Origin of the sequence: Streptomyces sp. NPDC020362, assembly GCF_040642095.1 — a bacterium.
Lineage (GTDB): Bacteria > Actinomycetota > Actinomycetes > Streptomycetales > Streptomycetaceae > Streptomyces.
In genome coordinates this window covers 1-43,351 of sequence record NZ_JBFAET010000068.1, presented here as the reverse complement: position 1 = coordinate 43,351, position 43,351 = coordinate 1, and the positions used below count along the sequence as shown (strand labels likewise).

General features: G+C 71.8%; 33 protein-coding genes. 15 read left to right on the top strand and 18 right to left on the bottom strand.

Annotation, left to right across the window (positions count from 1 at the left end; genetic code table 11):
* The first annotated feature begins 211 nt into the window (after nt 1-211).
* Together AB0H32_RS23845 and AB0H32_RS23840 are read left to right on the top strand one after the other, a co-directional pair.
* Entirely contained in the window at nt 212-1,024 is an 813-nt protein-coding gene (locus tag AB0H32_RS23845) for an SAM-dependent methyltransferase (RefSeq protein ID WP_361124055.1), read from the top strand.
* Nucleotides 1,021-3,165, top strand: coding sequence for an EAL domain-containing protein (locus tag AB0H32_RS23840; RefSeq protein WP_361124053.1), 2,145 nt, complete (start codon nt 1,021-1,023; stop codon nt 3,163-3,165). Before AB0H32_RS23845 ends, AB0H32_RS23840 begins: the two co-directional genes overlap by 4 nt.
* 149 nt (nt 3,166-3,314) lie before the next feature.
* Here the strand turns inward: AB0H32_RS23840 and AB0H32_RS23835 are convergent, their stop codons facing one another.
* On the bottom strand, nt 3,315-4,199 hold the full coding sequence (locus tag AB0H32_RS23835) for a LysR substrate-binding domain-containing protein (RefSeq protein ID WP_361124051.1): 885 nt from the start codon (nt 4,197-4,199) through the stop codon (nt 3,315-3,317).
* 120 nt (nt 4,200-4,319) lie between these two features.
* Here AB0H32_RS23835 and AB0H32_RS23830 point away from each other — a divergent pair, with 120 nt between their 5' ends.
* The 5 genes from AB0H32_RS23830 (at nt 4,320) to AB0H32_RS23810 (ending at nt 9,638) form a co-directional block, all read left to right on the top strand.
* Entirely contained in the window at nt 4,320-4,991 is a 672-nt protein-coding gene (locus AB0H32_RS23830; protein WP_361124059.1) for a succinate dehydrogenase, read from the top strand.
* Between the two features lie 2 nt (nt 4,992-4,993).
* A complete protein-coding gene (locus AB0H32_RS23825; protein WP_361124049.1) occupies nt 4,994-6,940 on the top strand; it encodes a fumarate reductase/succinate dehydrogenase flavoprotein subunit in 1,947 nt (648 codons plus the stop codon).
* A complete protein-coding gene (locus AB0H32_RS23820; RefSeq protein ID WP_361124047.1) occupies nt 6,937-7,686 on the top strand; it encodes a succinate dehydrogenase/fumarate reductase iron-sulfur subunit in 750 nt (249 codons plus the stop codon). Before AB0H32_RS23825 ends, AB0H32_RS23820 begins: the two co-directional genes overlap by 4 nt.
* Nucleotides 7,687-8,007: 321 nt before the next feature.
* On the top strand, nt 8,008-8,802 hold the full coding sequence (locus AB0H32_RS23815) for a GNAT family N-acyltransferase (protein WP_361124045.1): 795 nt from the start codon (nt 8,008-8,010) through the stop codon (nt 8,800-8,802).
* Entirely contained in the window at nt 8,802-9,638 is an 837-nt protein-coding gene (locus tag AB0H32_RS23810) for a lysophospholipid acyltransferase family protein (protein WP_361124043.1), read from the top strand. Before AB0H32_RS23815 ends, AB0H32_RS23810 begins: the two co-directional genes overlap by 1 nt.
* Nucleotides 9,639-9,693: 55 nt before the next feature.
* On the opposite strand, the gene AB0H32_RS23805 is transcribed toward AB0H32_RS23810, so the two are convergent.
* The 3 genes from AB0H32_RS23805 to AB0H32_RS23795 form a co-directional block, all read right to left on the bottom strand.
* Complete coding sequence (locus AB0H32_RS23805) at nt 9,694-13,395, bottom strand: hypothetical protein (protein WP_361124041.1); 3,702 nt, start codon at nt 13,393-13,395, stop codon at nt 9,694-9,696.
* Between the two features lie 134 nt (nt 13,396-13,529).
* Nucleotides 13,530-15,860: an excinuclease ABC subunit UvrA gene (locus AB0H32_RS23800; protein ID WP_361124040.1), complete on the bottom strand. Its 2,331-nt coding sequence runs from the start codon at nt 15,858-15,860 to the stop codon at nt 13,530-13,532.
* 90 nt (nt 15,861-15,950) lie between these two features.
* Entirely contained in the window at nt 15,951-16,148 is a 198-nt protein-coding gene (locus AB0H32_RS23795) for an antitoxin (protein ID WP_361124038.1), read from the bottom strand.
* Between the two features lie 180 nt (nt 16,149-16,328).
* Here AB0H32_RS23795 and AB0H32_RS23790 point away from each other — a divergent pair, with 180 nt between their 5' ends.
* On the top strand, nt 16,329-18,803 hold the full coding sequence (locus AB0H32_RS23790) for an ATP-dependent Clp protease ATP-binding subunit (protein ID WP_361124036.1): 2,475 nt from the start codon (nt 16,329-16,331) through the stop codon (nt 18,801-18,803).
* A 40-nt stretch (nt 18,804-18,843) separates the two neighbouring features.
* On the opposite strand, the gene AB0H32_RS23785 is transcribed toward AB0H32_RS23790, so the two are convergent.
* The 5 genes from AB0H32_RS23785 to AB0H32_RS23765 all read right to left on the bottom strand — a co-directional run bounded on the left by AB0H32_RS23785 (nt 18,844) and on the right by AB0H32_RS23765 (nt 23,517).
* The gene (locus AB0H32_RS23785) at nt 18,844-19,776 is read right to left on the bottom strand and encodes a universal stress protein (protein WP_361124034.1); all 933 of its coding nucleotides are present in this window, start codon (nt 19,774-19,776) and stop codon (nt 18,844-18,846) included.
* Between the two features lie 145 nt (nt 19,777-19,921).
* On the bottom strand, nt 19,922-20,578 hold the full coding sequence (locus tag AB0H32_RS23780; RefSeq protein ID WP_361124032.1) for a CBS domain-containing protein: 657 nt from the start codon (nt 20,576-20,578) through the stop codon (nt 19,922-19,924).
* Nucleotides 20,579-20,722: 144 nt separating this feature from the next.
* Nucleotides 20,723-22,435: a sulfate permease gene (sulP, locus tag AB0H32_RS23775; RefSeq protein WP_361124030.1), complete on the bottom strand. Its 1,713-nt coding sequence runs from the start codon at nt 22,433-22,435 to the stop codon at nt 20,723-20,725.
* A gap of 164 nt (nt 22,436-22,599) precedes the next feature.
* Nucleotides 22,600-23,034: a hypothetical protein gene (locus AB0H32_RS23770; protein WP_361124028.1), complete on the bottom strand. Its 435-nt coding sequence runs from the start codon at nt 23,032-23,034 to the stop codon at nt 22,600-22,602.
* 30 nt (nt 23,035-23,064) lie between these two features.
* Nucleotides 23,065-23,517, bottom strand: coding sequence for an SHOCT domain-containing protein (locus AB0H32_RS23765; RefSeq protein ID WP_361124026.1), 453 nt, complete (start codon nt 23,515-23,517; stop codon nt 23,065-23,067).
* A gap of 325 nt (nt 23,518-23,842) precedes the next feature.
* On the opposite strand from AB0H32_RS23765, the gene AB0H32_RS23760 reads away from it, so the two are divergent.
* Nucleotides 23,843-24,913, top strand: coding sequence for a zinc-dependent alcohol dehydrogenase family protein (locus AB0H32_RS23760; RefSeq protein ID WP_361124024.1), 1,071 nt, complete (start codon nt 23,843-23,845; stop codon nt 24,911-24,913).
* A 19-nt stretch (nt 24,914-24,932) separates the two neighbouring features.
* A complete protein-coding gene (locus AB0H32_RS23755) occupies nt 24,933-25,631 on the top strand; it encodes a pyridoxamine 5'-phosphate oxidase family protein (protein ID WP_361124022.1) in 699 nt (232 codons plus the stop codon).
* A 234-nt stretch (nt 25,632-25,865) separates the two neighbouring features.
* Here the strand turns inward: AB0H32_RS23755 and AB0H32_RS23750 are convergent, their stop codons facing one another.
* Together AB0H32_RS23750 and ppdK are read right to left on the bottom strand one after the other, a co-directional pair.
* Nucleotides 25,866-26,321, bottom strand: coding sequence for a pyridoxamine 5'-phosphate oxidase family protein (locus tag AB0H32_RS23750; protein ID WP_361124020.1), 456 nt, complete (start codon nt 26,319-26,321; stop codon nt 25,866-25,868).
* Nucleotides 26,322-26,578: 257 nt separating this feature from the next.
* The gene (gene ppdK, locus AB0H32_RS23745; RefSeq protein WP_361124019.1) at nt 26,579-29,266 is read right to left on the bottom strand and encodes a pyruvate, phosphate dikinase; all 2,688 of its coding nucleotides are present in this window, start codon (nt 29,264-29,266) and stop codon (nt 26,579-26,581) included.
* A 290-nt stretch (nt 29,267-29,556) separates the two neighbouring features.
* Between ppdK and AB0H32_RS23740 the strand changes: the two genes are divergently transcribed.
* Nucleotides 29,557-31,275 (top strand): GAF domain-containing protein, encoded by a 1,719-nt coding sequence (locus AB0H32_RS23740; protein ID WP_361124057.1) that lies wholly within the window; start codon nt 29,557-29,559, stop codon nt 31,273-31,275.
* Nucleotides 31,276-31,425: 150 nt separating this feature from the next.
* On the top strand, nt 31,426-32,133 hold the full coding sequence (locus AB0H32_RS23735) for a CBS domain-containing protein (RefSeq protein WP_361124017.1): 708 nt from the start codon (nt 31,426-31,428) through the stop codon (nt 32,131-32,133).
* A 421-nt stretch (nt 32,134-32,554) separates the two neighbouring features.
* On the opposite strand, the gene AB0H32_RS23730 is transcribed toward AB0H32_RS23735, so the two are convergent.
* Together AB0H32_RS23730 and AB0H32_RS23725 are read right to left on the bottom strand one after the other, a co-directional pair.
* Nucleotides 32,555-33,067 (bottom strand): DUF2231 domain-containing protein, encoded by a 513-nt coding sequence (locus tag AB0H32_RS23730; protein ID WP_361124015.1) that lies wholly within the window; start codon nt 33,065-33,067, stop codon nt 32,555-32,557.
* Nucleotides 33,068-33,191: 124 nt separating this feature from the next.
* Nucleotides 33,192-35,879 (bottom strand): GNAT family N-acetyltransferase, encoded by a 2,688-nt coding sequence (locus tag AB0H32_RS23725; protein WP_361124014.1) that lies wholly within the window; start codon nt 35,877-35,879, stop codon nt 33,192-33,194.
* A 218-nt stretch (nt 35,880-36,097) separates the two neighbouring features.
* Here AB0H32_RS23725 and AB0H32_RS23720 point away from each other — a divergent pair, with 218 nt between their 5' ends.
* Together AB0H32_RS23720 and AB0H32_RS23715 are read left to right on the top strand one after the other, a co-directional pair.
* Nucleotides 36,098-36,391, top strand: coding sequence for a hypothetical protein (locus tag AB0H32_RS23720; protein ID WP_361124012.1), 294 nt, complete (start codon nt 36,098-36,100; stop codon nt 36,389-36,391).
* A gap of 82 nt (nt 36,392-36,473) precedes the next feature.
* The gene (locus AB0H32_RS23715; RefSeq protein ID WP_361124010.1) at nt 36,474-36,965 is read left to right on the top strand and encodes a hypothetical protein; all 492 of its coding nucleotides are present in this window, start codon (nt 36,474-36,476) and stop codon (nt 36,963-36,965) included.
* Nucleotides 36,966-36,984: 19 nt separating this feature from the next.
* Here the strand turns inward: AB0H32_RS23715 and AB0H32_RS23710 are convergent, their stop codons facing one another.
* On the bottom strand, nt 36,985-37,200 hold the full coding sequence (locus AB0H32_RS23710; RefSeq protein ID WP_361124008.1) for a dodecin: 216 nt from the start codon (nt 37,198-37,200) through the stop codon (nt 36,985-36,987).
* A gap of 256 nt (nt 37,201-37,456) precedes the next feature.
* Here AB0H32_RS23710 and AB0H32_RS23705 point away from each other — a divergent pair, with 256 nt between their 5' ends.
* Nucleotides 37,457-38,713, top strand: a complete 1,257-nt coding sequence (locus AB0H32_RS23705) for an extracellular solute-binding protein (RefSeq protein WP_361124006.1) — start codon at nt 37,457-37,459, stop codon at nt 38,711-38,713.
* A gap of 1 nt (nt 38,714) precedes the next feature.
* On the opposite strand, the gene egtD is transcribed toward AB0H32_RS23705, so the two are convergent.
* From egtD to egtA, 4 genes are read right to left on the bottom strand one after another with little or no spacing between them, the layout of a single operon-like run.
* Complete coding sequence (egtD, locus tag AB0H32_RS23700; protein WP_361124004.1) at nt 38,715-39,677, bottom strand: L-histidine N(alpha)-methyltransferase; 963 nt, start codon at nt 39,675-39,677, stop codon at nt 38,715-38,717.
* Nucleotides 39,674-40,456: an ergothioneine biosynthesis protein EgtC gene (egtC, locus tag AB0H32_RS23695; protein WP_361124003.1), complete on the bottom strand. Its 783-nt coding sequence runs from the start codon at nt 40,454-40,456 to the stop codon at nt 39,674-39,676. Before egtC ends, egtD begins: the two co-directional genes overlap by 4 nt.
* A complete protein-coding gene (gene egtB / locus AB0H32_RS23690; RefSeq protein ID WP_361124001.1) occupies nt 40,456-41,793 on the bottom strand; it encodes an ergothioneine biosynthesis protein EgtB in 1,338 nt (445 codons plus the stop codon). The genes egtC and egtB overlap by 1 nt, the downstream gene beginning before the upstream one ends.
* Nucleotides 41,790-43,103: an ergothioneine biosynthesis glutamate--cysteine ligase EgtA gene (egtA, locus tag AB0H32_RS23685; protein WP_361123999.1), complete on the bottom strand. Its 1,314-nt coding sequence runs from the start codon at nt 43,101-43,103 to the stop codon at nt 41,790-41,792. Before egtA ends, egtB begins: the two co-directional genes overlap by 4 nt.
* Nucleotides 43,104-43,351 lie beyond the last annotated feature (248 nt).

Sequence of the window (43,351 nt, the reverse complement as noted above, 5' to 3'; positions counted from 1 at the left end):
ACCGCACGGAGGGGGCGGACCGTTTGTGTCACGGGGCCGCGGCCCCGCGGGCCGGCCGTCACGCAGCGGGGTCGAACGGGCACTTGCCGCAGGCAGTGACCGGGAACGGATGGTCAATTTCCGGTTCGGGTCGCTCCTTTGGCGGGCGATCAGTAGCCTCAGCTCGAACACCGGATCGCCTGTCCGTGTCGCCTACGCCTTGGAGAGATACATGGAGCGTCCCGCCTGGGCCCCACGGAGCATCGACATCTCGGTGCCGAGCGTCTCGCGGATCTACGACTACTACCTGGGCGGATCGCACAACTTCGAGGTCGACCGGGAGGCGGCCCGCAAGGCGATGGAGTTCATGCCGGGTCTGCCGAAGATCATGCAGGCCAACCGGGCGTTCATGCGCCGGGCCGTGCGCTTCGCCGCCCAGGAGGGCATCACCCAGTTCCTCGACATCGGCTCCGGCATCCCGACGTTCGGCAACGTCCACGAGGTGGCGCAGGCCGCCGTACCGGGCGCCCGGGTCCTCTACGTCGACCACGACCCGGTGGCCGTTGCGCACAGCCAGGCGGTACTGCAGGGCCACGACGACGCCGACGTGATCGCCGCCGATCTGCGCAAGCCCCAGGAGATCCTCTCCGACCCCGTGCGGGAGCGTCTGATCGACCTGAATCGGCCAGTGGCCCTCCTGCTCGTTGCCATACTGCACTTCGTGGAAGACGCGGACGACCCCTACGGTGCCGTGGCGGAGCTGCGCGAGGCGCTCGCGCCCGGCAGCCTGCTGATCCTGACCCATGCCTCGTACGAGGGAATCCCGTTGGCACCGGAGCGGGCCGAGGGCGCGGTGGACGTATACAGGGACATTCGCAACCCGCTGATCATGCGCTCGCGTGACGAGATCGCGCGGTTCTTCGAGGGGTACGACATGGTGGAACCCGGACTGGTGCAGATGCCCCACTGGCGGCCGGAGTCGGCGCCGGAGGACGAGGATCCCTATGCCTTCTCCGGATTCGCCGGCGTGGGGCGTACGGCGTGAGCGCGGAGCCGGACGGGCCGGAGGGCAGACTGCGCCGTCTGACGACGATCTGGAGCCGGTCGCTCTTCCCGGTCACCTCCACGTCGCGCACCCGGGCGGAGTTCGAGGAGGAACTCCTGCCGCTCGCACGCCGGTTGAGCGTCCTGCTGCGGGCCCGCAGCTTCGACGCCGAGGAGGCGAAGGCGGTCGGTGCCGCCCTGGTCGGGGCGCACTGCACCGATCCCGAGGCGCTCACCCGCACCCTGGACTGCGTCGACGCCTATCTGGTGCTCTACTGCGGCGAGGACGGCCCCCAGGACGAACTGCGCATGCGTTCCTCGCGGTTGCAGCACGCGATGGCCGCCGGGTACGCGCAGGCGCTGCGCGAGCGCACCCTTGCCGAGCAGGAGGCCATCGCCCAGGCCGCGTTGCAGGCCCAGGGCGTCGTGGCACAGGCGCTGCACGCCAGCGAGGCGCGGTTCCGCGCCGTCTTCGAGGGCGCGGCCATAGGCATCGGTATCGCCGATCTGGACGGCAACGTCCTCCAGGTCAACGGTGCGCTGCTGCGCATGTTCGGGCTCTCCGAGCAGACCGTGCGCGGCCGCCGGGTGTTCGACTGGACCCACCCCGAGGACGCTCCCCATACCTGGAAGCTCTACGACGAGCTGGTGCGGGGCGAGCGCGAGCACTACCACGTGGAGAAGGCCTTCAACCGGCCCGACGGCACGGTCCTGTGGACCAACCTGACGGTCTCCCTGCTGCGTGACGCCGACGGCAGCCCGCAGTACCAGCTCGCGCTGATGGAGGACACCACCGAGCGGCGCCTGCTCCACCTCCGGCTGCGCTACGAGGCCACGCACGACGCACTCACCGGACTGCCCAACCGCACGCTGTTCTTCGAGCGCCTGGAGAAGGTGCTCAACGCGGGCGAGGGACAGCGCTTCGGCCTGTGCTACCTCGACCTGGACGGCTTCAAGACCGTCAACGACAGCCTCGGCCACGCGGCCGGTGACCGGCTGCTCGTGGAGGTCGCCGACCGGCTCCAGTCCTGCGCGACCGCGCCCGGCGAGATGGTCGCCCGGCTCGGCGGTGACGAGTTCGTGGCCCTGACCACGGGGCCCGGCACCGAGCGCAAGGTCGACGAACTGGCCGAACGCATCATGAGCGCGCTCATCACCCCGGTCAGCATCGACGGCCGGGACCTGCTGGTGCGCGGCAGCCTCGGCATCGTGGAGGGCCCGGCGGGCGAACGCACCGCCGCGGAGATCCTCCGCAGCGCCGACATCACCATGTACCGGGCGAAGTCGGCGGGCGGCAACCGCTCGGAACTGGCCGACCCCGAGGCCGACGCCCGCGCGATCACCCGGCACGGCCTCACCACCGCCCTGCCGACGGCCCTGGAGCGCGGCGAGTTCTTCATCGAGTACCAGCCCCTGGTGCATCTCGGTGACGGCAGCGTCCGCGGTGCCGAGGCGCTCGTGCGCTGGCTGCACCCGCAGCACGGCGTCCTGGGTCCCGACCGCTTCATCCCGCTCGCCGAGCACACGGGCCTGATCGTCCCGCTCGGCCGCTGGGTCCTGGAGGAGTCCATCCGCCAGGCCCGCGAATGGCGAGAACGCTATGGCGTGGAGACGACCGCAGGGCCCCTGCGCATCAACGTCAACCTGTCGCCCTGCCAGCTCAGCCATCCCGGCCTGGTCCAGGACACGGTGGACATCCTGGAACGCTCGGGCGTCACCCCGGACGCCCTCTGCCTGGAAGTCACCGAGTCGGCGCTGATCGGCGCCGACGACGATCTGCTCAAGCCCCTGCGCCGGCTCGCCGAGATGGGCGTCGACATCGCCCTGGACGACTTCGGCACCGGCTACTCCAACCTCGCCAACCTGCGCCGCCTCCCGGTGAGCATCCTCAAACTGGACCGCTCGTTCACCCAGGGCATGCAGCAGTTCCCGGCCGATCCCGTCGACCTGAAGATCGTCGAGGGCATCGTCTCCCTGGCCCACAGCCTCAACCTCGCGGTGACCGTCGAGGGCGTGGAGACGGGCGCCCAGGCCGAACAGCTCCGCATACTGGGCTGCGACACGGCCCAGGGCTGGTACTACGCGAGGCCGGGCCCACCGGAGAGGCTGCACGATCTGGCCCTGGTGGACGCGGTGGGGTGAGCAGCGGGGGTGTGGGGGCGCAGCCCCGCCACACAGGGGTGCGGGGCTGTGTCGATATGCGGCTCCGCCGCGCGGGCGCGAGCAACCACGAGCGACCCGCACCCCCCCATGGCGCGCTCCCGGCAGACGCAACCGGGAATGAAGCCTCCTCACCGCTCGAGCAGCATCCGCTGCAACTCCCGAGCGGCCCGAGGCGGAGCCACATCGCTGCGGTGAGCGAGCGCAATGGTCCGGTGCAGCCCCGGCCGTGCCAGCGGAGTGACCCGCAGCCCCCGCCCGGCCCGGGTCGCCACCATGCGCGGCACCACGGCGACACCGAGCCCCGCCCGCGCAAAACCCAGCACCGCGTCCATCTCGCCCCCCTCCACGGCGAACTCCGGCTCGAACCCCGCGGAGCGACACGCGGCGACGGTCAGCTCCCTGAGGTCGTAGCCGTGCCGGAACATCACCAGACGCTCGCCCTCCAGGTCCGCGATGCGCACGGCCCGGCTGCCCCGGCCGGGTGCCGGCACCTCGGGTGAGGACACCACCACGAGATCCTCCCGCAGCAGCTCCACCGTCGTCAGCGCGGGTGCGGGCGTCGGCAGCGGCAGCACGACCAGCGCGAGGTCCAGGGCGCCGCGCGCCAGCCCCCGCACGAGGTCGTGCGAGCCGCCCTCCTCGATCAGCAGCCGGATTCCGGGGTAGCGGTCGTGGAAGGCCCGCAGGACGTCGGGCAGCAGGCCCGTGCACAGGCTCGGCGTCGCCCCCAGCCGCACCCGCCCCCGCCGCAGCTGCACCAGTTCCTGCACCTCGTGCCGGGCCGTGTCCGCGTCGGCCAGGATCCGCCGGGCCAGTGGCAGCAGGGCCTCGCCCGCGTCGGTGAGCGTGATGTTGCCCCGGGCGCGCAGGAACAGATCGGCGCCCAGCTCCCGTTCCAGCGCCTTGATCTGCTGGGAGAGCGAGGGCTGGGCGACATGGACCACCTCGGCGGCCCGGGTGAAGTGCCGGGTCTCGGCGACGGCCACGAAGTACTGGAGCTGCTGGAACTGCATCCAGCCAGAATAGCCTCAGCCTATGGAAACGAGCTGGACCATCTCTTGGACCGATCAGGCCGTTCGGCCCTAGCGTTCTGTTCCATGGCTCTGGCAACGCGGACGGACCGACGGCCGTCCATGGCGCGCACGATGTGGGACAGCACCGTCGGCAAGAAGACGGTCATGGCCGTCAGCGGTCTGATCATGCTGCTGTACCTGGTCGTGCACATGATCGGGAACCTGAAGATCTACTTCGGGGCGGGCGAGTTCAACCACTACGCCCACTGGCTGCGCACCATCGGCGAACCGTTCATGCACTACGAGTGGACGCTCTGGCTCATCCGGATCGTCCTGGTCGTCGCCGTGGTCGCCCACGCCACGTCCGCCTACCAGCTCAGCCGCCGTGACATCAAAGCGCGCCCGAGCAAGTACGTGCACAGGAAGCCGCGGGCCAGCTATGCGACCCGGACCATGCGCTGGGGCGGGATCATCCTCGGCCTGTTCATCGTCTGGCACATCCTCGACCTGACCACCGGCACCGTGCACTCCGGCGGCTTCCAGGAGGGCCACCCGTACCAGAACGTGGTCGACACCTTCTCCACCTGGTACGGCGACGTCATCTACATCGTCGCGATGCTCGCGCTCGGCCTGCACGTCCGGCACGGCTTCTGGAGCGCCGCCCAGACCCTCGGCGTCGGCAGCCGCACCCGCGACCGCGCCCTGAAGACCATCGCCAACGTCCTCGCACTGCTGCTCACGGCCGGCTTCGTCGCCGTACCCGTGGGCGTCATGACCGGAGTGGTGAGCTGACCATGACCTACACCCACTACACGACCGGTGAGCCGGTCGTCGACACCAAGGCCCCCTCCGGCCCCGTCCACGAGCGCTGGGACAAGCGCCGCTTCGAGGCCAAGCTGGTCAACCCCGCCAACCGGCGCAAGCACACGATCATCGTGGTGGGCACGGGTCTGGCCGGCGGCGCCGCGGGCGCCACCCTCGCAGAACAGGGCTACCACGTCGTCCAGTTCTGCTACCAGGACTCCCCGCGCCGGGCCCACTCCATCGCCGCACAGGGCGGCATCAACGCGGCGAAGAACTACCGCAACGACGGCGACTCCGTCCACCGTCTCTTCTACGACACCGTCAAGGGCGGCGACTTCCGCGCCCGCGAGTCCAACGTGCACCGCCTCGCCCAGATCTCGGTCGAGATCATCGACCAGTGCGTGGCCCAGGGCGTGCCCTTCGCCCGTGAGTACGGCGGGCTGCTCGACACCCGTTCCTTCGGCGGCGTCCAGGTCTCCCGCACCTTCTACGCCCGCGGCCAGACGGGCCAGCAGCTGCTCCTCGGCGCCTATCAGGCACTCTCCCGGCAGATCGCCGCAGGGAACGTGGAGATGCATCCGCGTACCGAGATGCTCGACCTGATCGTCGTCGACGGGCGGGCCCGCGGCATCGTCGCGCGCGATCTCGTCACCGGGAAGATCTCCACGCACTTCGCGGACGCGGTGGTGCTGGCCTCCGGCGGCTACGGCAACGTCTTCTACCTGTCCACGAACGCCATGAACTCCAACGCGACCGCCGTCTGGCGGGCGCACCGGCGCGGTGCCCACTTCGCCAACCCCTGCTTCACCCAGATCCATCCGACCTGCATCCCGCGCACCGGCGACCACCAGTCCAAGCTGACGCTGATGAGCGAGTCGCTGCGCAACGACGGCCGGATCTGGGTGCCGAAGGCCAAGGGCGACACCCGGCCGCCGCACCGGATCCCCGAGGACGAGCGCGACTACTACCTGGAGCGCATCTACCCCTCCTTCGGCAATCTGGTCCCGCGGGACATCGCCTCCCGTGCCGCGAAGAACGTCTGCGACGAGGGGCGGGGGGTCGGCCCCGGCGGACAGGGCGTCTACCTGGACTTCGCCGACGCGATCCGGCGCATGGGCCGGGCAGCCGTCGAGGCGAAGTACGGCAACCTCTTCGACATGTACCAGCGGATCACCGACGAGGATCCGTACGAGGTGCCGATGCGGATCTACCCGGCCGTGCACTACACGATGGGCGGCCTGTGGGTCGACTACGACCTGCAGACCACCGTCCCCGGCCTGTTCGCGATCGGCGAGGCCAACTTCTCCGACCACGGTGCCAACCGGCTCGGCGCGTCCGCGCTGATGCAGGGCCTGGCCGACGGCTACTTCGTGCTGCCGGCCACCATCAACGACTACCTGGCGCGCAACCCGCACCAGGACGCGGTGACCGACGAACACCCCGTCGTCCAGGAGGCGCTGGCCGAGACCGAGGACCGTCTCAACCTGCTCCTCGCGGTCGACGGCGACCGCACCCCCGACTCCTTCCACCGTGAACTCGGTGAACTCATGTGGGAGTTCTGCGGCATGGCCCGCACCGACTCGGGCCTGCGCAAGGCGCTGGAGCGCATCCCGCAGATCCGCGAGGAGTTCTGGCGGCGCATCAAGGTGCCCGGCACCGGCGAGGAGTTCAACCAGTCGCTGGAGAAGGCCAACCGCATCGTCGACTATCTGGAGCTCGCCGAGCTGATGTGCCTCGACGCGCTGCACCGCGCCGAGTCCTGCGGCGGCCACTTCCGCGAGGAGTCCCAGACGCCGGACGGCGAGGCGGCCCGCAAGGACGAAGAATTCTCCTACGCCGCGGCCTGGGAGTTCACGGGCACCGGCGAGGCGCCCACCCTGCACAAGGAAGACCTGGTCTTCGAGTACGTCCACCCCACCCAGCGGAGCTACGCATGAAGCTCACCCTGCGCGTCTGGCGTCAGAAGAACGCCGACGCCGACGGCGCGATGTCCACGTACGAGGTGGACGGCATCTCGTCCGACATGTCCTTCCTGGAGATGCTGGACGTTCTCAACGAGCAGCTCATCCTCGCCGGGGAGGAGCCCGTCGCGTTCGACCACGACTGCCGCGAGGGGATCTGCGGGGCGTGTTCCCTCGTCATCAACGGCGAGGCGCACGGCCCCGAACGGACCACCACCTGCCAGCTGCACATGCGGTCCTTCGAGGACGGCGACACCATCGACATCGAGCCGTGGCGGGCGGCCGCGTTCCCGGTGATCAGGGATCTGGTGGTCGACCGGTCCGCGTTCGACCGGATCATCCAGGCCGGGGGATACATCACCGCGCCGACGGGGTCCGCGCCGGAGGCGCACTCCACGCCCGTGCCGAAGCCGGATGCCGACTTCGCGTTCGAGCACGCGGAGTGCATCGGCTGCGGGGCGTGCGTGGCCGCGTGTCCGAACGGCGCGGCGATGCTGTTCACCTCCGCCAAGGTCAACCACCTCAATGTGCTGCCCCAGGGGGCGCCCGAGCGGGAGACGCGGGTGCTGGACATGGTGGCGCAGATGGACGCGGAGGGGTTCGGCGGGTGCACGCTGACGGGTGAGTGTGCGACTGCGTGTCCCAAGGGGATCCCGCTGGTGTCCATCACGAGCATGAACAAGGAGTGGCTGCGGGCCAACCGGAAGGTGGGCAAGAGGTAGCGCCGCCACCGGGGTGCGGGGGCGTTGTGGCTGGTCGCGCCCGCGCGGCGGAGCCGCTGTCGATGCAGCCCCGCGCCCCGGCGGGGCGCTTCAGTGAACGTTCGCCGAAGAGTGGCGGACGGGCGGGGCCGGGAGCGGTGCTCCTTCCGGCCCCGTCTGGTTTTCCTGCGACACCCCCACCCACGCCGTTCAACAAGCCCACACCCACTCTCCGGTCCTCGGTCACGTGCAGGCCAACCGGCGTCGGAAGAACAGGACAGGCAGCCCGGACCGACGGTCTGCCGTATCCGCCGACCCCGGCCCGTGACCATGGAGAGAGCCATGACCGGCGTCACCACGCTCGACCGTCCTCCGCAGCCCGAGGCACCCACCCGCTACACCGTCACCCTCGCCCGCGACGAGGCCGACGTCCGTGCCGCGCAGCGGCTGCGGCACGACGTCTTCGCGGGGGAGATGGGCGCTCTGCTGGCCACCCCGCAGCCGGGCCTCGACGTCGACCCCTTCGACGCGTACTGCGACCACCTGCTGGTGAACGACACCGTGACCGGGCAGGTCGTCGGCACCTACCGGCTGCTGCCGCCCGAGCGGGCCGCCGTCGCCGGCCGGCTGTACTCCGAGGGCGAGTTCGACCTCGCCCGGCTCGACGGGATCCGGCCCGGGCTGGTCGAGGTCGGCCGTTCCTGTGTGCACCCCGACCACCGCGACGGCGCGGTCATCGGCCTGATCTGGGCCGGGATAGCCCGCTACATGGTCGACCGGGGCCACGAGTGGCTGGCGGGCTGCTGCTCCGTGCCGCTGGCCGACGGCGGCACGCTGGCCACCGGCACCTGGGAGCGGGTGCGCGCCAAGCACCTGGCGCCCGAGGAGTACCGGGTACGGCCCCTGCTGCCGTGGGTCCCGAACACCGACGTTCCTGCCGGGCACACACCTCATCCCGCGCCCACCCGCACCGAGCTTCCGGCCCTGCTGCGCGGCTACCTGCGGCTCGGCGCCTGGGTGTGCGGTGAGCCCGCGCACGACCCGGACTTCGGGGTCGCCGACCTGTACGTGCTGCTCTCGATGCGCCGGGTCAACCCGCGCTATCTGAAGCACTTCCTCTCCCTCGTGCCGGCCTGATGAGCGTCTGGCTGCCCAGCGCGCCCTGCACTCCGGGCGCCTGTGTGGAGCCGGCCGCGCCCGCCGCGGCCGTACCCCGGGCCGTGCTGCGGATCACCACGGTCGCAGCCCTGGTGCTGGCCGGGATCATGCTGTCCCCACTCGGCGGGAGGATCCCCGCCGAGTGGGTCAGGCGGTGGTGCCGGACGATCGTGCGGGCCATGGGGGTCCGGGTGCGCTTCACCGGCACCCCCGCACCCGACGGCGGGCTGCTGCTGGTCGCCAATCACGTCTCGTGGCTGGACATCCCGTTGCTGGCCGCCGTACGCCCTGCCCGGATGCTCGCCAAGACCGAGGTCCGGCAGTGGCCCGTGGCGGGGGCGCTGGCCGCACGCGGCGGGGCACTGTTCATCGAGCGCGACCGGCTGCGCGCCCTGCCCGGCACGGTCGCCCGGATCGCCGCCGCCATGGCCGAGGGCGCGGCCGTGGTCGCCTTTCCCGAGGGCAGCACCTGGTGCGGGCGGGCGCACGGCCGCTTCCACCGGGCCGTCTTCCAGGCCGCGCTGGACGCGGGTGTGCCGGTGCAGCCGGTCCGGCTGCGCTACCGGCAGGAGGGCAAAGGGGCCGCGAGCACCGCGGCCGCGTTCGTCGGCGAGGACACCCTGCTCGCCTCCCTGTGGCGGGTTGCCCGCGCGCGCAATCTGGTGGCCGAGGTGGACATACGCCCGGTGATACCGCCCGGTGCCCATCCCGACCGCCGGGCCCTCGCCCGTGCCGCCCAGCCGACCACGGACGAACCGAGCTGGACACACACGGCGCTGGTCTCCGTCACCGGTCCTTCTCCACATGCGGCGTGAGCAGGTCCACGCCGTGGCCGTGGCCGGGTCGGTCACGGGCCGGCGCAGAGGGGAGTCACCGCCGCCGCTGACTTCGTGAACGCCTGTTCGTCTTCTTGGGCTGTGTGCGTGCGGTCGTGGGCGGGCTGTGCCGGCCTTCCGAGGCGGTGTCCGGCTGCACGCGTACGGACACGAGTGCCGCAGCGAGGAGACCCTTCCCGCCGACGTCGGCCAGCCGCTCGGCGAGGAGAGCGGGTGACGAGACCAGCCGGTGGTGTGCGGCGCCGTCGTGCAGGTCGAAGCCGAAGCCGTAGTAGACGATGACGGTCTGCCGGGTACGCGCGGCCTTGAGCCACTGGCCGGACGCGCGCACGCCGGCGCGGGCCAGAACCGTACCGTCCTCGTGCTCCAGAACGAGTTCCTGGCCGGTCAGCGTCAGGGAGATGTGCGTGGCCGAGGGAACGCTGGAGTGTTCTCCGAACAGGCGCCGGAAACCCTTGCCGCACGCGCGATGGATCTGCAGCTCGGTCGTCTTGCCGGACGCGGTGGAGGTGGCACCCAGCATGGTGTCCGGTTCGAGGAACGCCAGGGCGCGGGGACCGGGGACGATGCGGCGCAGCTCCGGGAGCATCACCTCGACGTTGGAGGTTCCCGCCAGAGCGGAGTAGGCAGGGTCGGAGGACACGACCAGGTGCCCGCGGCACCGGGCCGCTTCGTACGCGTCGCGGATCACGGGGTCCGCGAGGAGTTGCTCGCCGGCGGTGGTGATGACGGCTTCGCTCTGAGCCTGGTGGCTGCGGTGCGCGGCCTCTCCGAACATGATCGACAGGCGTGGCAGGAGCCCCTGGTAGATGCGCTCCCACACGTCGGCCGGGTCGTAGGGATCGGTGAACGTCTTGTCCGTCAGCTGCCGCATCAGATGCAGCGGAGCGGAGCCCGCCCGGTCCGAGCTGCACGCCAGCCACATGCCGTGGACCACCTGAAGCAGCAGGAATCGCGCGTGGTCCGTCGCCGTTTCCAGCGCCGGGCTCTCGTCGATGCCCGTCTCCTCCAGCAGCCGGCCGAGGAACTCGACCGCCTGTCGGTCACCCGTGGTCACCCACTGCCATGCGGCGGCGCAGCCGGCGTTGTGCACGAGGCGGTGCACGGAGAACCCGTGCAGCGTACGAGGTCCGGCGTAGGGCAGGAAGTCGGACAGTGCGGCGTTGGCCTCCTGCCACTTGTCCTGCCGGACGTACGCCTCGACGAGCAGGCGTTTCAATTCGGCGGCGGACACCGTCCAGGGGCTGGTGGTGGCAAGCGCCGCGGTCGCGGCGTGTTCGGCGCGCTCGCCGTCGCCCTCGCTCAGCAGGTCCGAAATGTTCATGAGGTCGCGCGCGGCCTGGGACTTCACCGTGTCCGCTGCGGCATCCGTCACCGGTGCGAGCGCCTCCAGGAGGTCGGCGAGTCCCGCGTGGTGGGCCATGCGCAACTGGGTCTGCACCACGAGCCTCGTACCGGTGGCCAGATCGATCGCGTCCGGCGCCGGCGGCGTGGGCAGGGTGAGCAGGTACGTCAGCACCCTGCCCACGTGGTCGGCCATGCGGTCGCCCGCGTCGGCGGGCTGGCGCAGCTGTACGACATGGGCCAGCAGGTATTCGACCTGGGCGGTCACACCAGGATCGGGATCCCCTGCCTGGGCGAGCCGTACCCGTTCCTGTGCCAGCAGCCGTTCGGCCGTCTCGTACCGGCCGTGTGCGAGGTGGAACGCCGCGAGATTCCCCATGAGCAGGCAGGTGCGGAGGTCCGCGATGCCGGCGTCCTCGATGTGTCCGACCAGGGCGGTGGCGTGCTGGGAAAGTTCCCACGCGCGTTCTGCATGGCCGGCCTCGATCGCGCCGAGGAGCCATCTGTCGGTATGACCGGCCGCCTGCGGGAGGGCCCGGGACGCCGTTCGTGAGAGCTGAAGGTGCCGGGCGAGGACCTCCTGCAGCACCGCGTTCATCGAGACGGTGTCCTCGCTGCCCGCAAAGGGCTCGTGGCGGGCGGGCAGCGGTTCGTCGTGGCGCACCAGAGAGACGTTGGTCAGCTCACGGAACACCTCCCGGACCGGATGCTCGGCCTCGTCGAACACCAGCCGGCCCGGAGACGGCGGCAGCTGATCGGTGCCGACGAGTGCGCACGCCAGAGCCAGGTGAACGGGTGCACGACGCGGAGCCAGCCGGCACAGAGCCGCCAGAGCGGCCAGTGTGGGTTCCGCGAGATCCCTGGTGCGGGCGCTGTCCACCAGTCGTTCCACACTGAGTGCGACGGCGGCGGCCAGGGTGCGGGGATAGCCCGGCGGAACCGCTTCCTCGTCGTCGGCGGCCCTGCGCAGCAGCGTGTCGGCATAGGCGCCCAGCCGCTCCACTCCGACACGGCAGCTGACGAGATAGCCACAGGCCACTTCGATGGCCAGCGGCCAGCACTCCAGCGTCTGCGTCAAGTGCTCCACCGTCTCGGCATGTTGCGCCGCCTCGCTGTCCGACAGCCCCAGGCGCAACCGCGTCAGCTCCACCGCCTGATCGCCGCGCATGGCGCCCAGCTCGACAAGGCCGCGGGCCTCACGCCAGTTGCCGCCCAGTGATGTCACGACGACCGCACCGCGTCCCCGGCGGGGCACCCAGGCCCGGGCGGTCCTGGCCGTCGCGTCGTCGAGCACCATCAGCCATGGCCCGGGCAGCGACTGGAGCTGAGCATGCACCCGCTCACGCAGCAGTCGCGGGTCCGTGACCTCCACCGGCTCGCCCGCCCCGGTCAGATGGCCCAGCACCCGGGCGAACGACGAGATCAGTGCCTCCTCCGTCTCCGCCTCGACCCAGAAGACGGCGTCATATCGAAAGGCATGCTCTGCGACGTACGCAGCGGCCAGGCTCGACTTGCCCAGTCCCGACAGGCCGGTGATCACACACACCGGCACGCTGCCGGAGTCCTCGGCGGACGGGGTGACCAGTGCCTCGACCCGGCCGAGCAGGTCCGGCCGCGCCACCTCGGGAACCCTTGGCACCGGCCCGTACAGCAAACCGAAGTCCTGTCGCCCCACGGCGGCGAACAGCTCCTCGTCCTCCGTCAGCAGCAACCGCCGGAAGTCGTCCACCGGCCAGTGGGCCAGGCCGGGATCGGCCGCTCGGCGCATGACCTCGGCCACGAGGTACCCCAGTACGAAGCCGCCGGACCTGCTGGACAGGCCAAGACCGCCTTGCCCCCGCCGACTTCGCAGCACATCGTTGAGTTCCTCACGCAGCTGCGCCTCACTGCGCGGATCGAACTCGACACGTGCCCGGCCCAACCGCTCCCACTGCTGTGCCGACAGTGCCCTGCACAGCCCCCAGGCGGCCGGGGACCGCTCCAGCAGCGTCTCGATCTCTCTCTGCAGAACGGGGATGTCGCAGCCGTGCCGCCGCAGTATCTGCGCAAGCCGCAGGCACTTCTCGTCGGGTGAGGCCGACGTGATCAACCGGTATTCGCGGGCGTCGAATCCGGTGACGAGGTGCACCAGCACCGCCACGGCCTCTCGGGCCCGCACCGTACGCGTCGGGCCCGCGCTCTTGACCTGCACCGCCATCAACGAGTTGCCGTCCCGGTCGACCAGGTCGAAGTCGACGCAATCCGCATGGGCGACCGTGGCCGGATCCGCGGGTCCCTCTACGCGGCACGCGGCGACGGGGCCTTGGCCGAGCCCGGCCAGCAGCGCCTCCACGGTGCGCAAGTACTGGTACTGAAACCCGCGAGCAGCGATCCGGCCGCCGTCGACCACCATGCGTCCCTCCCCGATTCACAACTGGTCGATCATCAGGTTAGAGAGAGCCACTGACAACGGCTTGTCCCCCAGGGCGTGTTGCCCGGGTGCGTACGGCCGGCATCCCGCGAATCCCGAAGCACACCCGAGGAACGTCAGGGCATGACCCGCGCCAGATAGGGCGCCGTCGTGCTGCTCTCCGCCCGTGCCACCCGCTGCGGGGGCCCGGCCGCGACGATGCGGCCGCCCCGGTCGCCGCCGCCTGGGCCCAGGTCGATCACCCAGTCCGCCTCGGCGACCACCGTCATGTCGTGCTCGACCACGACGACCGTGTGACCGGCCTCGACGAGCCCGTGCAGCCGGTCCATCAGCACCTCGACGTCGGCCGGGTGCAGCCCGGTCGTCGGCTCGTCCAGCAGGTAGAGGGTGTGGGCGCGGCGGCCGCGCTGCAGCTCGCTCGCCAGCTTGATGCGCTGGGCCTCACCTCCGGACAGCTCGGTCGCGGGCTGGCCCAGGCGCAGATAGCCGAGCCCCACGTCCACGAGCGTGCCCAGGCTGCGGGCCACGGCCGGGGTGTCGGCGAAGAACCCGGCGGCCTCCTCGACGGTGAGGTCCAGGACCCCGGCGATGTTCCGTCCCCGGTACGTCACCTGGAGCGTCTCGGGGTTGTAGCGGGCGCCGCCGCACTCCGGGCACGGCGCGTAGGTGCTCGGCAGGAACAGCAGCTCGACGCTGACGAACCCCTCGCCCTGGCAGGTCTCGCAGCGACCTCCCGCCACGTTGAAGGAGAAACGCCCGACCCCGTAACCGCGCTCCTGTGCCACCTCGGTGGCGGAGAACACCTTCCGTACGACGTCGAACAGGCCCGTGTAGGTGGCCAGGTTGGAGCGCGGAGTGCGCCCGATCGGCCTCTGGTCCACCCGGACCAGACGGCCCACCCCGTCCAGGTCCTCGGTCAGCTCGCCGATGAGCGTGGACTTCCCGGAACCGGAGACCCCGGTGACGGCGGTGAACGTGCCGAGCGGGAACCGGGCCGTCACCGCGCGCAGGTTGTGCCGCGTCACGGGGCCCACCGTCAGCCAGCCCCGCGGCTCGCGCACCTCGCGTGCCGGGCCCGGCGCCTCGTCGAAGAGATGGCGGGCCGTGGCCGACTCCGCGACCGAGGCCAGTTCGGCGACCGGGCCGCTGTACAGCACCCGCCCGCCGTGCTCGCCCGCGCCGGGACCCACGTCCACCAGCCAGTCGGCGCCGCGCACCACCTCCAGGTGGTGTTCCACCACGAACACCGAGTTGCCGGCCGCCTTCAGCCGGTCCAGCACCGTGAGCAGGGCCTCGGTGTCCGCGGGGTGCAGTCCCGCCGACGGCTCGTCCAGCACGTACACCACACCGAACAGCCCCGAGCGCAACTGGGTGGCCAGCCGCAGCCGTTGCAGCTCGCCCGCCGACAGGGTGGGGGCGGCCCGGTCCAGGCTGAGATAGCCGAGGCCCAGCTCCACGACCGGCGCGATCCGGGACCTGAGGTCCTCGGTGAGGACACGTGCGGTCTCCGAGCCGCCGTGCAGCACCGGGGCCAGGTCGGTCAGCGGCAGCGCGGCCAGTTCGGCGATGGTCCGGCCGCCGAAGGTCACCGCCAGCGCCTCGGGCCGGAGCCTGCTGCCGCCGCACACCGGGCAGGGCGCGCCGGTCAGGAAGCGCTCCGCCTTCGCCCGCAGCGTGGCGGACTTGGTGTCGGAGAACGTCTTCATCACATACCGGTGCGCGCTCATGTACGTGCCCTGGTAGGGCCGTTGGATCCGGTCGGCGTCCCGGACCGGATGGACGGTGACGACCGGCTGCTCGTCCGTGAACAGGATCCATTCCCGCTGCTCGGCGGGCAGTTCGCGCCAGGGCCGGTCCACGTCGTACCCGAGCGTGTCGAGGATGTCGCGCAGGTTCTTGCCCTGCCAGGCACCCGGCCAGGCGGCGATCGCGCCCTCGCGGACCGACAGCGAGGGGTCGGGGACCAGCAGTTCCTCGGTGGTGCGGTGCACCTGGCCGAGGCCGTGGCACTCCGGGCAGGCGCCGGCCGCCGTATTGGGGGAGAACGCGTCCGAGTCGAGCCGCTCGGCGCCGGGAGGGTAGTCACCGGCGCGTGAGAACAGCATGCGCAGGGAGTTGGAGAGGTTGGTGACCGTGCCCACCGAGGAGCGCGAGGTCGGGGACGAACGGCGCTGCTGCAGGGAGACCGCGGGCGGCAGACCGGTGATCTCACCGACCTTCGGCGCCCCGACCTGGTGGATCAGCCTGCGCGCGTACGGCGCGACCGACTCGAAGTAGCGCCGCTGCGCCTCCGCGTACACGGTGCCGAAGGCCAGGGACGACTTCCCCGAGCCGGACACGCCGGTGAACACGGCCAGGACGTCCCGGGGGATGTCCACGTCGACGCCCTTGAGGTTGTGCTCGCGGGCGCCGCGGACGCGGACGTACGGATCATGGGGGCTGTGCATCGGGGGGAACTCCGTACGGGGCCTGCCGGGCGGGGACAAACCCCGCGATTCTAGCCAGGGGCCGTACGGCGGCAGGGGCCGCCCCCGCTGCTACTGCTGCGGAGGCCGGTTCGGGTCCTGCGGCCTGGTGCCCAGCTCGTCCCGCAGCTTGTCCTGGGCGGTGTCGACCTGCGACTTGTACTTGTTGCCGGTGCGCTGGTCGACGTAGTCGCCGCCCTTGTCGATGCCCTTGTCGGCCATGTCTTCGTGGCCTTTGAGCATGCCCTTGATCTTGTCCATGAAGGACATGGCAGCCCTCCTCGTCACTTGAGGCTTCCACTCCCAGCGTCTCCGGTACGGGCCCGGTTCGCATCTTGTGCCCCGGAGCCCGCGCCGGTGCAGGGATGGGCTGTTTGTGCCAGTTTGGGTACACGGGCGCCGGCCCTGCCCGACACGGACGCCTGCCCGCCTCCAGAAAGGCCCGCCCCCATGAGCACTCCAGGTTTCGGCTTCGGACGCAGCCCGTTCGAGGAGTTCGACGAGTTGATGTCCCGGTTCTTCGGCGGCGGGCCGGCCGCGTCCGCCCGTCGGCCCCAGCGCGTCGACATCGGCAGTCTGCTCTCCGAACGGGCCCGTGACCTGGTGGCCGAAGCCCGGGACATCGCGGCCGCCGAGGGCAGCGAGGAACTCGACGCCCGGCACCTGCTCGCCGCCGCCACCTACAACGACTCCACCCGGCGGCTGCTCACCGAGGCGGGCGCCGACCCGGACCGCATCCGCGAGCAGCTCGGCACCGGCACCGGAGGCGGGGAGAAGACCGATCCCACCACGCTCACCCCGTCCGCCAAGCGCGCCCTGCTCGACGCCTACCAGATCTCCCGTGCCGAGGGCGACTCGTACATCGGCCCCGGCCATCTGCTGCGGGCGCTCGCCGCCAACCCGGAGTCGGCGGCCGGGCAGACGCTCGGCGAGGGCGGCTGGGAGCCGGCCAGGCTGCCCGTCGAGGGAGCGGGCGAGCGGAAGAAGCCCAGCAGCACGCCGACCGTGGACGAGTACGGCCGCGACCTCACCGAGGACGCCCGGGCCGGCCGCCTGGACCCGGTGATCGGGCGCGACGAGGAGGTCGAGCAGACCATCGAGGTCCTCTCCCGGCGCAGCAAGAACAACCCCGTCCTGATCGGCGACCCCGGCGTCGGCAAGACGGCCGTGGTCGAGGGCATCGCCCAGCGCATCGTCGCCGGTGACGTGCCCAAGACCCTGGAGGGCAAGCGGCTGGTCTCGCTGGACCTGGCGGGCCTGGTGGCGGGCACCAAGTACCGGGGCGAGTTCGAGGAGAGGCTGAAGAAGCTGCTGGACGAGGTGGGCGAGCACGGTGACGAACTGGTGCTGTTCCTGGACGAGCTGCACACCGTCGTCGGAGCCGGGGGCGGCGGCGACGGCGCCCTGGACGCGGGCAACATGCTCAAGCCGCCGCTGGCCCGCGGCGAGCTGCATCTGATCGGCGCGACGACCGTGGACGAGTACCGCAGGCACATCGAGAAGGACGCCGCCCTGGAACGCCGCTTCGCCCCGATCCTGGTCGGCGAGCCCACCGTGGACGACACCATCGAGATCCTGCGCGGCCTGCGCGACCGGTACGAGGCCCACCACCAGGTCCGCATCACCGACGAGGCGGTCGTCGCCGCGGCCGAGCTGTCCGACCGGTACATCACCTCCCGCTTCCTGCCCGACAAGGCCATCGACCTGATGGACCAGGCCGCTGCCCGGGTCCGGCTGCGGGCCAAGACGCCCCAGGCGGACACCCGCGAGACCGAGGACCGCATTGCCGCCCTGAACAGGGAGAAGGACCAGGCGGTCGCCGACGAGGAGTACGAGCGCGCCAAGGACCTGCGCGACCGGATCAGGGAGGCCGAGGCCGAGCTGGCCGCGGCGGGCAAGGCGGAGGACCACGCCCCGAAGGTCACCGCCGAGGACATCGCCCAGGTGGTCTCCCGGACCACCGGCATCCCGGTGTCGCAGCTCACCGAGGAGGAGCGGGAGCGCCTGATGAAGCTGGAGGAGCACCTGCACGAGCGGGTCGTGGGCCAGGACGAGGCGATCACCGCCGTCGCCCGCGCGGTACGCCGCGCCCGCGCCGGCATGAGCGATCCCAACCGGCCCATCGGCAGCTTCCTCTTCCTCGGCCCGACCGGCGTCGGCAAGACCGAACTGGCCCGTGCCCTGGCGGCCGCCCTCTTCGGCGACGAGAGCCGCATGATCCGCCTGGACATGAGCGAGTTCCAGGAGCGGCACACGGTCTCCCGCCTGGTCGGGGCGCCTCCCGGATACGTCGGCCACGAGGAGGCCGGCCAGCTCACCGAGGCGGTGCGCAGGCAGCCGTACACCGTCCTGCTGCTGGACGAGGTGGAGAAGGCGCACCCGGACGTCTTCAACACCCTGCTCCAGCTCCTGGACGACGGGCGGCTCACCGACTCCCAGGGCCGCACGGTCGACTTCAAGAACACCGTCGTCATCATGACGTCGAACATCGGCGCGGACCGCATCCTGGCTGCCGGCACCGAGGACTACGCCAAGGTCCGCGACGCCGTCATGCCCGCCCTCCAGCAGCACTTCCGGCCGGAGTTCCTCAACCGCATCGACGAGATCATCGTCTTCCGCGGCCTGGACCGTACCCAGCTGCGCCAGATCGTCGACCTGCTGCTGGAGCACACGCGGCGCCGCCTGCACGCCCAGGACGTCACGATGGAGGTCACCGACGCGGCCGCCGAACTGCTCTCGAACCTCGGCTACCAGCCCGACTTCGGCGCCCGCCCGCTGCGCCGCACCATCCAGCGCGAGGTGGACGACCGCCTCGCCGACCTGCTGCTCTCCGGCGAGCTGGGGCCGGGCGACCGGGCGGTGGTGGACGCGGCCGACGGCTCCGTGGTGATCCGCGCGGACAAGCCGGCCGGGGTGGAGGGCTGAGCCGCCCGGCCGCGGGGCGCCCACTTCCCTCGGGCACTCCTCACGCCGGTCTCGACGGCACGGCGATCACGGGGCAGCGGGCGTGGTGCAGCACTCCCTGGCTGACCGAGCCCAGCAGCATGCCGGTGAAGCCCCCGCGGCCCCGGGTCCCGACCACCAGGCCCAGCGCGTCGGCGGAGGCTTCGGCGAGCACCTGCACGGGATGCCCGACCACCAGTTCGTGGTGCAGTGCCACCTCCGGGTAGCGGGCCTGACGGCCGGCCACGGTCTCGGAGAGCAGCCGACGGGCCTCCTCCTGCGGGGCGTACTCGTCGAAGATCCTGAGCGGACCCGTCTCCCAGGCACAGAGGGCCCGTAGACCGGCGCCGTGCAGGGCGGCCTCTTCGAACGCCACGTCGACCGCGGCGGCCGAGTGCTCGCTGCCGTCGACGCCGACGACGTAGTACGCGGGCTCCCGTGGAGTGTGCTCCGGCTCGGGCACGACGACCACCGGGCACTGCGCGTGGGCCATGACGGGAATGGCGATCGAGGCGGAGCCGAACACCTCCTGGGCCCGGCTCAGGTGCCGCGAGCCCAGCACGACGGCCGTGGCGTCGCGGCTCTGCTCCCGCAGCACCCACACGGGGTCACCCTCCGCGAGCACGGCGTCCACCTCGACCTCCGGGTGCCGTGCCATGACGAAGTCCACGGCTTCGTCGAGCACCTGCCTTCCGGCCTTGTGCAGCTCATCGTTCCATCCCTCCCAGGACGGCGGGACCTCTCGCCCCCGATAACCCCTGGTCGGCACGCCCTCGGCGTGGACCGTACGCAACGGCAGCCGACGGCGGGCGGCAGCGTCGGCAGCCCAGGCCAGGGCCATCCGCCGGCCGGGATCCGGCTCGAGGCCCACCACGACCGGCCGACGAGCACCGGGCCCGGGCACGACGGCCTCCGATGCCCGGTCGTTCTTCCTCGATTCTTCGGGAGCGGACATCTCGCTCGCCTCCTTGGGCGGTGGCGCAAAACGGTCCGACGCTCCCATGGAAGCCCCGGAGCGGCCGGGATTCCAGGGCCATTGGTCCTCGCCCCGTCCCCGTGGACCGGTCATGGTGAGTCCCCGGCCCCCTCGGGAACACCGCCTAACGCACCTCCGCCCCCCGGGTGAGGTCGAACTCCACGTCCACCACTCCCTCGACGGCCCGCACCAGACGCGCGGCCACGGGGACCAGCGCGGTGTCGCGGACCTGGCCCGTCAGCGTGGCGACGCCGTCGTGCACGTCCACCTGGATGACCGAGGACGTCAGCGGGAAGAGGTACGACACGACGTCACGCCGGATCTCCTCGGCGATGTCCTGGTCGTCGCGCAGGAAGACCTTGAGCAGGTCGGCGCGGCTGATGATGCCCTCCAGCAGGCCGGTTGCGTCGACCACGGGCAGCCGCTTGACCTTCTCGCGCGCCATGATCCGCGCGGCCTCGGCCAGGGTGGCGTTCGCCCGGACGGTGACGGCGGGCGAGGACATCAGGTCTCCCGCGGTGACCGCACCGGCCTTGGCCACGTCGGCGGGCCGGCGCAGCAGCGCGTAGCCCTCCTCGGGGCTGTCCCGGAGCTCCTCCGTGGGCAGCAGGTCGGCCTCCGAGACCACGCCGACGACCCGGCCCTCGCCCTCGAGCACGGGCAGGGCACTGACCTGCCAGTCCTGCATCAGCTCCACGATCACCTTGAAAGAGGCCCGCCGGCCGACCGAGGCGACGGTGTGGGTCATGACATCGCTGACGATGTACGGGGTGCCGTACATGGTTGCCCCCTATGGTCCTCGGCGGGCGGTCCTGCCGCTTCCAGCGTGTGCCGGTGGGAGGGGCGGGGAAAGGGGTCCCTCGGCCCCCGGACGGGCCGTTCGGCCTCCCCGCTGTCCCGGCTCCCGTCGGTCGGTCGGCCGAGGTCACCGGCCACGGCACCAGACCCGGTACGCGTCCACCGCGGTGGGCAGTGTCGGGAAGATGCGATCGGCGCCCACGGAGTCCGCAAGGCCGTATGCCCGCAGGTCGTCCAGCAGATCCTGCTTGACCCGGGCGAGGGCGAACACGATGCTGCGCCCCGTGAGCTCCCGGCGCAGGTCGTCCACGGCGTCCAGGGCCGTGATGTCGACCTCCACATTGGCCTCCGTGTTCAGGACGAACCAGCGAACGGGCTCGGTCTGTTCGTCGACCGCGGCCAGTGCCCGGCGCCGGAAGTCCTCCGCGTTGGCGAAGAACAGGGGCGAGTCGTAGCGGTACACGAGCAGCCCCGGGACCGTGCGTGCCTGCGGATAGTCGTCGACGTCGTGCATCCCCGCCACCCCGGGCACCAGGCCCTCGATCGCGTCGTGCGGCCGTGCCACCCGGGTCAGCAGCTCGGCCACCGACAGCCCGACGGCCACCAGCACCCCGTACAGGATGTCCAGGACGAGCACGCCCGCGAGACAGCCCAGCGCCAGGAACAGCTCACGGCGCCGGAACGCCGCGAGCCGGCGGAAGCCCGGAACGTCGACCATGCGGACGGCGGCATAGACCACGAGCGCGCCGAGCACGGCCGCGGGCGTGCGGGTCAGCAGCGGGCTGAGGAACAGCAGAACGGCCAGGACGACCGCCCCCGCAACCAGTGAGTAGACCTGGGTGCGGGCGCCCGCGGAGGCGGCGAGCGCCGTCCGGCTGGCGCTGCTGCTGACCGGGAAGCCGTGGACCACGCCGGCGCCCAGGTTGGCGGCGCCCAGCGCAAGGAACTCCCGGTTGGCGTCGAGCGTGGCCGTCTTGTCGGCGCGGTCGGTGAAAGCCCGCGCGGTGAGGATGAAGTCCGTGTACGCGACGAGCAGTACGCCGAGTGCGGGCAGCACCAGGCGCGGCAGCGCACCCAGGTCGGGCAGGGCCAGACCCGGAAGGCCGGCGGGAACCGGGCCGATGACCGCGATGCCGTACCGGCCGTCCAGGTCGAGGGCGACCGTGGCCGCCGTGGCGAGGACCACCGCGAGCAGCGGGCCCGGCAGGAGCGGGAAGAAGCGGGCGACGGTGAAGAGGAACAGAAGTACGGCGGCGGACAGGATCACCGTGGCCGGGTCGGCGTGCGTCAGATTCCCGAAGAAGGACCAGAGTTGAGGGAAGAACGCCGTGCTGTCCGTGTGCACACCGGTGAGCTTGGGCAACTGGTCGACGGTCATGATCAGCGCCACGCCCGCGAGATAGCCGACCAGGACCGGGCGGGAGAGCAGATCCGCGAGGAAGCCCAGCCGGACCGCCCGGGCCACCAGGCACAGCAGCCCGACCGTGACGGCGAGGGCGGCCGCGAGCGACGCGTAGCGCCCGGGATCACCCGCGGCCAGCGGGCCGACCACCGTGGCCGTCATCAGGGCCGTCGTGGACTCCGGGCCGACCGACAGCAGGCGGGAGGAACCGAGGAGCGCGTACAGGGCCAGCGCCGGAAGGATCGCCCAGAGCCCGGCGACCGGTGGCAGACCGGCGACCCCCGCGTAGGCCATGACCTGCGGCACGAGGTACGCGGCCACCGTCACACCCGCGAGCAGATCGCCCCGGAGCCAGTCCCGTCGCCGTACCGGCAGCGCGCCGGGCCCGGGCGTCGGCGAGGGCCTCCCTGGCCTCCGCCCGCCCGAGCCTTCGGCCATGAGCCAGCCCCTCGCCGTCCGCTTTCAGGATCCACCGCCGCGCAGACCCCGCACACCCGCTCGCCCACCGGCCGCGCGGCACGGGCTGTGCGGTCTGCCGCTGAAGACGGACAACGTCTGTGACCGGCAACGGACCGGCGCCGCTAGCGCAGCGACGAGACCGCTCAGGTGGCGCGCGGCGTCCCCTGCGGGCCGGCGTCCCTGGGCTGCACCACGCACAGGGCCCAGATGACGAGTCCCGCGAACGCGATCATCAGGGTGGACCACACGGGGGAGTACGGCAGGGACAGGAAGTTGGCGATGATGATCAGCCCGGCGATGACGATGCCGGCCACCCGTGCCCACTTCGCCGTCTGGAACAGTCCCAGGCTGACCACCACGGCGACGGCGCCCAGGATGAGGGTGACCCAGCCCCAGCCGGTCAGGTCGAACCGGAAGATGTAGCCGTGTGTCACGAGGAATATGTCGTCCTGGGCGATTCCCATGATGCCGCGGAAGATGTCGATCACTCCGGCGACCATCAGCATGACGGCGCCGAAGAGCATCAGCCCGCTCGCCCAGTGCTGCTTCCGGGTGTGTGTGGTGTGTGTCGTGGTCATCTCTGTCCTTCGATCGGTTGCGTCCGGTGATCAGCGAGGGTGAGGGGTGGGTGCCGGGGCGGCACGGCCCGCCGGGCCGCTGTCGGTCAGGACCAGTTCCTTCGCCCTCTCGAACTCCTCCTGCGTGATGTCGCCGCGGCCCCGCATCTCGGAGAGCCTGACGAGTTCGTCGGTAGGGCTGGTGCGGCTTCCGGCCGCGGTGCCACGGACGTAGGAGTCGAACATCTGCTTCTGTGCCCGGGCCTGCTCCGCATCTCGGCGGCCCATGTCCTTGCCGCGGGCGATCAGGTAGACGAGGACGCCGAGGAACGGCACCAGGACCACGAACGCCAGCCAGCCGGTCTTGCCCCAGCCGCTGAGCGAGTCGTCGCGGAAGACGTCGAAGACGATCTTGAAGAGCAGGAAGAACCACATGACCCACAGGAAGAACCACAGCATGGTCCAGAAGGCGCTCAGCAGGGGGTAGTCGTACGCGAGATACATCTGCGTCTTCCCTTCTTCTCCCTCCCGGGCCCTCACCCGGACGGCGCTCTGCCTCCACAGTCCGCAGGTCAGGAGCCGGCCGCCTCACACGGTCCGGGTGAGCTTGCACCGGTCGGCGCGCCGCAGACCACTGCGAAGCGGTCGGGACGGCGTGCGCGCCGTTCGGCCGGGGGTCAGGGCCGTACGGCCCAAGCGCGGCCCCCCGGGCGGTGCCCAAGCTGAGGGTGCGGGGCAGTCCGACTTCGTGCCGCGACCCGGCCCGTGTCCTTCTTCGTACGCGCCGGAACCCGGGTCCCGCGGCAGACCGACAGGGGTGAGGAGCGCCATGAAAGGCTTCGTGTTCCACGGTCCCGGGCAGGCGTCCTGGCAGGACGTTGCGGATCCGGCGATCAAGGACCCGGCCGATGCCATCGTGCAGGTCGGTGTCGTGACCATCTGCGGGACGGACCTGCACATCCTCAGGGGCGACGTGCCGGAGGTGCCCCCGGGAACGGTGCTGGGACACGAGGCCGTCGGCGAGGTCGTCGAGGTGGGCAGCGACGTGCGCACCGTACGGCCGGGGGACCGGGTGCTGCTCTCCTGCATCACCTCCTGCGGACGGTGCCGCTTCTGCCGGGAGGGCAGCTACGGCCAGTGCCGGGGTGGCGGAGGCTGGGTTCTCGGCCACCTGATCGACGGCACCCAGGCCGAGTACGTCCGTGTGCCCTGCGCCGACCTGTCGGTGCACCCACTGCCCGGTGCCGTCCGCAGCCAGGACGCCGTCCTGCTCGCCGACATCTTCCCGACCTCCTACGAGGTCGGCGTCCTGAACGGGCACGTACGGCCCGGCGACACGGTCGCCGTCGTGGGCACCGGGCCCATCGGGCTTGCCGCGATCGCCACGGCCCGCCTGTTCTCGCCCGAGCGGATCATCGCGGTGGATCTCGCCCCGGCCCGGCTGGAGGCGGCCCGGCAGCTCGGCGCCGACGCGGTGGCCGATGCACGGGAGGAGCCCTGCCAGTTGGTGGACGATCTGACCGACGGGCTCGGCGCGGACGTGGTGATCGAGGCGGTCGGCGTTCCGGAGAGTTTCGAGCTGTGCACCCGCATGGTCCGTCCCGGTGGACACGTGGCCAACATCGGCGTGCACGGCAGGCCGGCCACGCTGCATCTCGAGGACCTGTGGATCAAGAACGTGACCATCACGACCGGACTGGTGGACACCTACTCCACCCCGACGCTGCTGCGGATGGCCGCGGCGGGCCGGCTGCCGACCGGGCAGCTGGTCACCCACACCTTCCCGCTGGCGCACATGGAGGAGGCCTACGACGTCTTCTCCAAGGCCGCCGAGACCGGTGCCCTCAAGGTGGTCCTCGGCGAGGAACCGCACGCCGAAGTCGCCGTCCCCGCAGCCTGACGAGAAGAGATGAGAGATCATGGCCGAACGGACCAAGGGGAGCGTGGTGGCGGACGCGACGGCGGAAGGTGCCACGGAGGCGCCGCTGGGCGACCTGGGCCGACGGCTCGCCGCCCGGCGGGTGAAACTCGAACTGACACGGCGACAGGTGGCGACACGGGCCGGGATGGCAGTCACCTACCTCCGCTACCTGGAGGAGCATCCCGGTGCCGCGCCGGGATCCAGCGCGCTGATGAAGCTGGCCGAGGCGCTGGAGACGACCGTCTCCGACCTCACCGGCGGCGCGGTGGATCTGCCGCCGGGAACCGGACGGGCCGGACGCGCACCGCAGTTCACCTGGCTGCGTCCCGGCGAGTGCCGCACCCTGCTGGCGATGCACGGGGTGGGGCGGCTTGCGGTGCCCACGAACACCGGGCCGGTGATCGTGCCCGTCAACTACAGCGTCGTGGACGGTGCGATCGTCTTCCGGACCGCGCGCGGCGCCACGCCTTCCCTTGCCGACGGCTGCCAGGTGGCCTTCGAGGTCGACCGCATCGACGACGCGTTCAGCCAGGGCTGGAGCGTCCTGGTCCGCGGACCCGCGCGCGCGGTCCTGGACCCTCAGGAGCAGCGGCGCTACACGGAACGTGCCTACAGCACCCCATGGGCCGGAGGCTCCCGCAGCCTGTGGATGCGCATCGATCCCTTCACCGTCACCGGACGCCGGATCACTGTGTGAGCCGGACGCCGGACCACTGTGCGAGACACGGGAGCGTCCGGTGGGAGGACGGAGAAGGAGGGAGGAACGCCCGGTGGGAGGACGGAAGGCAGAACGCGTACGACCCCGTACGTGCGCCGCCTTCCCGCCCTCCCTCGTGCCTGCGCGTCAAGCGTCAACGCGTGAAGGCGTCAACGCGTGAAGCGTGAAGCGTGAACGCGAGACCTCGTGAAGCGTGACCGCGTGAAGGTGGCATCAGCCGTTCTCCGGCGCCGCGCCCCGCGCGGTGAGGAGGACGCCCGTGATCAGATCGGGATGGATGCGTACGGCGTGGTCCATGCCCGGCTGGGCCGCCCAGGGTTCGAGCAGCGCCCGAATGCGTACCAGTTCGCCGGGGTCGGTCACCAGCCGGGCGTAGCCCGTGACCACCACGCTCCAGCCGAGATGTGTGTCGGGGTCGATGGCGTCCGCCTCGTAGGCAACGACGACGCCGGCGTGGCCGGACCGTTGGGTCCGGGAGGACAGCGCCGCGCCCTCGTGGGTGCGGATGACGATGTCGCCGCCGTCGATGACGTGGTTGACCGGACGCACGGCGGGCAGAGCCTGCCGGGTGAAGACGATCCTCCCCAGAGAGACGCTGCCGAGCAGCCGCAGCGCCTCGGTGCGATCGAGATCGATGCGCCGGTGCGCCGGGCGGTCATTACGGATCATGGCTGGCTTCTTCGCGGGTGTGTCGCTTCCTGCTCCCCGGCTTCGGTGCCCCCGTCCGCCCGAAGGGACCGGTACCGATGGGACCGGCGCAGCGACACCGCGGAGGACCGGTGCAGCTCCTGAGCCCACTGTCACCCATGTCCCGCTCTCCCTCCAGTGCCGATCGGGCCTGTCGGAAGGCCTGTCGGAAGGGGCCGGCCGACCCTGGATGCCGACCCTGGATGCCGACCCTGGATGCCGACTCTGGATGTCCACGCTCACCTGCTGTCGCTCGGGCCCGTGCCGCTCAGCGCGGCCCGGCCCGCCTCCAGACGGGCCACCGGGACCCGGAACGGCGAGCAGGAGACGTAGTCCAGGCCGGCGGTGTGGAAGAAATGGATGGACTCCGGGTCGCCGCCGTGCTCTCCGCACACGCCGGTCTGCAGGCCCGGGCGGGCGGCACGGCCCTCCTCGACACCGATCCGGACCAGCCGCCCCACACCCTCACGGTCGAGCGTCTCGAACGGCGAGGTGGTGAACACGCCCTTGTCGAGGTAGGCGGAGAAGAACGCGGCTTCCACGTCGTCGCGGGAGAAGCCCCAGGTGGTCTGGGTGAGATCGTTGGTGCCGAAGGAGAAGAACTCCGCCTCCTCGGCGATCGGGCCCGCCGTGAGCGCGGCCCGGGGCAGCTCGATCATCGTGCCGACGGGGCAGTGGACGGGGATGCCGGTCTCCTCGGTCACCTCGGCCAGCACCCGGGTCACGTCCTCGCGGGTGAGCCGGAGTTCCTCGGCGGCGCCGACGAGCGGCACCATGATCTCCGCCCGCGGGGATCCGCCGGCGCGGGTGCGCTCGACGACCGCCTCGGCGATCGCCCGCACCTGCATGGTCACCAGCCCCGGTACCACCAGTGCGAGCCGTACGCCGCGCAGGCCGAGCATCGGGTTCTCCTCGTGCATGCGGTTCACGGCGTCGAGCAACTCCACGTCGTGCGGGTCCGGTTGCCCGCCGGCGGCCTGGGTGGCGGCGATGCGCACGGCGAGGTCGGTGCGGTCGGGCAGGAATTCGTGCAGGGGTGGATCCAGGAGCCGGATGGTGACCGGCAGACCGTCCATCGCTTTCAGGATGGCCGTGAAGTCCCGTTGCTGGAGCGGGAGAAGAGCCGTCAGGGCCCGGTCGCGCTCGGCGTCCGTGCGGGCCAGGATCATCTGTTCGACCAGCTTGCGCCGCTCGCCGAGGAACATGTGCTCGGTACGGCACAGTCCGATGCCCTGCGCGCCGAACCGCCGGGCACGCGCCGCGTCCTCGGGGGTGTCGGCGTTGGCCCGCACCTCCAACCGCCGCACCGAGTCGGCGTGGTCCAGAGCACGTGCGACGGCGGCGACCGTGCTGTCCGTGTGCTCGCCGCTCTCCAGGTAGCGCATCGTCGCGGAGTCGACGAGCGGTGCGGCGCCCGCGTAGACGTCACCCGTGGATCCGTCCACCGAGATGACGGTGCCCTCCGCGACGACGGTGCCGCTGCCGGTGACGAAGCGTCGGCCCTCGGCGCTGACGGTGATGTCCTGCGCGCCGCACACGCAGACCTTGCCCATCCCGCGGGCGACCACCGCCGCATGGCTGGTCTTGCCGCCCCGGCCGGTCAGCACCGCCTGCGCGGCGACCATGCCGGGCAGGTCGTCCGGGGTGGTCTCCTCCCGCACCAGCACCACCTGCTCGCCGGCTGCGGCCCTGCGTACGGCCTCCGCGGAGTCGAAGACGGCCGCGCCGACCGCGGCGCCCGGTGAGGCCGGTACACCGTGGGCGAGCGCCTCGCCCGTCGCCGCGGTGTCGAAGCGGGGGAACATCAGCCGCGCCAGACCGTCGCCGCTGACCCGGGCCAGAGCATCGTCGGCGGTGATCAGCCCTTCCTCGGCCAGCTCGGCCGCGATGGCGAACGCGGCCTCGGCGGTGCGCTTGCCCACCCGGGTCTGCAGCATCCACAGGACCCCGCGCTCGATGGTGAACTCGATGTCGCACAGGTCCCGGTAGTGGCGCTCCAAGGTCTGGGCGTGATCGCGCAGTCGCCGGTACGAGCGCGAGTCCAGCCGTTCCAGATCGGCCAGAGGCACGGCGTCGCGTACCCCCGACACGACGTCCTCGCCCTGCGCATGGGCCAGGTAGTCGCCGTACAGGCCGGGACGCCCGGTCGCCGGGTCGCGGGTGAAGGCGACACCGCTGCCGGAGTCCGGGCCGAGGTTGCCGAACACCATGCGCTGCACGGTGACCGCGGTCCCCAGATCGTCCGGGATGTGCTCGCGCCGCCGGTACAGGACGGCGCGGTCGGCGTTCCAGGACCGGAACACGGCGAGGATCGCCTGCTGCAGCTGCTGGGCGGGGGACTGTGGGAAGTCGCGGCCGGTCTCGTCCCGGATCAGCCGCTTGTACGTCTCCACCAGCCATGCCAGGTCGCTCGCGTCGAGATGGAGGTCGTCGGGGGCCTCGCGGGCCTCCTTCAGCAAGGTCATGGCCTCGTCGAACAGCGCCGGATCGACTCCCATCACCGTGCTCCCGTACATCTGGACGAGCCGGCGGTAGGAGTCCCAGGCGAACCGCTCGTTGCCGGACACCTTGGCCAGGCCGAGCACGGAGTCGTCGTTCAGACCGATGTCGAGGACCGTCTCCATCATGCCCGGCATGGAGAAACGCGCCCCGGAGCGGACGGACACCAGCAACGGGTCGTCCGCCTGCCCCAGCAGCCGCCCGGTGGCGGTCTCCAGCGCCGACAGGTGCCGTGAGACCTCCTGCGACATGCCCTCCGGTTCCTCGCCGGTGGCCAGGAAGGCGCGGCAGGCCTCGGTGGTGACGACGAACCCCGGCGGCACCGGCAGCCCCAGCAGGGTCATCTCGGCCAGGTTCGCGCCCTTGCCGCCGAGCAGGCCGGCCAGGTCGCGGCCGCCGTCCCGGAACTCATAGACGTAGCGGACCATGACGCCTCTCCTCGGCTCTGCGGTCTCGTATCGGCTCTGGTGTCTCGTCGGCTCTCTGTCTCGTACGACTCCAGCGTCGGACCGGACAGGGCCGTCGAGGGAGGTGCCCTCGGTCCCCCGGGGTGGGCCGTTCGGCCCCGGCGCCGACCCGCGGCCGCGGGGCCTTGGCCGCAGGCGCGGGCAGCCAGGGTGGCGTACCGGCCTCCCATGAGGACCGATACGGTGGAAGCGAAGCAGTTCGACGGTTCCCGCCGCCCACCGGGCGGCCTGGAGGAACGTGGTGGTGAGCCCTGACGAGCCCCGACGAGCCCCGCGTGCATCTGCCGCAGCTCAAGCTCGATGAGCTGCTGGAGGAGCTGCAGGCCCGCATCGACGCGGCCCGGGGCACCCAGGAGCGGGTGCACAGCCTGCTGGAGGCAGTGCTTGCCGTCGGCCGGGAGCTGGACCTGGAGCAGGCCCTGCACTCCATCGTGGACGCGGCCGCGGTGCTGGTGGACGCCGAGTACGCGGCCCTGGGCGTCATCGGGCCGGACGGCAGGAGGCTGTCCGCCTTCTACACGGTGGGCGTCACGCAGGAGGAGATCGCCAGGATCGGCCCGTATCCGGAGGGGCACGGCATCCTCGGCGAGCTGATCCGCCACCCGGAGCCGCTTCGGCTCGCGAAGATCTCCGAGCACCCGGCGTCGTACGGATTCCCGCCGAACCACCCGCCGATGAGCAGCTTTCTCGGTGTCCCGATCCGGGTGCGGGACGAGGTCTTCGGCAATCTGTACCTCACCGGGAAGCGGGGCGGTGCCGAGTTCGACGAGGAGGACGAGTCGGTGCTGTCCACGCTGGCCGTGGCGGCCGGTGTGGCGATCGACAACGCCCGCCTGTACGAGGACTCGCGGTTGCGTGAGCGCTGGCTGCGGGCGAACGCGGAGATCACGCACAGCCTGATGTCGGGCAGCGAACGCTCCGAGGCCCTCGACCTGATCGCCGAGCGCGCCCGGGAGATCGCGGGCTCGGCCCTCGCGGCAGTCGCGATGCCCATGGCGGACTGCGGATCGCTCTCTGTCGAGATCGCGGTCGGGCTGGACGCGGAGGCGCACCGGGGGCTGGTGCTGCCCCTGCACGAATCCCTGATGGGACTGGCGTACTCCGCCGCGGCCCCGGTCGCCAGCGACGACGTACTCCACGACGCCCGGATCTCCCAGGAACCCTCGCGCTTCGGTGGTCTGGGTCCTGCCGTGGCTGTTCCGATCGGCACCGGGGAGGGGGGCGCCCGGGGCGTCGTCCTGCTGGCGCGTGAGGCCGGCCGGCCGGTTTTCTCGGAGGGGGAGACCGAGATGCTGCGGGGCTTCGCGGCGCAGGCCGCGATCGCGATGGAACTGGCCGAACGCCGTCAGGACGCCGAGCAGATCGCGGTGCTGCAGGACCGGGACCGGATCGCCCGGGACCTGCACGACCTGGCCATTCAGCGGCTGTTCGCCACCGGGATGACCCTGCAGAGCGCGGGCCGCTTCATCGAGCACCCGGAGGCCCTGGAGCGGGTGCTGCGGGCCGTCGACGACCTGGACGAGACCATCAAGATCATCAGGTCGACCATCTTCGGGCTGCGGGCCCGTGAGGGTGGTGCGGGCGGCGGTCTGCGCGCGCGGGTGGTCCGTGCGGCCGGCGAGGCGGCCCCGCTGCTCGGCTTCGCGCCCAGCGTGCGGATGGAAGGCCTGCTGGACACGGATGTGCCGCGCGAGATCGCCGACCACGTCGTGGCCGTGCTCTCGGAGGCCCTCACCAACGTCGCCCGGCACGCCCACGCCGACCGTGCCCAGGTGGTGGTGACGACCGACGGCCACCACGTGTCCCTGACCGTCTCGGACAACGGTGTGGGCATCCCGTCCGAAGGCCGCCGCAGCGGTCTGCGCAACATGGCCGAGCGGGCGGAACAGCTGGGCGGTCGGCTCGACGTGGGCAGCCCCGACGGCGGCGGCGCGCGGTTGACCTGGCGGGTTCCGCTGCCCCCGGACTAGCAGGCGGGGGGCGGCCGAAGCCGGGCGGCAACCCCGCGGTCGGTCTCGCACGGGAACCAGGGACGGGCCGTTCGGCCCATGCCCCGAATGTGTCCGCGGTCGCAGGCTGAAGGTGTCGTAGGACGGCATCCGAGCCTTCTGGAGGACGCCATGGACGGCGCTGCGACCATCGTGAACGACGTGATGACCCACAGGGTCGTCGCCCTGCGCACGGGCGCGGCCTTCAAGGACATCGTGAAGACCATGCGCCAGTGGCACGTCAGCGCTCTCCCCGTGCTGGACGACGCCGGACACGTCGTCGGTGTCGTGTCCGAGGCCGACCTGCTGCGCAAGGAGGAGTACCGCCGAGGCGACCTCGACCGGTACGTGCAGGAGCGGCATCCCGCCGACCTGCACAAGGCGGACGCGGTGACCGCCGGCGGTCTGATGACCGCCCCGGCCGTCACCGTGACGCCCCGTGCCACTCTTGCCCACGCGGCACGGCTCATGGCACGCACCAAGGTCAAGCGGCTGCCGGTCGTCGATCACGACGGCGCCCTCAAGGGCATCGTCAGCCGTTCCGACCTGCTGAAGGTGTTCCTGCGGACGGACGAGGACATCGCCGAGGAAGTACGGCGGGAGGTCGTCCTACGGGTGTTCGGCACACACGCCCAAGCGGTGTGCATCGAGGTGCGCGACGGCGTGGTGACGCTCCGGGGCCGGGTGCGCGACACCGCGCTGGTCCCGCTCGCCACACTGCTGGCGCGGGCCGTGGAAGGCGTGGTGGACGTGCAGTGCGTGCTGAGCGGTGCACCCCGCCGTCCGGACCTCGATCCCGATCTGCCGGACCCGGCCCCCCAGCGGGCGGCTCCCGCCTGACGGCGACCGACGGCGCCGAGCCCTCCCCCCATGGCGGAGCCTTCCCTCACGGAGCAATGTCTGTCGACGCCCGCAGGGAGTTGGCCAGTCGTTCCCGTCGCCAAGTTGTTCTCATCGCGAGGGGCACTGCCCTTCGGCTGCCGCGAGGGGCACTGCCCGTCGGCCGCCACGGGCCGCTCGGATCCGGCTAGGCCCTTCGGCCCATGGGGCACGGCATTCACCGACCCGCAGGCCGGGGCACCCGCCAGGGAGGGAGAGACCCGCTACGGAGGGAAGCACCCGAAACAGAGGGAGACGCCCGCAACGGAGGGGGAGACCCCGTGCATGTCTCCGCGCGCCCGGCGATCGCCGTCGCCGACATCCTCGTCACGCGAGCCCTCCCGAACGAGGGACGGGTCGCGATGGGCGGGCCGGCGCAGGATCAGGAGCCGTCCTTTGTACCGGTTGCCGTCTTGGAATAGGCGTCGTGCCAGGCGGCCTTCGCGCCGGAGTCGCCGATCCGGTAGACGTCCACCACCGCTCCCACCGCAACGGCGAGCGAGGCCACGCCCACGACGATCCGTACCGGGAGCGCGGACCAGCGCCTGCCGCTGCTCTGCCGGGCCTCCGCGGGAGCGCGCCCGGCCGCCCACCACACGGCCGCTGCCAGCACGAACAGCCCAAAGGCCCACGGCAGCAGTCCGTCGCCCAACTCGGTGTGCCGGCGTACCAGGGCGTCGTCGTCCACGTGCCGTTCGAGCCACTCGCCGGCGTGCGTGGTCAGCGGCACGCTGATCAGCGCGAGGAGGGCGAGGAGCGGGAGCAGCGGACCCAGCCGCCGGGCGGCCCGCGGCCACAGCGCGGCCGTGACCAGGGCCAGTGCGGTCAGGGGTATCAGCACGACGACCACATGGACCAGCAGGACATGGGCGGGCAGCCCGTTGACCAGATTCATCGAGGCGCTCCTGAGGGGGATGGGGGCCGTCAGACTGGCACAGCAAGCTCTCAGTTGCCTCTGAGGCGGGGCGCCGGGAGCCGCCGAGCCCGGGCGGCCCGCCTCCTGCTGCGGTGGCGCCCGGTCAGCGCAGTCGGCGCAGATACGGATCGTGCGGCCGGCGTGGCACGAGCCGGACCCGGGCGTCGAGCGTGGTGGTGCCGCGCGGCCCGGCCAGGACGGGGTTGAGGTCGGCTTCCGCCAGTTCCGGCAGGTCGGAGGCCATGCGGGAGACCCGGTGCAGTAGCTGTTCCAGGCCGCCGAGATCGGCGGCGGGGCTGCCGGCGTAGCCGAACAGCAGCGGGGAGCACCGGGGCGAGGTGAGCAGGTCGTGCACGTCGAGGTCGGTCAGCGGGGCGAGCCGGGCCGCGTGGTCGGCGAGCAGTTCGGTCGCCGTGCCCCCGAGGCCGAACACCACGAGGGGCCCGAAGACCTCGTCCTGGACGACCCCGGCGAACAGTTCGGTGCCGCGCTCGGCGAGCGGCTGGACGACCACTGCGGTCATCCGGTCCCCGAACCGGGTGACGAGATCGCGGTGGGCGGCCCTGACCTGGGAGGTGTTCTGAAGGTCGAGGTGGAGGGCGTGCTGCTCGCTCTTGTGCAGCAGACCGGGCCAGTACGCCTTCATGACGACCCGTCCGTCCGGTCCGGCGAGCCGGTCGGCCGCGGCGACGGCCTCGTCCTCGTCCCTGGCCCAGGCCCAGGGGATCTGCGGGATGCCGTAGCAGCCCAGGAGCATGGCCGTCGCCTGCGGATCGAGCCACCCCCCGTCCGGGTTGTCGTCCAGGAAGGCGGCGGCCAGGTCCCGCGCGTGGCCGGTCCCGACGTCCGGCAACTCCGGCACCGCGCCGGGCAGTCGGGCGAGCCAGTCGGCGCGGGCGGCGGCGTGGGCCAGGGCGCGGGCGGCGTCCTCGGCGTCGGAGTACGCGGGCAGGGTGCCCCCGCCGGTGGTCGGCAGCAGCTCGACGCGGGCGGCCTGCGCGGGCAGCACCGCGACGACCGGGCGCGCGAGCGGGGCGGGGGCCGAGGTCGCGGCGCGCACCAGGTCCTCGCCGGTGGCCGTGGCGACCGCCGTGGGGACGAGGCTCACCAGGACGGCATCGACGGTGCCGTGCCTGGCCAAAAGGCCTATGCACGCCCGCAGTTGCTCCTCGCCGACGGCTGCCGTGACGTCCACGGGGTTGCCTGCCGTGGCGCCGTCGGGCAGCAGCGCGCGGAGGTCGTCCACCAGGTCGGCTGCGAGCCTCGGGACGACGAGTCCGGCGTCCACGCACGCGTCGGCGGCCAGAACGCCGGCGCCGCCCGCGTTGCTGACGACGGCGACCTTCGTGCCGTGGGGCAGCGGCTGGGCGTGCAGGAGGGCGGCGGTGCCGAGGAGTTCACCGATGGTGCGGGTGGCGGTGATGCCGGCCTGGGTGAACAGGGCCTGCCGGGTCATGGTCGGGGTGGCCGCGGCCGCGGTGTGCGAGGCCGCGGCCCGCCGTCCAGCCTCGGACCGGCCGGCGTCCACGGTCAGTACCGGCATCGAGCGGGCCACCCGGCGGGCGGTGCGGGAGAAGGCGCGGGGGTTGCCGAAGGACTCCAGATGCAGCAGCGCCAGCTCGGTGTGCCCGTCGCTCTCCCACCACTGGAGCATGTCGTTGCCGCTGACGTCGTACTTGTCGCCGAGCGAGACGAAGGTCGACACCCCGATGCCGAGCCGGGCCAGGCCGTCCAGCAGCGCGATGCCGACGCCTCCGGACTGCACGGCGACACCGGCGGTACCGGGCCCGGGGTGCCGGTCGGCAAAGGTGGCGTCCAGGTGGACGCCGGTGTCGGTGTTGGCCAGGCCCAGGCAGTTCGGGCCGACGAGCCGCATGCCGTGGCGCCGGCATGCGTCCATCAGGGCGGCGCTCCGGTGGGCGTCGAGGCCGGCGGACACCACGACCAGGGCGCGCACACCGGCTCGCCCGCACTCCTCGGCCACCTCGGCAACGGCTGCGGCCGGTACGGCGATCACGGCCAGGTCCGGCACCTGCGGCAGGTCGGCGACGGACCGGCAGGCGTGCACCCCGGCGATCGAGTCGGCCTCCGGGTGCACGGCGTACAACCGCGCCGTGCAGGAACCGTTGTGGATGTTCCGCAGGATCGCCCGCCCGACCGACCCCGGTGTGCGGCCCGCACCGATCACCGCGACGGTGCCGGGGCGCAGCAAAGGCCGCAGGCTGGCGATGCCGGCCAGCCGTCCCCGGGACTCCACGGCGCTCAAGTAGGTCTCGTCCTGGGTGAGTTCGACCGTGCAGTGGACCTGGGGCCCGTCGAAGTGGCGGGTGACGCGCAGCCCGAGGTCGTGGAAGACCTTCAGCACGTCGCGGTTCTCGGCCAGAGCGTCGGCGCTGAACGCGGTGACACCCACCGTGCGCGCGGCGTGCGCGAGGTGTTCCAGGAGGAGTGTGGCCACACCACGGCGGTGCCAGCCGTCGGCAACGGCCACCGAGACGTCCGCCGTGCCGCCGTCCGGCAGGACCTCGTACTCGGCCAGTCCCAGGAGCCGTCCGTCGTACTCGGCGGCCAGCGCGCGGTAGCCGGGTCGATCGCCTCCGGCCACCCGGTCGGCGGCCCGGCGGGCGGAGGCCGCGTTGGCGGAGAAGAACCGCAACCGCAGGTTCTGCGGTGACATCTCCTGGTACAGCCGTTGCACCGCCTCACGATCCGTCGGACCTGCCTGCCGTATGCGTACGGTCGTTCCGTCGGCCAGCAGGGCATGCACAGGGGTCTCCTGGATGCCGGTCATCGAGAACTCTCCCTCCGGGCGATTCCGTGCTCAGCGTCCGGCCGGTGCGACCCTGCCCGAGAGGGGCCGACCGGGCACGGTGCGGGCCGAGTGGCCCTCCCGGGCGGAGCGCGGAGGCCGCTCGGCCCCGTGGGCGGGACAGGCGGCCTGATGCCTGCGCAGCCTCGGCGGCGCACCATGAAGGAAGAGAGCCGTGCACGCGCGAAGGAGCTGACGTCATGGTCTGGGCATCGTGGACAACCCCCGGGGTCTTCGCCGGCCGGGGCGGCGCACGTACCAATGAGGCGGGGATCGTCACCGGCGACCTGACCGTCCACACCACCTGGGACGGCAACGAGGCCGACGTGACCGTCCAGTACTCCGGCACGTCCGAATGGTTCACCCTGGCGGGCAGCCCCGTGCCCTGCCAGTCGGAGCAGCAGAGCCGGAATCTGCACCAGGCGGTGGTGACGGCCGTCAGAGCAGGTGGGGGAGCCACCGTTGAACAAGGGATCGCCAGGCAGACGATCTGAACCGGGGGCGGACCCGGCCTCGTCCTTCGCCGGCGGATCAGGGCGCCGGTCCGCGCCGGGAGCGGGCGGCTAGGGTGACCCCGTGACCGACAGCAGCGAGCGCCGGATCGCCGTGTTCGACCTCGACAACACCCTTGCCGACACGGCGCACCGGCAGCACTTCCTGGAGGAGCGCCCGCGGAACTGGGCCGCGTTCTTCGCGGCCGCCCCCGGGGACCCGCCGCTGACCGAGGGCGTGGCGCTCGCTCTGGAGGCGGCCCGGGAGTGCGGGATCGTGTACCTCACCGGGCGGCCCGAGCGGTGCCGGCGCGACACGCTCGCCTGGCTCGCCGCCCACGGACTGCCGAAGGGGCGCGTCCATATGCGCGGCAACGCCGACCGCAGGCCCGCCCGGTTCACCAAGCTGGAGGTCCTGCGCCGCCTCGCGCGGGACCGTGAGATCCGGTTCCTCGTCGACGACGACGAGCTGGTGTGCGACGACGCCGAGCGGGCCGGTTTCACCGTCGTGCGGGCCCGCTGGGCCGCGAAGTCCGCCGCGTTGCAGGACGCCCAGGAGCGGGAGGGCCGGACCTGAGGTCCTGCTCCGTGAGGTCCTACTCTCCGTCCTCGATGCGGAAGCCCACCTTCAGACCCACCTGGTAGTGCTCGATCCGCCCGCTCTCGATCTGGCCGCGGACCTGGGTCACCTCGAACCAGTCAAGGTTGCGCAGGGTCTGGTCGGCGCGTGCGATCCCGTTGCGGATGGCCTGGTCGATGCCCTCGTGCGAGGTGCCGACGATCTCGGTGACCCGGTAGGTGTGGTTCGACATGCGGGTGCTCCTCTCCGCCGTGAGGCCGCAGCGGTGTGCCCCACGTCCGTCGTGACCGGTGTGTCACGCCGTACTCCACCGTGCCGTATCCGCGCCCGGCGCGCGAGGCGTCGCCCCCGTACCCCGGGTAGCGCTTGACCAATGCATTGGTCCATACCAAAATCCCGTACACCCGTGCGAGCCCCAGTGTTCGTCCCCCCACGTCGGGCCCCTTTCCCTGTCCGCACCGCTCCGGCACGACAGAACAGGACCCCTCGTGAGACGTCGTCTGCTCGCCCTTCTCTGCGTCACCGGCTCGCTCGTCAGCGCCTGCGGGGTGCTCCCCGGCGGGCACCAGCGGCACACCGTCACCGTCTGGCTGATGAAGGACAGCGCCTCGAAGGACTTCCTGCGGCGCTTCACCGAGGACTTCGAACGCACCCACCAGGACCTGCGCCTGGACATCCGCATCCAGGACTGGACCGGCATCGTGGCGAAGGTCCAGCGGGCCCTCAAGGCCGGTGCCGAGGACGGGCCGGACGTCATCGAGGTGGGCAACACCCAGGTCCCGCAGTACGTCGACGGCGGCGGGCTCGCCGACCTGACGCTGGAGTCGATGCGCGACTGGGGCAAGGACGACTGGCTGCCCGGCCTCGCCGAGCCCGGCAAGGACGGCAACAAGCAGTACGGCGTGCCCTGGTACGCGGCCAACCGGGTGGTCATCTACCGCAAGGACCTCTTCGCACAGGCCGGGATCACCGCCCCGCCGAAGACCCGCGACCAGTGGCTCCGCGACACACAAAAGCTCGACTCCGGCGGCAGTCAGGGCATCTACCTGGCCGGACAGGACTGGTACACCCTCTCCGGCTTCATCTGGGACGAGGGCGGCCAGCTGGCCGAGGAGAAGGACTACGAGTGGCGGGGCACCCTGGACACGCCGGCCGCGTTGCGCGGCATGGAGTTCTACCGCCGGCTCCAGGCGCTCGGCGAGGGACCTGTGGACGCCGACGAGGAACACCCGCCCCAGGCGGGCGTGTTCGCCGGCGGCAAGGTGGCGCAGATCATCGCCGTACCGGGGCTCGCCCAGTCGATCCTGCAGCAGAACCCCGGCCTCAAGGACAGGCTCGGCTTCTTCCCGGTGCCGGGCAAGGCCGCCACCAGGCCCGGCACGGTCTTCACCGGCGGCTCCGATCTGGTCGTCCCGCAGAACACCGACGACCAGTTCGCCGCGACGGCCGTCATCGGGGCGCTCACCGGTGCCAAGTGGGACACCGAACTCGCCCGCACCATGAACTACGTCCCCAACAAGACCACCCTCGCGAAGGCGGTGGCAGGGGAGGAGGGGGTCGCCGCCATGGCGGCGGGTGCCGCACACGGCCGGGCGACCCCCAACACCCCTCAGTGGGCCGCGGTCGAGGCCGACAACCCGATCAAGGGGTACATGACCCGGGTGCTCGGCGGGGCGGACCCGGCGACCGAGGCGCGCCGGGCCTCCCGCAGGATCACCGAGGCCCTCGCCACCGACCTCGGCTGACTCACCGCACCTCGCTCAGCGACAGCGCGAAGCGGCCCTCGGCATCCGTCCACCAGTGGGTCAACTCCAGCCCGACGGAGGCGAGTTCACTGCTCACTCCCTCCTTGCGGAACTTCGCCGACACCTCGGTGCGCAACTCCTCGCCCGCCGCGAAGTCCACGACGAGGTCCAGCGCGTGCACCTTGACCGTCTGTGCGGTGCGGGAACGCAGCCGCATCTCGATCCACTCCTGCTCGGTGTCCCACAGCGCCACGTGGTCGAAGGCGCCGGGGTCGAAGTCGGCGCCCAGCTCCCGGTTGACGACGGTCAGGACGTTCTTGTTGAACGCGGCCGTCACCCCGGCCGCGTCGTCGTACGCCCGGACCAGCACCCGCTCGTCCTTGACCAGGTCCGTGCCGAGCAGCAGCCCGTCGCCCGGCGCGAGCAGACCGCGCACCGAGGCCAGGAACTTCGCCCGTTCGGCGGGCAGCAGGTTGCCGATCGTGCCGCCGAGGAACGCCACCAGCCGGGGTCCGGGTGTCTCGGGCAGGGTCAGGGGAGCGGTGAAGTCGGCGATCAGCGCGTGCACCTGCAGTCCGGGCCGCTCCTCCATGAGCGCCTGCCCGGCCTGGGTGAGGGCGCTCTCGCTGACGTCGACCGGGACGTACGCCTCCAGCGAGGTGAGCGCGTCGATCAGATAGCGGGTCTTCTCCGAGGAGCCGGAGCCCAGTTCGATCAGGGTGCGGGCGCTGCTCGCGGCGGCGATCTCGCCGGAGCGGGTCGCGAGGATCTCGCGCTCGGCGCGCGTGGGGTAGTACTCGGTCAACTCTGTGATCTGCTCGAACAGTTCGCTGCCGCGGGCGTCGTAGAACCACTTGGGCGGCAGCGACTTGGGGTTGACGGTGAGACCGGCCAGGACGTCGGCGCGCAGCGCGGCGTCCGTCGCGTCCTCGGGGAGGGTGCGGGTGACACGCAGGGGACTCACGTACAGGGCTCCTTCGATGGTACGGACGCCGGGTCCTCTTCGAGCGGGGCGAGCAGCACGCCGGCGCGGCTCGCCGTGAGCACGGTGCGGTCGGGAACCTCCTGCCAGAGCGGGTCGTCGTCGTACGGCTCGGAGGCGACGACCGTGCCGGGTCCGGGTTCGGTGCGGTACCAGAGGCTGTCGCCCCAGGTGGTGGCGGCGATGGTGGCGCCGTCGGTGAGCAGCAGGTTCAGCCGGGAGGCGGGGGCCGCCCGGACCAGTCGGCGCACCGTGCCGCCCAGGGCGTCGGCGAGGTCGTCGCCGGAGCGCAGCCGGTGCAGGACCAGGGCCCACACGAACGCCGAGTCGGTGCGCGCCTGGAGCGACAGCAGCTCGACCGGGGGCAGCGAGGACACCAGGGGCGCCGCCGAGTCCGGCCAGCCCGCGATCGCGCCGTTGTGGCTGAACAGCCAGGGCCCGGCGGCGAAGGGCGCCGCCGCGGCCTCGCCGTCGGCGCCCGCCAGGGTCGCGTCGCGCACGGCGGCCAGCACGGCTCCGCTGCGTACCACCCGGGCCAGGTCGGCGAAGGACAGGTCCGCCCAGATCGGCCCGGCCCGCCGGTAGCGGGCCGGGACCGGATCGTGAGGGGCGTACCAGCCCACGCCGAAACCGTCGGCGTTGACCGTCCCGTTGCGTTGCCGCCGCGGTGCCCACGACTGCCGGTACAGGCTGTGCGCAGGCTCCACCAGGTGCCGGCCGAGCGGCTCCTCGGGCCCCAGGTAGGCCAGGTGCCGGCACATCAGACGGCCTCCGAGCGGGCGGTGCGGAAGCCGGAGAAGATCTGCCGCCGGATCGGGTAGTCCCAGTTGCGGAACGTGCCCCGGCAGGCCACTGGGTCCACGGCGAACGAACCGCCGCGCAGCACCTTGTGGTCGGAGCCGAAGAACACCTCCGAGTACTCCTTGTACGGGAACGCCGTGAACCCCGGGTACGGCAGGAAGTCGCTCGCGGTCCATTCCCACACGTCGCCGATCAACTGGCGTACACCGAGTGGCGATTCGCCCTTCGGGTAGCTGCCGGCGGGGGCGGGCCTGAGATGCCGCTGGCCCAGGTTGGCGTGCTCGGGTTCCGGGTCGGCGTCGCCCCAGGGGTAGCGGGTGGAGCGGCCGGTGGCCGGGTCGTGGCGGGCGGCCTTCTCCCACTCCGCCTCGGTGGGCAGCCGGCGCCCGGCCCAGCGGGCGTAGGCGTCCGCCTCGTACCAGCACACGTGCAGCACCGGCTCGTCCGGCGGGACGGCCTCGGTGATGCCGAAGCGGCGCCTGAGCCACTGGCCGCCGTCCCGGCGCCAGAACAGCGGGGCGGTCAGGGAGTGCTGCCGGATGTGCGCCCAGCCCTCGGGCGTCCACCAGCGTTCGGTGTCGTAGCCGCCGTCCTCGATGAACGCCGTGTACGCCGCGTTGGTCACCGGGGTCGTGTCGATCCAGAACGGTGCCACGTCCACCGGATGCGCCGGGCGCTCGTTGTCCAGGGCCCACGGCTCGGTCGAGGTGCCCATGACGAACGGGCCGCCGGGAACGAGGACCTCGGCCGGGCCCGGGAACAGCTCGGCCGGATCCGGGTCGGGTGCGGTCAGGGCCTGTGGACCCCTGCGGAGCTGATGGGTGATCAGCATCGTCTCGTCGTGCTGCTGTTCGTGCTGGGCGATCATCCCGAAGGCGAAGCCGGCCTCGGTCAGCCGGGTGCCGTGGAAGTCCGCGGACGCCAGCAGGTCGAGGGCCCGGCCGCGCACCTCGGCCGCGTACGTCCGGGCCTCGGCGGGCGGCAGCAGCGGCAGCGAGGGCCGCTCCGAACGAGGGTGCTCGAAGGCGTCGTAGAGGCCGTCGATGTCGGGCCGCATGGCCTCCCGGCCGCCGACCGCCCGCAGCAGCCACAGCTCCTCCTGGTTGCCGATGTGGGCGAGGTCCCACACCAGCGGAGACATCAGCGGGGAGTGCTGGGCGGTGAGGTCCGGCTCCTCGACGCAGCTGGTCAGCAGCGTGGTGCGGGCGCGGGCGGTGGTGAGCGAGGCGAGCGCGCGCTCGCGCAGCGCCTCGGGATCCGCTTCGGGCGTCGGTGCCTCGGTCTCGGGGGCGCTCATGTGCGGATGTCCTTCCTCCCGTTCGCGCGACGGGAGGTGCCGCGCAGGTGGTCCAGCAGGTCGTCGGCCGGGCAGCGACCTTGGACGACATAGCGGTTCAGATACGCCGTCACGGCGTCGACGACCCCGGGGGTGGCGCCGAGCCGGGGCAGGGCCTGGAGCGCCGCCGCGAAACAGGCGACCGCCGTCTCCCGCAGCTCGGGGTCGGCGAGCCCCTGCCGGGCCGCGTCGACCCACAGCGGATTGTGCGGTGCGGGCAGGTTCAGGGCCCGCTCCGCCAGGGGTTTCACCGCCCGGTGCGCCGCCTCGGCGGCCTCCGGGTCGTCGAACAGCGCCGCGGTCACCGCGAGCGGCACGATCCAGCCGTCGTCACCGGGCTGCGCGTCGATCATCCGCAGCTCCAGGTGGCCGCGCGGTCGCACCGGCGGGAACAGTGTGGTCAGGTGGTAGTCGAGATCCGCCCGGGTGGGCGGCCGCGGCGCGCCGGAGCGGGCCCACCCGCGGAAGGTCAGGCCCTCGGGCACCTCCCAGGCGCTGTCGTCGCCGCGCACGCACATCACCGGGGCGTCCAGCACATGCCGGGCCCAGGCGGCCCGGGGCTGACCGTCCGGCGGGGGAGCGCCCGCGCGGCCGGCGCCGATCTGCGTCCACAGCAGCTGCCGGGTGGAGAGCCAGCCCGTGGGCTGCCGGCCGACCAGCGGGGAGTTCGCAAAGGCCGCCACCAGCACCGGGCCCAGGTGGTGGGCCAGCCACCAGCGCTGTTCGTGGCCGAGGGGGCCGGGTTCCTCGTATCCGGCGTCCACGCACACCTGGACGGAGGCGGAGGTGCACATCATGTGCCGGCCGGCCGCGCCGGTGCGGTCGAGGCAGGCCTCCATGGCGTCGTAGCGCGGTTCATGCAGGAACCGGCGGGGTGGGTGCCAGGGGTCGTGGCCGAAGCCGACCAGTCCCAGACCGTCCTCGGCGAGAACGGCGCGGACGGTGTCCAGGTCGGCGGATACGGTCTCCACGCACTCCATCAGGGAGGCGGCGGGCGGCGAGCTGAGCTCCAGCTGACCGCCGGGTTCGACCGTGAGAGGGGACTTCAGCGGCAGGGTCCGCAAGGTCGCGTAGGCCGCTTCGAGTCTTTCGGGTGTCACCGGGAGCTGCGGCTGCCGCAGCTCGTGGACGAGCCATTCCACTTCGACCCCGAGCGTGCGGGGCGGGCCGGTCTTGAAGCAGATGCCCTGGACGAGGGCGTCCACCTCGCCTTCGGTGACAGCGGTGCGGTGCTCCGTACAGTCACCACAACCGCTTATGGAGTCGGACATGTCGGGATCCTCCTGAGATTCCACCATGCCGCCGACGTGGCTCTCGGGAGCCCGCGCCGGCGCTCGTTCCACCCAAGACCCTCGAACCGATTCGCACAAGGGTGCCCATCGGGACGTTCCGGATCGGTAATCTCCGTTTTCTTGCATGTTTCCAGGCCGTTCCGGGACCCGGAAACTCCGTTGCACGGCACCACCAGCATCACCCAGGATCGGTGCATGAGCACGACGGGGACGGCCGCGCGGGCCGT

Excerpts from the sequence above, each read along its gene's own strand:
- AB0H32_RS23710 (WP_361124008.1), bottom strand. The coding sequence starts at position 37,200 with ATGTCGAACCACACCTACCGGGTCACCGAGATCGTCGGCACCTCGCAC.
- AB0H32_RS23795 (WP_361124038.1), bottom strand. The coding sequence starts at position 16,148 with ATGTCCTTCATGGACAAGATCAAGGGCATGCTCAAAGGCCACGAAGAC.
- AB0H32_RS23820 (WP_361124047.1), top strand. The coding sequence starts at position 6,937 with ATGAAGCTCACCCTGCGCGTCTGGCGTCAGAAGAACGCCGACGCCGAC.
- AB0H32_RS23845 (WP_361124055.1), top strand. The coding sequence starts at position 212 with ATGGAGCGTCCCGCCTGGGCCCCACGGAGCATCGACATCTCGGTGCCG.
- AB0H32_RS23810 (WP_361124043.1), top strand. The coding sequence starts at position 8,802 with ATGAGCGTCTGGCTGCCCAGCGCGCCCTGCACTCCGGGCGCCTGTGTG.
- ppdK (WP_361124019.1), bottom strand. The coding sequence starts at position 29,266 with ATGGTCCGCTACGTCTATGAGTTCCGGGACGGCGGCCGCGACCTGGCC.
- AB0H32_RS23755 (WP_361124022.1), top strand. The coding sequence starts at position 24,933 with ATGGCCGAACGGACCAAGGGGAGCGTGGTGGCGGACGCGACGGCGGAA.
- AB0H32_RS23825 (WP_361124049.1), top strand. The coding sequence starts at position 4,994 with ATGACCTACACCCACTACACGACCGGTGAGCCGGTCGTCGACACCAAG.
- sulP (WP_361124030.1), bottom strand. The coding sequence starts at position 22,435 with ATGGCCGAAGGCTCGGGCGGGCGGAGGCCAGGGAGGCCCTCGCCGACG.
- AB0H32_RS23835 (WP_361124051.1), bottom strand. The coding sequence starts at position 4,199 with ATGCAGTTCCAGCAGCTCCAGTACTTCGTGGCCGTCGCCGAGACCCGG.
- AB0H32_RS23785 (WP_361124034.1), bottom strand. The coding sequence starts at position 19,776 with ATGTCCGCTCCCGAAGAATCGAGGAAGAACGACCGGGCATCGGAGGCC.
- AB0H32_RS23735 (WP_361124017.1), top strand. The coding sequence starts at position 31,426 with ATGGACGGCGCTGCGACCATCGTGAACGACGTGATGACCCACAGGGTC.
- AB0H32_RS23780 (WP_361124032.1), bottom strand. The coding sequence starts at position 20,578 with ATGTACGGCACCCCGTACATCGTCAGCGATGTCATGACCCACACCGTC.
- AB0H32_RS23815 (WP_361124045.1), top strand. The coding sequence starts at position 8,008 with ATGACCGGCGTCACCACGCTCGACCGTCCTCCGCAGCCCGAGGCACCC.
- egtB (WP_361124001.1), bottom strand. The coding sequence starts at position 41,793 with ATGAGCGCCCCCGAGACCGAGGCACCGACGCCCGAAGCGGATCCCGAG.
- AB0H32_RS23805 (WP_361124041.1), bottom strand. The coding sequence starts at position 13,395 with ATGGTGGTCGACGGCGGCCGGATCGCTGCTCGCGGGTTTCAGTACCAG.
- AB0H32_RS23760 (WP_361124024.1), top strand. The coding sequence starts at position 23,843 with ATGAAAGGCTTCGTGTTCCACGGTCCCGGGCAGGCGTCCTGGCAGGAC.
- egtC (WP_361124003.1), bottom strand. The coding sequence starts at position 40,456 with ATGTGCCGGCACCTGGCCTACCTGGGGCCCGAGGAGCCGCTCGGCCGG.
- AB0H32_RS23765 (WP_361124026.1), bottom strand. The coding sequence starts at position 23,517 with ATGTATCTCGCGTACGACTACCCCCTGCTGAGCGCCTTCTGGACCATG.
- AB0H32_RS23750 (WP_361124020.1), bottom strand. The coding sequence starts at position 26,321 with ATGATCCGTAATGACCGCCCGGCGCACCGGCGCATCGATCTCGATCGC.
- egtA (WP_361123999.1), bottom strand. The coding sequence starts at position 43,103 with ATGTCCGACTCCATAAGCGGTTGTGGTGACTGTACGGAGCACCGCACC.
- AB0H32_RS23720 (WP_361124012.1), top strand. The coding sequence starts at position 36,098 with ATGGTCTGGGCATCGTGGACAACCCCCGGGGTCTTCGCCGGCCGGGGC.
- AB0H32_RS23800 (WP_361124040.1), bottom strand. The coding sequence starts at position 15,860 with ATGCACAGCCCCCATGATCCGTACGTCCGCGTCCGCGGCGCCCGCGAG.
- AB0H32_RS23830 (WP_361124059.1), top strand. The coding sequence starts at position 4,320 with ATGGCGCGCACGATGTGGGACAGCACCGTCGGCAAGAAGACGGTCATG.
- AB0H32_RS23770 (WP_361124028.1), bottom strand. The coding sequence starts at position 23,034 with ATGACCACGACACACACCACACACACCCGGAAGCAGCACTGGGCGAGC.
- AB0H32_RS23790 (WP_361124036.1), top strand. The coding sequence starts at position 16,329 with ATGAGCACTCCAGGTTTCGGCTTCGGACGCAGCCCGTTCGAGGAGTTC.
- AB0H32_RS23725 (WP_361124014.1), bottom strand. The coding sequence starts at position 35,879 with ATGACCGGCATCCAGGAGACCCCTGTGCATGCCCTGCTGGCCGACGGA.
- AB0H32_RS23730 (WP_361124015.1), bottom strand. The coding sequence starts at position 33,067 with ATGAATCTGGTCAACGGGCTGCCCGCCCATGTCCTGCTGGTCCATGTG.